At 51.0% G+C, this 49,762-nt stretch carries 45 protein-coding genes, 3 tRNA genes and 1 pseudogene; 8 read left to right on the top strand and 41 right to left on the bottom strand.

What is annotated here, in order from left to right:
* The 8 genes from KXR87_RS20325 to flhD all read right to left on the bottom strand — a co-directional run.
* Positions 1–773, bottom strand: a 773-nt coding sequence (locus tag KXR87_RS20325) for a hypothetical protein (protein WP_437434022.1), incomplete at its 3' end; no start/stop codon positions are given.
* A 534-nt stretch (positions 774–1,307) separates the two neighbouring features.
* On the bottom strand, positions 1,308–1,874 hold the full coding sequence (locus KXR87_RS20320; RefSeq protein WP_437434021.1) for a spore coat protein U domain-containing protein: 567 nt from the start codon (positions 1,872–1,874) through the stop codon (positions 1,308–1,310).
* Positions 1,875–2,242: 368 nt separating this feature from the next.
* On the bottom strand, positions 2,243–2,746 hold the full coding sequence (cheW, locus tag KXR87_RS20315; RefSeq protein ID WP_437434020.1) for a chemotaxis protein CheW: 504 nt from the start codon (positions 2,744–2,746) through the stop codon (positions 2,243–2,245).
* Between the two features lie 20 nt (positions 2,747–2,766).
* Positions 2,767–4,809, bottom strand: a complete 2,043-nt coding sequence (gene cheA / locus KXR87_RS20310; protein ID WP_437434019.1) for a chemotaxis protein CheA — start codon at positions 4,807–4,809, stop codon at positions 2,767–2,769.
* A 4-nt stretch (positions 4,810–4,813) separates the two neighbouring features.
* Complete coding sequence (gene motB, locus KXR87_RS20305) at positions 4,814–5,767, bottom strand: flagellar motor protein MotB (RefSeq protein WP_437434018.1); 954 nt, start codon at positions 5,765–5,767, stop codon at positions 4,814–4,816.
* Positions 5,764–6,651: a flagellar motor stator protein MotA gene (gene motA, locus KXR87_RS20300; RefSeq protein ID WP_437434017.1), complete on the bottom strand. Its 888-nt coding sequence runs from the start codon at positions 6,649–6,651 to the stop codon at positions 5,764–5,766. Before motA ends, motB begins: the two co-directional genes overlap by 4 nt.
* 128 nt (positions 6,652–6,779) lie before the next feature.
* Positions 6,780–7,358 (bottom strand): flagellar transcriptional regulator FlhC, encoded by a 579-nt coding sequence (gene flhC, locus KXR87_RS20295; RefSeq protein WP_437434016.1) that lies wholly within the window; start codon positions 7,356–7,358, stop codon positions 6,780–6,782.
* A 2-nt stretch (positions 7,359–7,360) separates the two neighbouring features.
* A complete protein-coding gene (gene flhD / locus KXR87_RS20290) occupies positions 7,361–7,714 on the bottom strand; it encodes a flagellar transcriptional regulator FlhD (RefSeq protein WP_437434015.1) in 354 nt (117 codons plus the stop codon).
* A gap of 776 nt (positions 7,715–8,490) precedes the next feature.
* Here flhD and uspC point away from each other — a divergent pair.
* Entirely contained in the window at positions 8,491–8,916 is a 426-nt protein-coding gene (gene uspC, locus KXR87_RS20285; protein WP_437434014.1) for a universal stress protein UspC, read from the top strand.
* 31 nt (positions 8,917–8,947) lie between these two features.
* On the opposite strand, the gene otsA is transcribed toward uspC, so the two are convergent.
* The 6 genes from otsA to KXR87_RS20255 form a co-directional block, all read right to left on the bottom strand.
* Complete coding sequence (otsA, locus tag KXR87_RS20280) at positions 8,948–10,372, bottom strand: alpha,alpha-trehalose-phosphate synthase (RefSeq protein ID WP_437434013.1); 1,425 nt, start codon at positions 10,370–10,372, stop codon at positions 8,948–8,950.
* A complete protein-coding gene (otsB, locus tag KXR87_RS20275) occupies positions 10,347–11,153 on the bottom strand; it encodes a trehalose-phosphatase (RefSeq protein WP_437434012.1) in 807 nt (268 codons plus the stop codon). The genes otsA and otsB overlap by 26 nt, the downstream gene beginning before the upstream one ends.
* Before the next feature lie 173 nt (positions 11,154–11,326).
* Positions 11,327–12,307 (bottom strand): L-arabinose ABC transporter permease AraH, encoded by a 981-nt coding sequence (araH, locus tag KXR87_RS20270; RefSeq protein ID WP_437434026.1) that lies wholly within the window; start codon positions 12,305–12,307, stop codon positions 11,327–11,329.
* A 14-nt stretch (positions 12,308–12,321) separates the two neighbouring features.
* Positions 12,322–13,836: an L-arabinose ABC transporter ATP-binding protein AraG gene (araG, locus tag KXR87_RS20265; protein ID WP_437434011.1), complete on the bottom strand. Its 1,515-nt coding sequence runs from the start codon at positions 13,834–13,836 to the stop codon at positions 12,322–12,324.
* A 72-nt stretch (positions 13,837–13,908) separates the two neighbouring features.
* On the bottom strand, positions 13,909–14,898 hold the full coding sequence (locus KXR87_RS20260; protein ID WP_437434010.1) for an arabinose ABC transporter substrate-binding protein: 990 nt from the start codon (positions 14,896–14,898) through the stop codon (positions 13,909–13,911).
* A 316-nt stretch (positions 14,899–15,214) separates the two neighbouring features.
* Positions 15,215–15,772 (bottom strand): DJ-1 family glyoxalase III, encoded by a 558-nt coding sequence (locus tag KXR87_RS20255; protein WP_437434009.1) that lies wholly within the window; start codon positions 15,770–15,772, stop codon positions 15,215–15,217.
* Positions 15,773–16,378: 606 nt separating this feature from the next.
* Between KXR87_RS20255 and KXR87_RS20250 the strand changes: the two genes are divergently transcribed.
* Positions 16,379–17,722: an anaerobic C4-dicarboxylate transporter gene (locus tag KXR87_RS20250; protein ID WP_437434008.1), complete on the top strand. Its 1,344-nt coding sequence runs from the start codon at positions 16,379–16,381 to the stop codon at positions 17,720–17,722.
* A 91-nt stretch (positions 17,723–17,813) separates the two neighbouring features.
* Here KXR87_RS20250 and azuC read toward each other — a convergent pair whose 3' ends face one another.
* Positions 17,814–17,897, bottom strand: a complete 84-nt coding sequence (gene azuC / locus KXR87_RS20245) for a stress response protein AzuC (RefSeq protein WP_088218881.1) — start codon at positions 17,895–17,897, stop codon at positions 17,814–17,816.
* A gap of 270 nt (positions 17,898–18,167) precedes the next feature.
* Positions 18,168–18,806, bottom strand: coding sequence for an RpiB/LacA/LacB family sugar-phosphate isomerase (locus KXR87_RS20240; protein ID WP_437434007.1), 639 nt, complete (start codon positions 18,804–18,806; stop codon positions 18,168–18,170).
* A gap of 366 nt (positions 18,807–19,172) precedes the next feature.
* On the opposite strand from KXR87_RS20240, the gene yecR reads away from it, so the two are divergent.
* Both yecR and ftnA read left to right on the top strand, forming a co-directional pair.
* Positions 19,173–19,517 carry a YecR family lipoprotein gene (gene yecR, locus KXR87_RS20235; protein WP_437434006.1) on the top strand — a complete coding sequence of 115 codons (345 nt, stop codon included), beginning with the start codon at positions 19,173–19,175 and terminating at the stop codon, positions 19,515–19,517.
* A 212-nt stretch (positions 19,518–19,729) separates the two neighbouring features.
* On the top strand, positions 19,730–20,227 hold the full coding sequence (gene ftnA, locus KXR87_RS20230; protein ID WP_437434005.1) for a non-heme ferritin: 498 nt from the start codon (positions 19,730–19,732) through the stop codon (positions 20,225–20,227).
* A gap of 38 nt (positions 20,228–20,265) precedes the next feature.
* Here ftnA and KXR87_RS20225 read toward each other — a convergent pair whose 3' ends face one another.
* Together KXR87_RS20225 and KXR87_RS20220 are read right to left on the bottom strand one after the other, a co-directional pair.
* Positions 20,266–20,505, bottom strand: a complete 240-nt coding sequence (locus KXR87_RS20225) for a YecH family metal-binding protein (RefSeq protein WP_437434004.1) — start codon at positions 20,503–20,505, stop codon at positions 20,266–20,268.
* A 65-nt stretch (positions 20,506–20,570) separates the two neighbouring features.
* Positions 20,571–20,912, bottom strand: a complete 342-nt coding sequence (locus KXR87_RS20220; RefSeq protein WP_437434003.1) for a hypothetical protein — start codon at positions 20,910–20,912, stop codon at positions 20,571–20,573.
* A 237-nt stretch (positions 20,913–21,149) separates the two neighbouring features.
* Here KXR87_RS20220 and tyrP point away from each other — a divergent pair, with 237 nt between their 5' ends.
* Positions 21,150–22,361, top strand: a complete 1,212-nt coding sequence (gene tyrP / locus KXR87_RS20215) for a tyrosine transporter TyrP (RefSeq protein ID WP_437434025.1) — start codon at positions 21,150–21,152, stop codon at positions 22,359–22,361.
* A 27-nt stretch (positions 22,362–22,388) separates the two neighbouring features.
* On the opposite strand, the gene KXR87_RS20210 is transcribed toward tyrP, so the two are convergent.
* The 7 genes from KXR87_RS20210 to uvrY all read right to left on the bottom strand — a co-directional run bounded on the left by KXR87_RS20210 (position 22,389) and on the right by uvrY (position 26,730).
* Positions 22,389–23,057 (bottom strand): YecA family protein, encoded by a 669-nt coding sequence (locus KXR87_RS20210; RefSeq protein ID WP_437434002.1) that lies wholly within the window; start codon positions 23,055–23,057, stop codon positions 22,389–22,391.
* A 135-nt stretch (positions 23,058–23,192) separates the two neighbouring features.
* Positions 23,193–23,279, bottom strand: a tRNA-Leu gene (locus KXR87_RS20205).
* Positions 23,280–23,291: 12 nt separating this feature from the next.
* A tRNA-Cys gene (locus tag KXR87_RS20200) sits at positions 23,292–23,365 on the bottom strand.
* A 52-nt stretch (positions 23,366–23,417) separates the two neighbouring features.
* Positions 23,418–23,493 (bottom strand) — tRNA-Gly (locus KXR87_RS20195).
* A 149-nt stretch (positions 23,494–23,642) separates the two neighbouring features.
* Entirely contained in the window at positions 23,643–24,191 is a 549-nt protein-coding gene (gene pgsA / locus KXR87_RS20190; RefSeq protein ID WP_437434001.1) for a CDP-diacylglycerol--glycerol-3-phosphate 3-phosphatidyltransferase, read from the bottom strand.
* Positions 24,192–24,247: 56 nt separating this feature from the next.
* The gene (uvrC, locus tag KXR87_RS20185) at positions 24,248–26,080 is read right to left on the bottom strand and encodes an excinuclease ABC subunit UvrC (RefSeq protein ID WP_437434000.1); all 1,833 of its coding nucleotides are present in this window, start codon (positions 26,078–26,080) and stop codon (positions 24,248–24,250) included.
* Positions 26,077–26,730 (bottom strand): UvrY/SirA/GacA family response regulator transcription factor, encoded by a 654-nt coding sequence (gene uvrY / locus KXR87_RS20180; RefSeq protein WP_437433999.1) that lies wholly within the window; start codon positions 26,728–26,730, stop codon positions 26,077–26,079. Before uvrY ends, uvrC begins: the two co-directional genes overlap by 4 nt.
* Positions 26,731–27,101: 371 nt before the next feature.
* Here uvrY and KXR87_RS20175 point away from each other — a divergent pair, with 371 nt between their 5' ends.
* A complete protein-coding gene (locus tag KXR87_RS20175) occupies positions 27,102–27,185 on the top strand; it encodes a hypothetical protein (protein WP_437434024.1) in 84 nt (27 codons plus the stop codon).
* A 4-nt stretch (positions 27,186–27,189) separates the two neighbouring features.
* Positions 27,190–27,414 (top strand): DUF2594 family protein, encoded by a 225-nt coding sequence (locus KXR87_RS20170; protein ID WP_437433998.1) that lies wholly within the window; start codon positions 27,190–27,192, stop codon positions 27,412–27,414.
* A gap of 70 nt (positions 27,415–27,484) precedes the next feature.
* On the opposite strand, the gene sdiA is transcribed toward KXR87_RS20170, so the two are convergent.
* The 12 genes from sdiA to KXR87_RS20110 all read right to left on the bottom strand — a co-directional run bounded on the left by sdiA (position 27,485) and on the right by KXR87_RS20110 (position 39,175).
* Complete coding sequence (gene sdiA / locus KXR87_RS20165) at positions 27,485–28,207, bottom strand: transcriptional regulator SdiA (RefSeq protein ID WP_437434023.1); 723 nt, start codon at positions 28,205–28,207, stop codon at positions 27,485–27,487.
* 288 nt (positions 28,208–28,495) lie between these two features.
* Positions 28,496–29,248, bottom strand: a complete 753-nt coding sequence (tcyN, locus tag KXR87_RS20160) for an L-cystine ABC transporter ATP-binding protein TcyN (protein ID WP_437433997.1) — start codon at positions 29,246–29,248, stop codon at positions 28,496–28,498.
* A complete protein-coding gene (gene tcyL / locus KXR87_RS20155; RefSeq protein WP_437433996.1) occupies positions 29,245–29,913 on the bottom strand; it encodes a cystine ABC transporter permease in 669 nt (222 codons plus the stop codon). Before tcyL ends, tcyN begins: the two co-directional genes overlap by 4 nt.
* A gap of 21 nt (positions 29,914–29,934) precedes the next feature.
* Positions 29,935–30,921: a D-cysteine desulfhydrase gene (gene dcyD / locus KXR87_RS20150; protein WP_437433995.1), complete on the bottom strand. Its 987-nt coding sequence runs from the start codon at positions 30,919–30,921 to the stop codon at positions 29,935–29,937.
* 95 nt (positions 30,922–31,016) lie between these two features.
* On the bottom strand, positions 31,017–31,817 hold the full coding sequence (gene tcyJ, locus KXR87_RS20145; protein WP_437433994.1) for a cystine ABC transporter substrate-binding protein: 801 nt from the start codon (positions 31,815–31,817) through the stop codon (positions 31,017–31,019).
* Between the two features lie 84 nt (positions 31,818–31,901).
* Positions 31,902–32,453, bottom strand: coding sequence for a flagella biosynthesis regulatory protein FliZ (fliZ, locus tag KXR87_RS20140; protein ID WP_437433993.1), 552 nt, complete (start codon positions 32,451–32,453; stop codon positions 31,902–31,904).
* Positions 32,454–32,513: 60 nt separating this feature from the next.
* Positions 32,514–33,233, bottom strand: a complete 720-nt coding sequence (gene fliA / locus KXR87_RS20135; RefSeq protein ID WP_437433992.1) for an RNA polymerase sigma factor FliA — start codon at positions 33,231–33,233, stop codon at positions 32,514–32,516.
* 451 nt (positions 33,234–33,684) lie between these two features.
* The gene (locus KXR87_RS20130; RefSeq protein ID WP_437433991.1) at positions 33,685–34,761 is read right to left on the bottom strand and encodes an FkbM family methyltransferase; all 1,077 of its coding nucleotides are present in this window, start codon (positions 34,759–34,761) and stop codon (positions 33,685–33,687) included.
* Between the two features lie 95 nt (positions 34,762–34,856).
* Positions 34,857–36,140, bottom strand: coding sequence for an ATP-grasp domain-containing protein (locus KXR87_RS20125; protein ID WP_437433990.1), 1,284 nt, complete (start codon positions 36,138–36,140; stop codon positions 34,857–34,859).
* 3 nt (positions 36,141–36,143) lie between these two features.
* A complete protein-coding gene (locus tag KXR87_RS20120; RefSeq protein WP_437433989.1) occupies positions 36,144–37,106 on the bottom strand; it encodes a hypothetical protein in 963 nt (320 codons plus the stop codon).
* Positions 37,093–37,809 carry a WbqC family protein gene (locus KXR87_RS20115; protein ID WP_437433988.1) on the bottom strand — a complete coding sequence of 239 codons (717 nt, stop codon included), beginning with the start codon at positions 37,807–37,809 and terminating at the stop codon, positions 37,093–37,095. The genes KXR87_RS20120 and KXR87_RS20115 overlap by 14 nt, the downstream gene beginning before the upstream one ends.
* Positions 37,810–38,032: 223 nt before the next feature.
* Positions 38,033–39,175, bottom strand: a complete 1,143-nt coding sequence (locus tag KXR87_RS20110) for a DegT/DnrJ/EryC1/StrS family aminotransferase (protein ID WP_437433987.1) — start codon at positions 39,173–39,175, stop codon at positions 38,033–38,035.
* Between the two features lie 254 nt (positions 39,176–39,429).
* Here KXR87_RS20110 and KXR87_RS20105 point away from each other — a divergent pair, with 254 nt between their 5' ends.
* Entirely contained in the window at positions 39,430–42,993 is a 3,564-nt protein-coding gene (locus tag KXR87_RS20105) for a glycosyltransferase (protein WP_437433986.1), read from the top strand.
* 58 nt (positions 42,994–43,051) lie between these two features.
* On the opposite strand, the gene KXR87_RS20100 is transcribed toward KXR87_RS20105, so the two are convergent.
* The 4 genes and pseudogenes from KXR87_RS20100 to KXR87_RS20085 form a co-directional block, all read right to left on the bottom strand.
* Positions 43,052–46,705 carry a glycosyltransferase gene (locus KXR87_RS20100; protein WP_437433985.1) on the bottom strand — a complete coding sequence of 1,218 codons (3,654 nt, stop codon included), beginning with the start codon at positions 46,703–46,705 and terminating at the stop codon, positions 43,052–43,054.
* A 203-nt stretch (positions 46,706–46,908) separates the two neighbouring features.
* Positions 46,909–47,728 (bottom strand): annotated as a pseudogene (locus tag KXR87_RS20095) (flagellin).
* A 193-nt stretch (positions 47,729–47,921) separates the two neighbouring features.
* The gene (locus tag KXR87_RS20090) at positions 47,922–48,824 is read right to left on the bottom strand and encodes a flagellin (protein WP_437433984.1); all 903 of its coding nucleotides are present in this window, start codon (positions 48,822–48,824) and stop codon (positions 47,922–47,924) included.
* A 194-nt stretch (positions 48,825–49,018) separates the two neighbouring features.
* The coding region (locus KXR87_RS20085; RefSeq protein WP_437433983.1) for a flagellin at positions 49,019–49,762 on the bottom strand (744 nt) is incomplete at its 5' end.

Genomic DNA, 49,762 nt, shown 5'->3' with positions numbered 1-49,762 from the left:
GGACTTCCCGGCGTTAAGCCTGTTGACTGGGAGGTCGCTCCCCAGGCGAGCTGAATACCAAAGCCTGTTGCCGTACTGCCACTGTCCAGCGCAATAACGCCACTGTTGGTGCCGACCTCGCTGGTTCTGGGTAGGACGGTCAGGACAAGACCCTTATTTGGCGTGTTAGCAGAGGTTCCGCTGATCGCATTGCTCGAATTAAGAGAATAGACCGGGTTATAGCCCCAGGCTTTAGGGCACTGCAGGGTAAAGGTGGCGTCCTTCCAGTCAGAGACCGACACGCCCGCATCATGTTTACCCATGTCCACCTTTTTAAGGGCAAAGTTACAGGTGCCAGGGTAGACCGTAAGCGCACCACTGACTGCTTTTGACTGCATAACCCAACTATTTGAATAAGCAGAAGTACCGTTGTCGGGTGCTGTCAGACTATTGCCAGGCGGGACATTCACCACCTCATAAAGTGTGGGGCCAGTAAACTGTAATGCACCACTGAGTGGAATTTCACTTCCCCCTCCCGAGGCCGGAATTTTCCAGAGTGTAATTTCAGCCGCCAGAGGGTTATCACTAAGGCTTGTCCAGTGATAATAACTGGTTGCGCCGCCGGGGTGAATGATGGCGGGGCTATCTTTCGTTCCGGTCTGGTATCCGGGTGACGATAATCCTGTTTTAAACGAAATACCCACGCCATTGACGGAGGTAGGGAATATCCATATACCTGAATAAGAAAGGGGTTGTTTATTATTGTATGGCTCTATGTATGTTACGGTCTGCATTTGCAGGTTGCCATTTATGTTGCACTGGGCACCCGTTCCTGACCAACGAAAGTAGGTCCAGGTCGCGAGTTTGGTGTATCCAGAAACATCACCTTCTCCACCGGCCGTGATAGACTGACTCTGAACTGGCAACACGACATTCTCAAGTGGCGAACCGCCTGAGCAGTTTACATTTAGCGCATGAGCACTCATAGAAACGTACAGAAATGCGAGTAACAAAAGCCTATGCTTCATTAACGCCCCCTATCAACCCAAAATAAGGAGATAATATTAGGGCAAAGGAACAGTCAGAAAATAAATTAGATCTTGCCAAAATGACTTACTTTGTTGCCATGCAGAGACAAACCAGGGCGTCAGTGTTTAAAAATCATTATGATAGTGGGTGATTTCCTGCAGCGTTAATAACGTCAGGCGAGATTCTATTTTCTTAAATAAAAAAGCACATTATTTTTTTGTAAATAAAGCCCGCTTTTTGCAAGTAAAATAATGTTTCGCTTGTCATGCTTTAGCGGCAAAGGTATTACCCAAAGCCCGTCAATAAATTACGCTTACATTGAGGGTATCGGTATATATACCAGGGATGACGGCAGCGTTATTTCCCTCGGCGAGAATACGTCCGTATAAGGTGTAATAATCGACGCCATCCGCCGTTGATGCACGGGGCAAAGGCATGTTGTTGCCAACTTCAGAACTGAAATTACCGTCGCTATAAAGTCGGTAGGCCACGCCCTGCGTTCTGTTGGTCGCGCTCATCAAATAACGTGCTGTACCGCCCGGTACCCCAATTGTCGTGGCTGGCGGCACGGTGTTGGTATTACCCGTAATAACAACGGCATAACTGTCGGTCGTGCACTGCACGCCGATGGCATTTGCCGCCTTTCCGCTTCCGGCAAGCTGGGTTGAGAGTTGGGAAAACGACGTTGGGCTGTCACCGAAATTAAGGCTACCGAAATTAATCCCGTTCTGATTCGACGTGCCATTAATCAGGCATCCATTGGTAAGCGTCAGACTTACTCCAATGGTTCCGCTGCTGACGGCGGCAAAGGTTAACGGCACCGGTAAGGCGGCCAGAAGTGTTGACAGGAGTAAATATTTCTTCATTCTACCGCTCCGGAAATGGCGTAAGTTATTTATAACCATTTAACAAACTGAAAAAATTAGCATTTCCATCGCGGCTGGTTAAAGCATGCGCTTAACCAGAGAGATCACTATGTGACTGGCGTAAATGTGTTTCCCGTTGTCGGTCATTGCAGTTGCTATTGCGGAACTGAAACAGGAGCAGGTATTTACGTCTGCCATCATTGAGAAGAATAATATAATAAGTTAAGCAGTATTAAAATGTGATTTACATTCGCTTAACTATAAAACCACTTCAATATGACAGGCGAACCAAAGAGAGATGACGCACAGCGTCGTGGCAGGAGAGAGGATGAAATGCTCTTCCGCCTGGGGCGGAAGAGCATTATGCATTACGCGACCTGCGTCGTTGCAATATCCAGAAGTGCCATTTCATCGCTGTTCAACAGCTTCTCGATATTTACCAGAATCAACATACGGTCACCCAGCGCACCCAGTCCCGTCAGGTATTCCGTTGACAGCGTGACGGCGAACTCTGGTGCCGGACGAATCTGGTCCGAAGCCAGTGATAGTACGTCGGAGACGCCATCCACGACGATGCCGACCACACGCTGACCAAAGTTCAGCACGATAACCACGGTGTTGTCGTTATACTCGACTTCGGTCTGGCTGAACTTCACGCGCAGATCGACAATCGGCACAATCACACCACGCAGGTTAGTCACGCCTTTGATAAAGTCAGGTGTATTGGCAATGCGGGTGACCTGATCATATCCCCGAATTTCCTGAACTTTGAGAATATCGATACCGTACTCTTCATCGCCCAGGGTAAATACCAGGAATTCCTGACCTGATGGCTCGCCCGCCAGTTTTGTTACATTACTCATACCGGTCATGTTTTTACCTTCTTACTCAATCAGGCGGCTGTGTGCGCCATACGTTGTTCGCGGTTTAATCCCTGCAGTGCCGAGACATCGACAATCAGCGCAACGCTGCCATCACCCAGGATGGTCGCTGCAGAAATCCCCGGCACCTTACGGTAATTGCTTTCAAGGTTTTTCACTACTACCTGATGCTGGCCGATTAACTGATCCACCAGCAGCGCGTAGCGACGACCTGCGCTTTGCAGGATCACTACAATCCCCTGTGTGGCTTCAGTTTTCGCACCCGTTACATCGAATACTTTCCACAACTCTACCAACGGCAGGTACTCACCACGCACTTCCAGCACGCGCTCTCCGCCCGCCAGCGGATGGAGGTCTTCATCACGGGGTTGCAGTGATTCCATTACGGCATTCAGCGGGAGGATAAACACTTCGTCACTCACTTTCACCGACATGCCGTCAAGGATGGCAAGCGTCAGCGGCAGCAGAATACGGATAGTGGTGCCTTGCCCCTGTTTTGATTTGATTTCAACGTGGCCGCCCATTTCCTGGATGTTACGCTTGACCACGTCCATCCCTACCCCACGACCCGATACGTCTGTTACCTGCTCTGCCGTCGAGAAACCCGGAGCGAAGATAAGCATTCCCACGTCTTCATCGGACATGTTTTCGCTTACCGCCATCCCCTGAGAAAGCGCTTTCGCAAGGATACGTTCGCGGTTCAGGCCAGCCCCGTCATCGGTCACTTCAATACAGATGTTCCCGCCCTGATGTTCCGCCGAAAGAATCAGATTACCCACCGGTGATTTACCCGCAGCAACGCGTTTTTCCGGGGTTTCGATACCGTGGTCGAGGCTGTTACGCACAAGGTGCGTTAACGGATCGATAATGCGTTCGATAAGACTCTTATCAAGTTCGGTAGAACTGCCCTGAAGCGTCAGCTCGACCTGTTTATCCAGCTTGCTGGCAAGGTCGCGGACCAGACGCGGGAAGCGGCTGAACACATATTCCATCGGCATCATACGGATGGACATCACCGATTCCTGCAGATCGCGCGCGTTACGCTGAAGCTGAGTCATGCTGGTAATGAGATCGCCATGATTAACCGGATCCAGCTCATTTGACCGTTGCGCCAGCATGGACTGGGTAATGACCAGCTCACCGACGAGGTTAATCAGTTGATCCACTTTTTCAACGGCAACACGGATACTGGTGGATTCGCTGGCGCGCGCTGGTTTCTCTGCGCGACCGGCAGGTTGTTCCTTCGGAACGGCCTTCAGCGCCGGGGGTTGCGTAACGGTCGGCGCAGCCTCAACGGCAGCCACCGGCGCAACGTCCACCGTTTCTTCTACGGCCACGGCAGGGGCGGCAGGCGCTGACGTTTCAAAAGCAATCTGATCCGGCTCAATGACAAAGCAAAGAACGGCGATAATATCGTCCTGCCCTACACCGCCATCAAGCGTCGCAGTGAGGGTGTCTTTGCCTTTCACCACGTCGCTTAAGGTGGCCAGGTTGCCGAGCTCTTCTTCGAGTAAATTGACTTCACCCTCTTTAAGGCCCGACAGAACGATGCGCAGTTTCCCCTCTTTTTCAGCCGCAGCGGGTGTTGCCACCGCGTCAACGGGCGCCGTGTCGACCACGGATAATTTCGCTCCACTGGTCGCGCCAGGTGCAGCTTCACCTTTGGCTTCCAGCGCTAACTGACGCAGCGCGTTACAGATATATTCAAAGCTGGCTGCATCGGGCTCGGTGGAGCTTTTATAGGCGTCGAGCTGTTCCTGCATAATATCTTTGGTTTCCAAAAACAGGTTGATAATGTCGGTATTGAGCTGCATCTCTCCGCGGCGAGCTTCATCAAGCAGGTTTTCCATCAGGTGCGTGGTTTCCTGCAAAATGGTGAAGCCAAACGTACCTGCACCTCCTTTTATGGAGTGGGCTGCACGAAAGATGGCGTTGAGCTGTTCGGAATCCGGCGCTTCAGGCACCAAATCCAACAGGTGCTGCTCCATATCCGCTAACAACTCGTCAGCTTCATCAAAGAATGTCTGATAAAAATCGCTAATATCCATGCTCACGCTATCACCTCGAGTCGGGTTGTGGCGATGTGGTAACGGCTGCCGCAGGTGCAGACGATGGCTCTGACGCCGCCGCTGCCTCCGGCTGTCTAATGACGCTTAGTGGCACATTCTGGCTTTCGGCGTTTTCGTGCAGAATGGCTTCTTCTGCTTGTTTGTTTAGCACCAAAAGGCTGATACGCCGGTTGATAGCTTCGTTTGCTCCGCGGGCAGCGAGTCGCATCGTCGCCGCCATGCCGATCACCCGAAGCATTTTCCCATCGTCAAGTCCCCCAACAACCAGCTCACGTCGCGATGCGTTTGCACGATCGGCTGAGAGTTCCCAGTTGCTGTATCCTTTCTCACCGTTGGCGTAGGGATAGTCATCGGTGTGTCCGGAAATGCTAATTTTGTTCGGTATTTCATTGAGTACCGGTGCAATGGACCGCAGTATGTCACGCATATAAGGTTCAACATCCGCACTCCCGGTTTTAAACATCGGTCGATTCTGGCTGTCGATAATCTGAATACGTAACCCTTCCTGAACAAGATCGATTTTCAGATGCGGCCGCAGTGCGCGCAGTTTAGGATCGGCTTCAATCAGTTGATCCAGCTCACCGCGTAACTTACTCAGCCGGTTTTGCTCCATGCGCTTTCTGAGATCTTCAATGTTCGGCTGTTTTTTTACTTCACCATGTTGCTGTGTGTAGTCATCGCCACCACCGGGAATGGGGCTATCGCTGTTCGAAATTCTCGGCCCCCCGGTGACCGCTGTCGCCAATGGCGTACGGAAATATTCGGCAATCTGAATCAGTTGCTTAGGGCTTGAGATCGAGATCAGCCACATGATTAAGAAAAAGGCCATCATCGCCGTCATAAAGTCGGCATAGGCGATTTTCCATGAGCCATGGGATCCCCCGCCATGTCCTTTATGTTTTTTGCGTCTTACGACGACGATAGGATGGGACTGATTTTTCATGCGTCCTCAGTCGTTGTCTGTTGGTTCGGGTTTCTTACCGCACGCACGTGCTCATCCAGCTCGACAAACGTTGGACGTTCGGTGGAGTACAGCGTCTTGCGCCCAAATTCAACCGCGATCGGCGGCGCATAGCCGTTAAGATTGGACAACAGCGTGATTTTCACGCATTGCATCATCTTGGTGGTCTCAGCACTTTTCTGACGCAGAACGCTCGCGAGTGGAGAGACGAAGCCATAAGCCAGCAAAATGCCAAGGAACGTCCCCACCATCGCATGGGCAATCAATGCCCCCAGCTCTGCTGCCGGGCGGTCCGCTGAGGCGAGGGTATGTACCACGCCCATTACCGCCGCAACGATACCGAACGCGGGCAGAGAATCCCCGATTGCGGCCAGCGCATTGGCCGGTACCTCAGCTTCACTTTCATGGGTTTCGATCTCTTCGTCCATCAGCGCTTCTATTTCAAAAGTATTCATGTTGCCGCTGATGATAAGTCGCAGATAATCCACGATAAATTCCAACATCGTACTGTCTGCGAGAATACGTGGGTAGCTGGCGAAGATTTCGCTTTCTTTAGGGTTTTCGATATCCCTTTCCAGGGAGAACATCCCTTGCTGGCGTGATTTCGCCATCAGGCGATAGAGCAGTGCCAGCAAGTCCATGTAGGTACTTTTGGTATATTTAGAACGACGGAAAAGTATGGGCAACGCTTTGATAGTACCCTTAATGGCTTTTCCGTTGTTACCAACGATAAATGCGCCAACACCCGCACCGCCGATGATGAGAAGCTCCGACGGTTGATAAAGTGCGCCAAGGTGCCCGCCGGTCATCATATACCCGCCCAGGACAGCACCCACAACCACTATGTAACCTAATACGATAAGCACGACATCATCCTTCCGCTAATGACTATGGCAAGGATAAACAGATGACTGGGTTTGTTTTTCCCAAAAGTCAGGCAAAAAAAAGCAGCGGTAAACTTCACCGCTGCTGGAGTTCTTCACACCTGATTCGGTTAAACAGCCTGAGCGATCTGTTCATCCAGCAGTTGTGGAATAATATCGGCAGCATCACGGGAAAGTTTACGTCTTTTTACCGCTCTGGATGGCGGTTGGCATAAACTGCACGCAAAGCTACCTACAGGCTGATGTGCATGGGTAATAAAATTACCGTTGCAGCAGTTGCAGCGCGATAACTCCAGCATTCCGCTTTCGACAAAACGGACCAGTGTCCAGGCGCGAGTCAGCGCCAGGAGCGGCCCTTCCTCAGGCTGAGGGCATTGTTCAAGATAGAGTCGATAGGCTTTAATTACTGCGTCTACGCCACTGCACAACCCGGTTTTTAATAAATACTGCCAGGCGTTACAGAACATAGAAGCGTGAATATTTTGCTCCCACGTCATAAACCAGTCGGTGGAAAAGGGCAGCATGCCTTTTGGTGGCGGGCTACCACGTAACTCTTTGTAAAGTTTAATGAGACGACCACGGCTGAGTTGGGTCTCACTCTCTAACATCTGTAAACGTGCACCAAGCGTAATCAGCTCCATTGCAAGCTGGATATCGCGTGCTTCCTGAACAATGCTTTTTTCGCTCATCGTTATGCCCTTTTCTTCCGGGCTGCAGCATCGCCACTTTGGCTGGATTCATTTAGCAAACGTGTAGACAGCAGGATGCCGGTATGGATCTGTTGCAAATCATCCACCCGCGACTCCTGAGTCAGGCGAGTGATGGTTTGATGATTGTCAAAACGGAACTGACAGATGACCTGATTGGTTTCGGCCAGTTTTACCATTTGCGGAAGTGTTAACTCGACCAGTGTGTTGGCCATTTCTTCATTGACGCCTAAGCGAAACATCGCTGAAGGTTTGTCTTGACTGATCAAACGCTGAGCAAGGAGCAAGTATGACAAATTGATGTCATAAATGTGTTTCAGCAACTCGGATGTATGCATTTTTCCCATCCCGAATAACCAACTTGTATCTTATGCGGTCAAGCCGCACCCCGTGATGTCGCCGGGAAAAACCCGGTATAAAAAAGAAAGGCTAAAAATGCATATCTAACTTAGGATTGGCGGGAAAGACGTCGATTTGGATGTTAGCGTCTTGCCACACTCTTAATCATTTCTTACAAAGAATTAAGATTTTTCCTAATTCGACGCAACTGTACTCGTAGGTGCTCTTACATACAATCTGGACAGCCACAAAATTTGAATATTATGTGATGCGTGTCACATAATTTAAGCTATTTCTTACAATAAATCTATCAGTCTGGCTTCTGATTTGAATATTTTTTGTTCTAACAAAGCTCTTTTCTATTCCTTTTGTGCGAATAGTCATGCAAAAAACTTGATAAATTGACAAAACTGGTCAGATGTCTACCCCTAAAAGAAATTCAAAAGCGTTAAAATGTTTCTAAAAAAGATACGTTAATAAAAAACCATTAAAAACAGGATATTATGCGATCAACACCGCTAATTAATTACAGGTGGCGATAATTTCAATATCGTTAATCGTGTTGATTAATAATTTCACTAATTAACTTAAAATCCCGAAAATTTTGGTTAAGTGTTTAAAAATTGTTAATTTGCACAAATACTGGGCATAGGTTTTATTAAGAATAATTAATGAATATTTATGACGTTCTTCACATCACTGCCATTTTCATGCCTTGCGCGGTTGGTTTAATCGGAGTAAAGCTGGTATGAGAGTCCTTTTTCAGGAGTAAGAGATGAGCTATTCGCACCTTCTTGTTGCGGTTTCCGTGTCACCTGAAAGCCATCGACTGGTCGCCAAAGCCGTGTCAATAGCACGCCCGTTTCAGGCGCGTCTTAGCCTTATCACCCTTATGGCCGATCCCGAAATGTATAATCACCTTGTTGCGCCGATGATGGAAAATGTGCGGGACGTGCTGAAGGAAGAAACGCAACAATTTGTAAATGAACTTGTCTCACGTGCTGACTACCCTATCGGGCAAACGATCATGGCCTCCGGTGAACTCAGCGAGCACATTCGTCATACCTGCCGTACCCAGGGTGTCGATTTAGTCATCTATGGCAATCATAATCAGGGGTTCTTTTCGCGGGCGACCTGCTCTGCAAAATCAATTGTCGGCAGCAGCGGTGTGGATGTCCTGCTCGTCCCCCTGGATGAGTAGTTGAGCTCCCGCCTTTGCGGGAGCTACGGCATTAGGCCAGTTTCGGGAAGGTCGCCACGTTGCTCTGCAGGTAGCTTTGCTCACTACGTGGCGTTATTCCCTTTAAATCGTCAATGAACCTCGCCTGCCAGTGATGGATGTCATTTTTGAGGATCACTTCCAGCATCTCAGCGTGGCGCGATATACGTTCAGCCAGGGGCATGGTGAGTGCTCTGTCCAGCGCGGCGGCCACATCATCACGATCGTAAGGGTTAACAATCAGCGCTGACGTTAACTCGTTGGCTGCGCCTGCAAACTGCGACAACACCAGCACCCCCGGGTTCGCCGGATCCTGAGCAGCAACATACTCTTTCGCCACCAGATTCATGCCATCACGCAGCGGGGTGACAAGGCCGACCTCGGCATAGCGGAAGACTTTCATTAAGACCTTGCGGTCAAAATGCTGGTTCAGGTAGTAGAGCGGCGTCCAGCCCAACTGACCATATTTACCGTTAATGCGCCCTGCTTCCGTTTCCAGCTGATGACGAATGTCCTGGTAGGCCTGCACTTCACCGCGCGACGTCGGGGCTATCTGGGTGTAGCGAATTTTACCGTGATGCTGAGGATACTTTTCCAGCAGCGCTTCATAGGCTAAAAAGCGCTCAGGCAGCCCTTTGGAGTAATCAAGGCGTTCAACAGAGAAGATATTTTTGACGTTTTTAAGCTCTTCTTTTAGCTGCGCCAGTTTGGGTGGCATCGGACCGGCGGCCTGTTGAGCAATCTCTTCAGGCTCAATACCAATCGGGTACACCTCGGTACGGAAGCTTTTGCCCCATGCCGTGTGGCTTTTACCGCTGCGCGTGGTAACGCGGGTCTGCGCGGAGACGGAATCGAGAAACGCCAGCCTGTCATTCTCGGTCTGGAAGCCGAGCAGGTCATAATCACACAGCGCTTCCAGTAACTCAGCATGCGGCGGAAGCGCATTGAAGATTTCAGGCGTCGGGAACGGAATATGCAGGAAGAAACCAATCTGGTTATTCACGCCTCTGCTTCGCAGTTCACGTGCAAAAGGAAGTAAATGGTAGTCGTGGATCCAGAGGATATCGTCCTCTTTAAGTAACGGCAGCAGTTTATCCGCCAGCAGCGCGTTGACGCGCTGATAGCCATCCCAGGCTTCCCGCTGGTAATTCACCAGGTCCAGACGGTAATGGAATGCAGGCCACAGTACCGCATTTGAGAACTGCGAGTAGTACTGATCATAATTCTCTTCATTGAGGTTAAAAGAGGCCCAGGTGATGTTCCCGCGCGAGACCTCATTGAGCGGCGCGTCCTCATCGCCAATTTCTCCGCTCCAGCCAAACCATAACCCTCCGGTCGCTTTCAGCGCCCCGAGAATACCTACTGCCAGGCCGCCTGCGCTGGCTTTTTTATCATCGGGCGGTGCAATACGATTAGATACTACGACTAAGCGACTCATAGCCATCTCTCCTGTTTATTAACGTCTTTTCTTCTTCTAATTGATGGTCGGTGATACGTTTTAGCCACTGATGAACACCTTTTACATCGTCTATACGGTAGGCTGCCAGGGTACGTCCTGCACCCACCTTGACCGAAATACCCTTGAGGCGATTCACCACGTCAAAGCCATGCTCATCGGTCAGGTCATCGCCAATAAAAACCGGTGTACGCCCCTGAAACGGTGCTTCCTGCATAAATGTTTCAATGGCCGCACCTTTATCAATCGCGGCTGGCTTAAGCTCAATGACGCATTTACCGGGCTGCATCGACAGTTCGGGGTAGCGCGCCACCATCTTCATGGCCAGAGCGCGGATCTCTTCTTCATAGTGCAGTGCCTGGCGATAGTGCAGCGCAAACGCCATGCCTTTGGCTTCAAGTTCGGTACCGGGCAGTTCCGCCAGTCTGGTAGCCAGTTCATGCTCAAGCGGCTGAACCACGCTGAGCGGCAATGACACCCGGTGCGTTTCACCATTGATGTCGCGGCGCTCGGCCCCATGCACCCCGGCGAGCGGGAAACGATGGGGTGAAGCGAGCTGGTCCAGCTCAGCCATTGAACGCCCTGAAATCAACGCCAGCGCCCCATTGTTTGCGCCTGAAAGCAGTGCAAGCTGCTCCAGAACTCTGGATGGAATGAATACCAGGTCCGGATGCGGTTGGATATCAGCGAGGGTGCCATCGAGGTCGAAAAAAAAGGCAAAATCACCCGAAATTACAGGCGGTATGGATAACGTGTCAGCCACCCTGGACTCCTCCTTACAGTGTGAGCGAAAGGCTTTTATCAATAACCTTTCATTATCATTAGCCATGTAAGTATAGACAGTGTGACGGCGCTCGCCATTTTATGCTGAACCCACCTACCGAATTAACGGTAGATGGGCCGGTTGAGATAAAGCTGAGGATCTTGTGCGGCGTATCAGACGGTACGTTTCGCTTTTTGTTTGTAACGGTCAAAGATGACGGCGGCAAGCAGGATCAAACCGCGCACCACATACTGGGCAAATGGCGAGATGTTGAGCAGGTTCATGGCGTTTTCTACCGTACCCAGAATCAGGATCCCGGCAATAACATAGGAAATTTTGCCAATGCCCCCTTTCAGCGACACCCCACCCAGCACGCATGCCGAAATGACAATCAACTCATAACCGATTGAGGTCATCGGCTGGCCACTGGTCATACGCGAGGCGAGGATTATCCCGGCTGCCGCAGAAACCAGACCAGAGAGGACGAAAATAATGATTTTGGTGCGTACTACCGGCACACCGGCCAGACGGGCGGCCTCTTCGTTACCACCAATCGCCAGCGTATTACGGCCAAAGGTGGTGCGGTTTAACAGGAAACCAAAGACGATGAGACAGGCAACGGTCAGCCAGATGGGCGCGGGCAATCCTAACCAGTTTGCATAACCCAGCGTAAAGAAGCTCTCGTCCTCAATACCAACCGCTTTACCATCAGAGATGATATAGGCCAGCCCGCGCACGATCTGCATTGTTGCGAGGGTGGTTATCAGGGCGTTGATTTTCAGGCGCGCAATCACGAAGCCGTTGATAAAACCACTGACCACACCCAGCATCAGCCCTGCAAAGACGCCAATCCACAGGCTTTCACTGAGGTTGATGACCACGGCAGTGGTAACGCCGGCACAGGCGATGACCGATGCGACCGACAGATCAAAATCGCCGGAAGCCAGGCAAAATAGCATGCCGCAGGCCACCATGCCGGACATGGAAATGGCGAGCCCCAGCCCTTTCATATTGATAAAGGTGGCAAAATTAGGCACAAAAAGTGCGCAGCCAAGGAACAGCACTGCAAAGACCACCAGCATGCCGAACTGGTCCCAGATACGCCCGAAGGTAAATGGCGACTTTGATGCGCCGGATGAGGTTAAAGATGACATCATATTCTCCTCGCTCAGGCTACGGCCTGGCTGACTTTTGGCATTGCGAGGCTCAGTGCTCGCTGTTCATCTGCCTGACCATGAAGCAGTTCCCCGGCGATCTCGCCTTCGCGCATCACAATGATGCGGTCAGCCACGCCAAGCACTTCAGGCAGGTCACTGGAAGCAAACAACACCGCGACACCACGGGCTGCCAGCGCATAAATCACATTATAAATTTCATGTTTTGCCCCTACGTCGATACCGCGTGTCGGTTCGTCGAGCAGGATGACCTTCATCTCTTCCGAGAGCCAGCGACCCAGAATGGCTTTCTGCTGATTGCCCCCCGACAGGTTCATGATGAGCTGGTCAGCGCTGGGGGTTTTAATATTGAGGGCGTTAATATGGTGCTGTGCGTTTTGTGACTCCCACCCATCATTTATCAGGCACCCGGCGCGTAAATATTTACGCCGTGCGCTGATGTTGATGTTTTCCCGTACCGAGTGAACAGGAATAATTCCATCTGCTTTCCGGTCTTCCGGGCAGAGCATCATCCCGGCGCTGATGGCATGGGCCGGTTTTTGAATGTTGACCGTTTGACCATCAATGAAAACCTGCCCGTCAGTGATCCGGGTACCGCCAAACAGACCTTTCATGAGTTCGCTGCGACCTGCGCCCACCAGACCAAACAGGCCGACTATCTCCCCGCTGCGTACCGTCAGGCTGACAGGGGCGCGCACGCCAGGGGCTTTCACCTGATCCAGACGCAGACGTTCGTCGCCATAATCACGCGGGCTCCAGCCATAAATATCACCCAGCTCTCTGCCGACCATCGCCTGCACCAGTGAGTCATGGTTAACCTGCTGCATATTCGTAAAGGTGCGCACGTAACGGCCATCTTTAAATACCGTGATGGCATCGCTGAGGGCAAAAATCTCTTCCATACGATGCGAGACATAAAGGATCACGCGTCCTTCTTTACGCAGTTCGCGGATCACGCGGAACAGGTTGTCGATTTCACGCGCCGAGAGCGAGCTTGTGGGTTCATCAAACGCAATAATTTTGGCATTACGTGCCAGCGCTTTGGCAATCTCCACCATCTGCCACTGACCGATGGAGAGATATTTCAGCGGCGTTTGCGGGTCGATATCGAGGCCCAGGTGCTTAAGCTGAAGTCCGGCTTCATAGTTAAGCAGTGAGCGGTTTACGAAGCCGCTTTTATGCGGAAGCTGGCCGAGATAGATGTTCTCGGCGACCGTCATTTCGGGTACCAGGTGTAGCTCCTGGTAAATAATCGCCACCCCTGCGTTCAGTGCGGCAGTCGTGTCACTAAAGCTCACGTCCTGCCCTTTGATAGCCAGCGTGCCTGTGGTTGGCGCATAGTTCCCGCTGAGGACTTTTAACAGGGTCGATTTACCGGCACCGTTTTCCCCCATCAGGGCATGTACTTGCCCTGCATGGCAATCAAAGCTGATGTCACTTAACGCCTTAACGCCGGGAAAGGTTTTACCTATGCCGCGAAAGGAGAGATAAGGAGTAGAGTCTTGCATAACGTCTCCGTGAATCAATTCAGTGCACTTCTGGCCCTCCCTCGGTTGAGGGAGGGCGCAATCATCTGACTGTTACTGCACGCCTAACCCTTTCTTCGCCAGCTCTTCTTTAAAGTTATCGCGGGTGATCAGCACCACGTCGGTAACCGCGGTGAATTTAGGCGGCTCAACACCTTTGGTGACCCAGTTGTAGAGCAGTTCACTGGTTTTATAGCCATGTACGTCCGGGCTTGGCAGCAGTGAACCGTAGAAGCCGGTTGCCTGAGCTTTGGACAGTTCGCTCACCGCATCCACGCCGTTAATGCCAATGCCTATCACGTTCGGTGCCTTGAAGCCCTGCCCTTCCGTTGCGCGCACGCCGCCAAGGACGGTGCTGTCATTCATACCCACCACCAGCCAGTGTTTCACTTCCGGGTGTTGAACAAGCAGAGAGTTACCGGCATCGAAGGCGCCAGGGATATCGTTGGATTTAGTCGGGACCTGGTAAATCTGTTTTTCCGGGAAGCCAGCGGCTTTCAGCGCATCCATTGAGCCGGTAGTACGGCGGCGCGCGGTATCAAGTTCATTTGCGGTAATCGCCATTACCGCGGTTTCCTTGATATCCCAGCCCCGTTTCTGCATCTCTTTATAGAGCTCCTGCCCCTGACGCGCACCAATTTCACTGGCAGCCATCATCACCAGCGGAACGCTGGTCATTGGCTGACCCTTGGCGTTAACAAACTGGTCATCCACCGCGATGACTTTCATGTCATAGCCTCTGGCTTTGGCGACAATTGCTGCCCCCAGTTTCGGGTCAGGCGTACAGATAACAAACCCCTTCGCGCCGCTCGCCGCCAGGCTGTCGATCGCGTTCAGCGTTTTTTCGCCATCAGGTACGGCAATCTTAATAACTTCAAAACCAAGATCTTTCCCCGCTTTATCAGCGAATTTCCACTCGGTCTGGAACCAGGGTTCTTCCGGTTGTTTTACCAGAAAACCCAGTTTCATCGATTCAGCGATAGCGGATTGTGACATAACGGCAGCCAGACCAATGGCTGCTAACGCTTTAGTGAATTTGTGCATGGTTATCTCCAGCTTTGGCATTCTTTTATGTAGGGGAAAACAACTACTGGTTAATTTAAAAGTTCATAAAACAAGGCATTAGGGTCCGCACTTCCCTGGACACCTTTGCTGGCAGTAGTTTTAGCGGGAAATTGATTCTCCATAGGAGAGCAATATCACACCGCAGAATTACAGTAATTACGTACATAAATTCAGCGGTTTTAGACATAAAAAATGGGGTATTTGTCAGACAATTAGGAAGGGGGTCAGCAGATTAATCCATAGCATCAGCCAGCTTATCCTTGTCCCCGAAGACAGGGCGTCTTCGGGGTCAGACTTACCAGGGGTAATAAATGTGATCCGCATGGTCGTGGACCGGTGCTTCATCACCCAACAGGCGGGCGGCCAGCGTAAAGGCAAAATCAAAGGCATGACCAAGCCCTTTACCGCTGAGGAGGTTGCCATCCTCCACGACCGGTGCGTCAAGGTATTCGCCTCCGCTCACCGTTTCCCAGAGGTCGCCGGAACAGACATAGCGCCGCCCGTTAAGTAACCCATTTGCGCCCAACACCCGGGCTGCCGCTGAACAGATAGGACAGATAAGCTTGCCCAGCGCATCATGGGCGCGAACAAAGGCAATCACCTCCTTGCTGGCCCCCAGGTTCATACTGCCCTGCGGGCCACCGGGAAGGACCACGGCGTCGTAGCGCTCGTCGCTGCGCTCGATCAGCGTAGCGTCGGCGACCATCGGAATATTGTGATAGCTGACGACTGCCCTGGACTCCGCGCAGGCCAGCGTTTCAACATCAATATTCAGCCGACGCAGAATATCAATGGTAATGATGGCTTCTGCCTCCTCAAAACCCGGCGCTATCAGTACTGCCACTTTTTTCATGTGTGCATTCCTTACCAATACAATGAAAGATTGTTTATTTTTACTCAAAACAACGTTTCAAAATATTGAATAAGTCACATAACCATTAACCGCTTTCGCTTTCGCTGGTGCAGGGCAGGACTCTGGCCAGGCCTGGATGTCAGAGCAACTCCGGCTATTCATTACGAAAATATTTCGCCCATCAATAGTTATCTGCCCGCCCTGTTGCTGGCGCACAGGCGTGCTTTAGAGCCGTTCGTCACAATGCTGGCGAAAAGCTGTGGTGAAAAGCGCACAACCGAAGGGGTGATGCCTGTTACTTTTTTCTGTTCGCCCGCTGTCTGAAGGACACCTAATGAAGCCTGCGTTCATTATTAGGCTAAAGGGTGCCTGCTTCGCCTCAAGTTATTGAGTTGCTGAATGGCAGGCATCTTTTCAGGCCGCCGATGGGGTCGGCTGATGCTTCTGTAAGGGTTAATTTTTACTAAATCATGAAATTTATGTTAATAAAAAGTTTATAAGTTATTGCTTTTATTAAATTTTGCCAAATTGGATCTGGCTCTCATTGAATGGCATTACAAAATGTAATGATTTAGCAGGTTTATCCATTCAAAGACAAGGTGAGTCATGATTACCATCGAGTTCATTATTATAATTCTTTGCTTATTACTGGGGACGCGTTACGGCGGGATGGGGCTGGGGTTAATCAGTGGTATTGGCCTCTTTATTCTGAGTTTTGTCTTTGGTCTTGAGCCTGGCAAGCCTCCCGTGGATGTCATGCTGACCATCCTTGCGGTCATTGGCTGTGCGGCAACGCTGCAAACGGCGGGTGGGCTGAATGTCATGATGCAGTTTGCCGAAAAATTGCTGCGTCGACATCCTCAACATATTACGTTACTCGCCCCCTTTACCACATGGATGCTCACCTTTCTTTGCGGCACCGGACACGTGGTTTACACCATGTTTCCGATTATCGCAGACATCGCACTGAAGAAAAATATCCGTCCTGAACGCCCTATGGCGGTGGCTTCGATTGCGTCACAGATGGCAATCACTGCCTCGCCCGTTTCCGTGGCGGTGGTCTCCCTGGTCTCTATTCTTGCTGCCCAGCATGGTATTGGCCACGCATGGAGCATCCTGGAGATCCTGGCCGTTTCGGTTCCTGCATCATTATTTGGCGTTGCGATGGCGGCATTATGGAGTTTGCGGCGCGGAAAAGATCTCGCCGATGACCCTGAATTTCAGGAGAAGCTTAAAGATCCCAAGCAGCGTGAGTTTATCTATGGTGCCAGCGAAACGCTCATGAACCAGCGTTTTCCAAAAGAAGCCTACTGGTCAACCTGGATATTCTTTACCGGTATTCTGGTCGTGGTCTTACTTGGCGCCCTGCCTGATCTACGTCCGGCATTTGAGGTGAAAGGCAAACTCTCGCCACTGTCGATGAACCTTGTCATTCAGATGATGATGCTGATTGCAGGTGCCGTTATGCTGGTGGTCTGCAAAGTAAACGCGTCGGCGGTCTCCAGTGGTGCGGTCTTCAAAGCAGGCATGGTCGCGATTTTTTCGGTGTTTGGCGTGGCATGGATGAGTGATACCTTTTTCCAGGCGCACCTTAATGAACTGAAAATGGCCCTTGAAGGCGTGGTGAAAAGTCATCCGTGGACCTACGCCATTGTGCTGTTTCTGGTTTCCAAACTGGTAAACAGCCAGGCTGCTGCGCTCACGGCGGTCGCGCCGATGGGGCTGATGCTCGGTGTGGAGCCCAAAATGCTGCTGGCTTTCTTTCCCGCCTCGTATGGCTATTTTGTCCTGCCCACTTACCCAAGCGATCTGGCATGCATCGGCTTTGACCGCTCCGGGACCACGCGAATTGGTAAATTTATCATCAACCACAGTTTCATTCTGCCGGGACTGATTGGTGTCAGTTGCGCCTGTGTGGCCAGCTACCTGCTGGTTTCTGTTTTGTTTTAACAAAAAGCGGCGCGAAATGCGCCGCTTTCCAGGGGCCCGTCTGCACTGCAAACGGGCATAAAAAAACCTGCCTACGCAGGTTTTTTTATTATCAGAACATAGCACCAGGGGGTACGTCTTTGAAAGTTTTGCAGTAGGTTTCAAAAATGCTTTTCAGGATTTTGCGCAATTTCATGGTTTGCTCCGGCGATTTGTTATGCAGGTGTTATCAGTTGATGTGCACATAATATGACCTTCATCACAAAACGCAAGTTTTTCGTGATAGAAATCACGTTTTAAAAATCAGAAAAAAGCATTTCTTTAGGAAAAAACCATTATTTTCATTGAGATAAAAGAATAAAAAAAATTTATATTTTTAAACTTTTTTTGGCGGGCAGGCGCAGAGGCGGGACAAAAATTTAACATTTGCAGCAAAGGGGGCCGGTTTTCACCGACCCTCTGACTGTCAGGCAAGGATTTCACGCACGAAGGCTTCGATCTCTTTATCCTGGCAATTCTCAAAGAAACACTCCTGGAAGCGCGGGCCTGATACGGCAGTTTTAACCAGTTCAGGATCGATGGCACGCAGAGTATCGAGATAGTTCTCTTTTACGACAGCGGCTTTAACCTGGTTGAGGAGCCCCGCATTACGTACCTGCGGCTCTTTACGCTCCGGCGGGTAACCTTCGCCTTTCGTGCCGGTGAAGGCTTTTTCAAAAATAAAACGTACGTTCAGTTCAGCGCCCCAGCCAAAACCTTTAGCAAAAGGTAGAGCCAGCGCGTTGCCATTGTTGATCTGGGCAAAAAGGAAGGCGTCAGCCGGATCTATACAGTAACCGCAGACCACACCCGGATGAATATTAAGAGACATTAATGCCCCCTGCCCTGTACCACAACCGGTGACAACAAAATCTACCGCTTTGGCATTCAGCAGAATGCTGGCCATAATACCGAGGTGGATATAGGTCAGATGATGGTCATTTTCATCACTCATTCCGACGTTGAAGACCGGGAAGCCTTTTTCACCGGCAACGGCCTGAAGCTCGTTTAAAATGATGGCGTTTTTACCCGCCTGGCTGTTTTCCATCATCAGTGCAATTTTCATGTTCATCTCCAGATTAACGCGTTCGCTAGCTAATCTAACAACCTTACTACCTGCCAAACATACTTTCAAATTTAATGAAAAAAGGTTTTAAAAAATTAAAGTGCCTTCACATTTTTTACAGTGAGGGGACCTCTGCAAAGCAAAAGGAAGGAGGGTTTTACAATGCATCAACGAAGCGCAGGCAGCAGTCGTGGCGCGGATACTTTCCGCCAGCACGCTACCAGACAGGCGCTCAGTGTTGGCCGCCTCGCTGGGTGAACTTTCTCGTTGCGCATAAACAGGGCTGTTACGCGGTTTATTCCGGCGATTGCGGCAGCGCCTCCCGTGTAAGATGTCACGATGCCCATCAAGAAACAGAGCGATTTCATGAACAAATTAGTTGTTGCCGCCGCGTTATTACTGCTTACCGGGTGCACCATTACAAAAGAGCCCAAAGTCAGCAGCGTCGACACCACCAGTGGTATCGTGCGGCTCAATTTCAGTGAAGCGATGATGCAGTCAGCGCGCTATGACAGCTATACCACGCAAGGAACAGCCAACAAACAGTGCCAGCAGATGGGCTACGCCACCGCAGTTGCCTATGGCCAGCCTGTTTCCACCTGCAGCGTTTACAGTGGTTCTGTCTGCATGAATACTACCGTGACGCTTCAGTACCAGTGTCGTGGAGTGGCCTTTAATCAAACCGGTGTCGCCGGCACGCCCGCCTGGTAGTTCCCCGCGCCAGTGTGAATGTGCTGGCGCGTTGGGTTATTTCTAAAATAAAGAATAATTATCATTTACTCCGCTATTAATAATGCAATGCGTTTTATTCCCATTCTCATTGTTAATAAATGAATTTTTTATTTTACCTTTTGCAAATAATTAAATAACAAATTATAGTGGCCGCACTTCACGACCTTTAATTTATTTCCCGGAGCGCTTTAATGTTAAAAGCTGGAATGATTGAAAAACTTAATGAGCAAATGAATCTGGAACTTTTCTCATCTTTGCTTTATCAACAGATGAGCGCCTGGTGCAGCTTTAATAGTTTTGAAGGTGCCGCCGCATTTCTGCGTCGCCATGCGCAGGAAGAGATGACGCACATGCAGCGCCTCTTTGATTATCTGGCTGATACCGGCAGTCTGCCGCGCATCAGCACTATTACAAGCCCGGTGGCGGAGTACGGTTCGCTGGATGAATTGTTCCGTGCGACTTATGAACATGAGCAGTTAATCACCCAGAAAATTAACGAACTTGCCCATGTTGCCATGACCTCTCAGGATTATCCGACCTTCAATTTCCTGCAATGGTATGTAGCGGAGCAGCATGAAGAAGAGAAACTCTTCAAATCCGTTATTGATAAATTAACGCTTGCCGGTAAAAGCGGTGAAGGCCTTTATTTCATCGATAAAGAGCTGTCGACACTCGACACGGCTAATTAATAAAGTGCGCGGTAATGTCATTTCATTACCGCACTATTTTAATGGTTGCAGATTTTACTGATGTGCGTTGAAAACCCGGTTTCGGCCGGAATAAATTTCCCCCGCAACGCCAGAAATGCCACAAGCTCAGCCGCCGTCATGTCAGACGCTGAACAGGTATAAAAACGCGCCTCGTTACCAAAACGCGCGAGAATGGCCGCCACCAGACTCTTCTCTGTATAAGGCTCAACTGAATCGAGCATCATGTTAAGCACCTCATGACCGTGTACAGATGTCATCACTCCTCCTTTAAAAAAAGCATGATAGTCACATCACTCACCGCCCTTATTGCGCTACGACAGATTTACATGCACCCGGCGCAACTCGTGCAGCGCCAGTCATGACGGTTAACGGCCTGATAGAAAAACCGGTAATTTTCACTTTCCATCGGAATGGAGTGTTCATAAAAGAGGTCGGTAAGCCAGTCTACATTGGCAATGATCCACTCATCCTCCTGCAAACCCTGAGCGAAGGTCTCATCTTCAGGATCGATAATGGAATAGATGGCCCATGTGCCCATATCTTTTTCGCTGCGGGATTCAGGCAGCGTAATCGCTTGTCCCTGCCAGCTCAACAGCCAGCTCCCATGACAGAGTAAATTACCGGCACGGGTCCACTTGGCGGTAAATGGATTCTCCTCAGCCATATCTCCCCTTGTACAAATTATCAGAAATTTTAGCTCCTGATTTTCTCGCAGATACCGGAGAGTTATGCATCAGGCAACGTCACGGATCCTGCCAGGCAAATGACTAAGGCAGTGGCGCTCGGCAAGCTGCAAAGTAATGTTTACAGCAGGCGTAAGGCTGGTTTGACGGCGCGACTGTTTTCACATACTCTGCGCCGCATCCTGATGTTGCAGGGCGTTGAATTTGTCGAGGAATGTGTGAAAAATCGAACACTTGGTAGTGTTTTTATCGTGGCAGGGACCACCATTGGCGCGGGGATGCTGGCCATGCCGCTGGCAGCGGCTGGCGTGGGTTTTGGCGTAACGCTGGTTTTACTGTTCCTGTTATGGGCGGTGATGTGTTATACCGCACTGTTACTGCTGGAAGTGTATCAGCATGTGCCAGCAGACACCGGGTTGGGGTCTATTGCACGTCATTACCTGGGGCGCTACGGTCAGTGGCTCACCGGGTTTAGCATGATGTTTTTAATGTATGCCCTGACGGCGGCTTACATGAGCGGCGCTGGCGAACTGCTCGCTTCCAGCCTGAGTGACTGGACGGGCATTTCAGTGTCGCCCGTAACCGGCGTGCTGCTGTTTACGCTGGTTGCCGGTGGCGTGGTCTGCATCGGCACATCGCTGGTTGATCTCTTTAACCGGTTTTTATTCAGTGCCAAAATCATTTTCCTGCTGGTGATGCTGGCATTACTGGTACCTCATGTTCATCATGCGAATCTGCTTACGCTGCCGCTGGAAAAAGGGCTGGCGCTGTCTGCTATTCCGGTTATCTTCACGTCGTTCGGTTTCCACGGCAGCGTACCAAGTATCGTAAGCTACATGAATGGCAATATTCGTAAACTGCGCTGGGTATTTATCACCGGCAGTGCGATCCCGCTTATTGCTTATATTTTCTGGCAACTGGCGACCCTGGGCAGTATTGATTCCTCAACGTTTGCAGGCCTTCTGGCGCAACATGCCGGGCTTAATGGACTGTTACAGGCGCTGCGCGAAGTCGTTGCCTCTGCGCATGTTGAACTTGCGGTACATCTCTTTGCCGATCTTGCGCTGGCAACCTCGTTCCTCGGGGTTTCACTGGGGTTGTTTGATTATCTTGCTGACCTGTTCAAGCGCCGCAACAACGTATCAGGGCGCCTGCAATCCGGGCTGGTTACCTTCCTGCCACCTCTGGCTTTCGCCCTCTTTTACCCGCGTGGTTTTGTAATGGCGTTGGGGTATGCAGGCGTAGCCCTCGCGATACTGGCGCTTTTACTGCCTGCGTTGCTGGTGTGGAAAAGTCGTGATGCGCACCCCGAGGCCCCTTATCGTGTTGCCGGTGGCAGGCTCGCATTGTGTGCCATCATTGCCTGCGGGATCGGTATTATTCTGGTGCAGTTTGCTATCGTCGCCGGGATCCTTCCTGAGGTCGGATAAAAAAAGGGCCCTGGCGGGCCCTTTCTTTTAATGTAAGCAGCAGCTTTTAAACTTCCTGCCACTACCACACGGGCAAGGATCGTTACGGCCCACTTTTATACCATTCACGACCGGCTGCTGAACAACCGGCTGTTGCGGATTGGCTGACCAGTAATCATAAAGGCGCAACGCAGCAGGACGTATGGCATCAATGCTTTGACTGAACGTCTCTTCGTCCATTTCATCGAGGCGGGCAAAATTCTCCTCCGAGCCATGCAGGGCAATCGCATCCAGATCGGGTTGCAGCGCGTCGGGCAGTGCGGACCAGTCGGTTAACGCCACGCCACGCATATAGCCAAAACACCACTCCTCAACCACCGTGAAGTGACGGCCTTCAACTTCGTTCTCACCGAATACAGGCTCAAACTGGTCTGGATAGTCGCTCAGTCGTTCGGCAATATCATTCATATGCTGGAAGCAGAGATTGATAAAGCGATCCATCTCGCGCTCGTTTTTCCAGCGAGGGATATTCTTTTCGCCGCCCCAGATAGCGACCAGCCAGCGGTCAGGCTCTACAACAACGGGGCCGGACAAAACAGCGGTCAGCAGTCCATCGAGCTCGGCGACGTCAAGAATGGTGTCATCGCCATGAGCGTAAGAGATCAAGGTCTCTTCCAGCCACTGCAATTCGTTTTCGTTTAATGGGCCCTGGGCCATATGAGGAGCTCCTGAGGGAGAGGAAGATTTACGGGAAGTCACGGAAGGGTAACACAACTACCGCAAATACAAAAAAACCACCCGAAGGTGGTTTTACGACACTGCTTATTGCTTTGATTATTCTTGTCTTTCCCATGGTACCCGGAGCGGGACTTGAACCCGCACAGCGCGAACGCCGAGGGATTTTAAATCCCTTGTGTCTACCGATTCCACCATCCGGGCTCGGGAAGAAAGTGGAGGCGCGTTCCGGAGTCGAACCGGACTAGACGGATTTGCAATCCGCTACATAACCGCTTTGCTAACGCGCCAGATTCTTCAGGCTTTTAAGCCAACACCCGCAAACTGCCGGTGCATATAAACTGGAGCGGGAAACGAGACTCGAACTCGCGACCCCGACCTTGGCAAGGTCGTGCTCTACCAACTGAGCTATTCCCGCAATATCAAGTTGTGTTGCAATCACTTGATTTTGTTATCTTCTGGAAGCCTGCGCTGCCGTCTGATGCGATGCATTCTACTTACCTGGCGCACTGAGTCAACGTTATTTTTCAAAACCCGAATCGTTTGCTGAAAATTAACGCGATGCGATCACTGATCGAGCAGATCGCCGCGTGCAGCGTTCAAATATTGCAGCATTGACCACAGCGTCAGAACCGCAGCAACCAGGAAAAGCGCAATACCAGCCCACTCAACCCACTCATTGGGACGCCAGAGCATCCACGTCAACGCGGCCATCTGCGCCGTTGTTTTAACTTTGCCGACCCACGACACGGCTACGCTGTTACGTTTACCCAGTTCAGCCATCCATTCACGCAGCGCGGAGATAATGATTTCACGCGCGATCATGGTGGCGGCAGGCAAGGTCACCCACCAGCTATGGTAATGCTCAGCGACCATCACCATAGCAATGGCTACCAGCACTTTATCGGCAACCGGGTCGAGAAAGGCGCCAAACCGCGTGCTTTGATTCCAGCGACGCGCCAGAAAACCGTCAAACCAGTCAGTTACCGCTGCCACAAGGAAAATCAGCGCTGAGGCAAAAGGTGCCCAGGGAAAAGGCAGATAAAACGCCAGCACAAAAAATGGAATCAGGATGACGCGGAACAGGGTGAGCAACGTAGGGATATTAAATTGCATAATGACGGTAACTGTCTGTTGTTAGTAAATTTTGACCCTATGTTGCTACAGAGCCCTTAATGTTTCAACGAGTAGAAGATCTTTTCTGCCAGGCCTTGCGAGATGCCCGGCACTTTTGCAATTTCTTCAACGCTCGCGTTTACCAGTCCTTGCAGACCGCCCATGTATTTTAGCAGCATCTGGCGGCGCTTCGGCCCGACGCCTTCGATGGTTTCCAGGCTACTGGTATTCTTCACTTTTGCCCGTTTTTTACGGTGACCGCTAATCGCATGATCGTGGGATTCATCACGAATATGCTGAATGACATGCAGCGCAGGCGAATCCGGCGGCAGGCTGAATCCCTCCCCTTCCGGTTCAAAAAAGAGCGTTTCCAGGCCCGCTTTGCGATCCACACCTTTTGCCACACCGAGCAATAGCGGGTGATGTTTATCCCAGGGAACATCGAGTTCCGCAAAGACGGCTTTTGCCTGCCCGAGCTGTCCTTTACCACCATCAATGAGGATGACATCCGGGATTTTGCTCTCTTCAATGGCTTTACCATAGCGCCGACGCAGTACCTGGTTCATTGCCGCGTAATCATCGCCCGGGGTAATACCGGTAATATTGTACCGGCGGTACTCCGCTCGCAGTGGGCCGTTTGCATCAAACACCACACAGGAAGCGACGGTCTGTTCACCCATGGTATGGCTGATATCAAAACACTCCATACGTCTGACTTCAGGCATTTTCAACAGCGCAGCCAGGGCTGTGAGTCGCTGGCTGACGGTAGATTGCTGCGCCAGTTTAGTACTAAGCGCAATGGCCGCATTGGTACGCGCCAGTTTTAGATAACGGGCACGATCGCCGCGCGGTTTCGTCTGCACATTAACCTTACGACCGGCCAGTTCTGAGAGTGAATCAGCAAGCAGCGTTTTGTCGCTGAGGTTGAAGTCGAGCAAAATTTCCCCAGGCAGGGTGCGCATTTGACTGCCCTGCAGATAAAATTGCCCGACAAAGGTCTCGACCACCTCGCCAAGCTCCGTACCGCCGGGTACTTTCGGGAAATAACTGCGGCTTCCCAGCACTTTACCCTGGCGGATAAAGAGCACATGAACGCACGCCATCCCCGCGTCGAATGAGACACCAATGACGTCAAGATCGTCGCCCGTATTGGAAACAAACTGTTTTTCCGTTACGCGGCGCACGGCCTGAATTTGATCGCGAATCCGCGCCGCTTCTTCAAACTCCAGTGACTGGCTCGCTTTTTCCATTCTGGCGATAAGTTGCGTTAAAACTTGATCGTCCTTGCCGGACAGGAAAAGCCGAACATACTCGACCTGCTGCGCATACTCCTCTTCGCTCACCAGTCCCGCGACACAAGGTCCCAGGCAGCGGCCAATCTGATATTGCAGGCAGGGACGTGAACGGTTGCGGTAAACGCTGTTTTCACACTGACGGACGGGAAAGATTTTTTGCAACAGGGCCAGCGTTTCGCGTACGGCGTAACCGTTAGGAAACGGACCGAAATACTCCCCTTTAGCGTGCTTTGCTCCACGGTGCATGGCAAGCCGGGGGTGGGTATCCGCGCTCAGGAAGATGAAAGGATAAGATTTATCATCGCGCAGCAGCACGTTATAACGTGGCTGGTAAAGCTTAATGTAGTTATGCTCAAGCAGCAGGGCTTCTGTCTCGGTGTGGGTGACCGTAACATCAATTTGCTGGATTTGCGCCACCAGCGCTTCGGTTTTTCGCGAAGCGAGATTACTACGAAAATAGCTGGAAAGACGCTTTTTGAGATCTTTGGCTTTGCCTACATAGATCACAGTTCCGCCGGCGTCATACATTCTGTAAACACCGGGGTTGCTGGTTACGGTCTTAAGAAAGGCTTTGGAATCGAAAACTTCATTCACTGACTTGCTAACGTCTCCGCATTGCACAGACCATGGCGAATTGCCAGGTGGGTCAGTTCTACATCACCGTGGATGTTCAATTTACTGAACATACGATAGCGATAACTGTTCACCGTTTTTGGGCTGAGGTTCAGTTGCTCAGAGATCTCATTGACCTTCTGACCTTTAGTGATCATCAGCATAATCTGCAATTCCCGTTCCGACAAACTTTCAAACGGGGAGTCCGCTTCAGGCTCAATCTGACTGAGTGCCATTTGCTGGGCAATATCCGAGGCGATATAGCGTTGACCCGCATGGACAGAACGAATAGCGTTTACCACTTCCTGTGGGGCCGCACCTTTACTGAGATAGCCCGCCGCACCCGCCTGCATAACTTTTGTTGGAAGAGGATTTTCAGTATGAATGGTCAGCATGATGACTTTCGTGTCGACGTTTAATCGCACAATTTTACGTGTCGCTTCGAGGCCACCAATACCCGGCATGTTCATATCCATCAGTACGACATCGACGGAATTGCTTCGGCACCATTTTACGGCATCCTCACCGCAACACGCTTCGCCAGAAACTTTTATGCCCTTAATGTCTTCAAGAATGCGTCGTATCCCTGCGCGCACAAGTTCGTGGTCATCAACAAGAAGTACGTTGATCAAAGGAATATCTCCAGAAGAGGGATGACGCTGCTGCAAACTAATTGGCTCATAGTAACGGTTTTTAACCAGGTAATGAAAGGTAAATAGTGCCGTGCGCCGAATTTAGCTTCCGTTTTTGGAAAATAACCTGTACATGGTGTGGAAACGTCCCGCATAAATCTGTGATGGGCCGCGCGATTAGAAAGCGTGAAGCAGAAACTTACTGGCAGCGCTGCGCTTATCCTGATGAAAAATATAAATGGAAGTTGTAACAATAATTAACCGATGCGACACCTCGTTAAAACATATATTTGCTAAGCACTATTCGTTTTTGAATAACGGTAATAGGTTTAATTTAATAAACCCACCCCAATGCGATCAAAAAATAACCGCTGCTGATTTTTGCAAAGCATGTGGTATACTCCGCCGCTTTGACATTCTATGTCACGCAAAGACACTGTAACTTAACGAGGTAATTAAATGAGCACCCCTGATTTCACCACTGCTGATAATAGCCAGGAACTGGCTCAGGAAGTCTCTTGCCTGAAAGCAATGGTCACGCTGATGTTGCAGGCGATGGGACAGGCTGATGCGGGCCGGGTGATCCTTAAAATGGAAAAACAGATCGCTGGTCTGGAAGATGCCTCTCAGGCAGCTGTGTTCTCAAACACCGTTAAGCAGATTAAACAGGCCTACCGTCAGTAAGCGAATCCGGCTGGTGGCGTTTTATCGCTGGCAGCCGGCTTTCGTCTGACACGCAGAACGGCATGGATGCTCAAATCATGCCGGTTGCAGCGGCATAACAGGCAATCTGGGTTTTGTTCGGTGCATTAAACTTCTTCTGCATATTCTTCTGATGGAAATTCACAGTATTCTCAGAAATCGATAAGATAATCGCAATTTCCGCAGAGGTTTTCCCTTCTGCCGTCCATCTCAGGATCTCTTTTTCGCGTTTACTGAACTTCATTTCAGGCGCCATAACCATCTCATCCCCCAGCCGCACAAGGGCCAGCAGACTCACCTGAACGAGCAGTTGTAGACGCAGTTCGAGATCTTCACCCTCACGGGTTTTACCCAACAGACTGGTGCGAGAGACGGATAAGAAACCCAGCGCATGATTAGGCAACATCAGACACTGCGTCACGCCCTTTCGCAGACCGTGGTCGCGGGCAGCATCCCACAATACTGGTGCATCATGGAATAATTTATCATCCCAGGGTAAATGGCCGTGTAAGAAATTCTCCGCCTTTAGTACGGGATCGATGCCGAAATAGTTCTCCGCCTGATAATGCGACATCCAGACATCAGGATAAGATGATTCAACGTTGATTTTAGGGCGCGTAAAAGGTACCGGATGTCGGACACACAGTGAAAAATAATCATATTCCAGGGCCTGCGTCTGACGCTTAAGCTCGGAATAAACGTCCTCTGTACTTGTCATCTCCTGAAAACGTAGCAACACATCCCTGCGCCACGCAAAAAAGTCATTCTCCCACATCTGACGGATATCACCCTTGCCATTAATAATCATTATTATGAATACATTAAATTAACACATAAAACTTTTTTATAAGTGTAAAAAAACATAGAGAGGGCAAATTAGTTGGCCGCGGAAGGCAGCTAATAGTGGTAAAACGCAAAAGCGTTCGATTAAAGGCGTAATGGGGCTGTATACCCACAAATATATCCATAACGGATGTGCCGGTAATAAACGCACCGGCGGCAGTTTGCTTTAAGAAGGTTTATTTTCAGGTTCAGAAAGGCGGCGCTTCTGAACCTGAACACATTACTGCATCAGAAATTTTTCCAGAAACTGACGGGTACGCGGCTGCTGGGGATTGGTAAACAGCGACCTGGCAGGCCCCTGCTCCACAATCCGCCCTTGATCCATAAAGATGGCTCTGTCTGCGACATCGCGCGCAAAACTCATCTCATGGGTGACAATAACCATTGTGCGTTTTTCCTGAGCCAGCTGGCGAATGGTGTTTAGCACTTCGCCCACCAGTTCGGGATCGAGCGCTGAGGTCGGTTCATCAAACAGGATTACCTCCGGACGCATCGCCAGCGCACGCGCAATAGCGACACGCTGCTGCTGCCCCCCGGATAAACGCCGAGGATAACTGGTCTCTTTGCCACTCAGCCCCACTTTCGCCAACAGTTCACGGGCGCGGGTGGCAGCCTCCTCCCTGGCCTCGCCTTTTACAATCACCGGCCCCTCGATAATGTTTTCCAGCACGGTGCGATGGGGAAAGAGATTAAAACTCTGGAAAACGAAACCGACATGCTGACGAAGCTGGCGAATTTGCCCCTTTTGCTGGCTCAATGCCCGCCCGGTATCAATGGTTATCTCCCCCACCCGGATAGTGCCGTTTTCCGGCTGCTCCAGAAGATTAATGCTGCGCAGGAGCGTGGTTTTGCCAGAGCCGCTTGGCCCGATAATCGCCACCACCTCCCCTTCTTCTACCTCAAGATCGATACCGTGCAGCACCGTCTGACCATGAAACTTTTTCACCAGATTCTTAACTTCGATGGCACTCATTTGGGATCGCGCTCCTGACGGTTAAGCTGATTTTCAAAGTAATTCTGTAACGCAGAAAGCACGGTCGCCAGCACCCAGTAGATCAGCGAGGCGGCAAGGTACATGGTGAAGACCTCCAGCGTGCGCGAGGTGATCAGCTGCGCCTGACGGAACAGTTCCGGCACCTGGATAGTGGCGGCAAGAGAAGTATCTTTTACGAGGCTAATGAAACTGTTGCTAAGTGGCGGCAAGGCCACGCGCGCTGCCTGCGGTAAAATGGCACGTCGTAAGGTCTGCCAGGGCGTCATACCGATACTGGCTGCCGCTTCCCATTGCCCCTTATCGATGGACGAAATTGCTGCCCGAAGCGTTTCAGAGGTATAGGCCGCCGTGTTGAGCGACAGCCCAATCATCGCCGCCGGGATCGGGTCGAGCTCAATTCCAAACTGGGGCAAACCGTAGTAGATCATAAAAAGTTGCGCGATAAGCGGTGTGCCGCGAAAAATCGAGATATAAACGCGCGCCAGCCAGCGAACCGGCCAGACCGGAGACATTCGCATCAGCGCCAGCACAAATCCCAGCAACAGGCCAAAAATCATGCCCCCGATGCTCAGCTGGAGGGTAAATACGGCCCCTTTCAGCAGAAACGGCGCGGAGTCCAGAATCAGTTGTAAGCTTTCTTGCATGATGGTTGCTACGCCTTGCAATTAAACATGGGGATGGTAAGCGAAAAGTGCCGGTGCGCCGCCGGTATGCACAAACAGAATCGGTCCTTCATCTTTGAACCGTTTCTGGCTGATACCATCGATAAGTCCTGCCATTGCTTTACCGGTATAGACCGGGTCGAGCAAAATCCCTTCCAGTCGCGCCAGCAGTTTTACCGCTTCACTGCCTTCGTCATTAGGTGCGCCGTAACCAGGCGCAAAATAGTCATCCCATAAAAGGATATCAGCCTTCGCATCCACCTCAAGAGCGTTTGCCACCGCCTGCTGTAGCGCTATGACTTTCGGTTTCTGCTCTGCCACACTGCGCGATACGGTCACCCCGATCAACTCGACATCCGGTAAAAGATGCTCCAGCCCCACCGCAAGCCCGGCATGGGTTCCCGCACTCCCTGAAGCGACCACAACCGAAGAGAGACCGACTGCCCCTTCACATTGCCCGGCGATTTCGAGCGCACTTTCAACATAACCCAGTGCGCCCAGTGCGTTCGATCCCCCGACCGGAATCACATAGGGACGATAACCCTGGGCTTCAATACGGGTGGCGAGATCTTCAAGCTGACGCACCGGATCGGTCAGCGCCTCACACATCTCAATTTGGGTATTAAACAGATCCAGCAGCAGGCGATTACCGTTGGTGAGGTAATTTTCGGCGCGGGTGCCAAGAGGATTTTCCAGTAACGCGACGCAGTTCAGCCCGAGTTTTGCTGCTACGGCCGCCGTCTGACGCACATGGTTTGACTGAATCGCCCCTGCGGTTATCAGGGTATCAGCACCTTCACGCAGCGCATCTGCTGCGAGGAATTCAAGTTTACGCAGCTTATTGCCGCCCATTGCCATCGGGGTGACGTCATCACGCTTGATAAAAATATCGCGCCCCAGGTAATCAGAAAAACGGGGCAGATATTCCAGCGGTGTGGGTGCGCCGATAAGTTCCAGTCGCGGAAAGCGGGTCAGGTTATGCAAGGACATGGATCCTCCGGTTACAGGTTTTTTTTAATTATGCACGCATACCGCGCGTAAATAAAAAAGGCGCTAGATTTAGCGCCTTTTGCAAGCCCCGACGCTTATTTTGTCACGTCAGCGCCAAACCATTTTTCAGACAGCGCTTTCAGGGTGCCATCTTTCTGCATATCCGCCATTGCTGCATCAATAGCTTTTAGCAAGTCATCGTTATCTTTGCGCAGCGCAACACCCGCTTCCTGACGGGAGAAAGCCTCCCCGGCAACGGCCAGCGTATCTTTGGTTTTCTTCACCAGATCCAGCGCCGCCAGACGGTCAACCAGGATGGCATCGATACGGCCGACGCGCAGATCCTGGTATTTGGTCGGATCGTCATCGTAAGTACGAATGTCAACGCCCTGTACGTTCTTGCGCAGCCACTCTTCGTAGTTGGTTCCCAGGCCAACACCGACTTTTTTACCTTTTAAATCCGCTGAAGATTTTATGCCGCTTTCATTGCCTTTTTTCACCAGCGCCTGAATACCGGATACCGTATAAGGCGTGGAGAAATCATATTTTTTCTTGCGTTCATCGGAGATAGAAACCTGGTTAATCACCACATCGATGCGTTTTGAATCCAGAGAGGCCAGCATGCCATCCCATTTCGTGGGCTTCAGATCCGCTTTCACGCCGAGATGCTGCGCCAGCGCCTGCGCGAACTCCACCTCGAAGCCGGTGAGTTTGCCGTCATCGCCCTGGAAACTGAACGGCGGGTAGGTGCCTTCGAGCCCAACCAACAACGTTCCGCGCTCTTTAACCTTAGCGAGCAGATTTTCCGCCGCGAAGGTTTTCACGCTCATGCCCGCGACCAGCGCAACCGCCATCGCGCCCAGTAATGCCTGACGTCCCAGAAGTGCAAGTTTCATAGTGACCCCGAATGAGATAATTTTTCACAGGGTAAGGCGCTTGTCATAAAGTACAAGCACCCTTCCGTTACATGTTATTCATTTTTAATATATATCAGATCTTGCGCCGACCGCGATTTTTTGCACCACGTTAAAATGCGCCTGTGCTTTAAACTGTGCGTATTTACGCAGTGCGATGCGGTAATTATTGGTGCTGGTGGCGGGCAACCAGGGTTCAAGATTTTCATCCGGGAACCCTTCATCCAGAAGATGGCGGGAGATATTCAGGTCAGTGAGGTGATTACCCAGACGGCGCAGGCGGACAACGTACTCACGCACGGTGCCGTGGCTCATCTCAGTTTGATCAAAGAGGAATTGCTTAAAACCGATGATGTCGAAAAAATCGCTCTGTTCTTTGCAGTGAAGATCGCCACAGAAGCGACAGAGTGCAACCCACTCCTTTTGCTCCTGTTGCCAGGCGGCTTCGTCCAGCAAACTGTCGAGGCGTGAAATCGCAATTTTGTTCACAATTTCCCCCCGACGCACCWGGGTGATGCGGTCGAGGAGCTTGTGACAATGTGCACAATGCGTTTGGCTGTGTTTAAAGTCTTTAAGGTAGCGGCTTAGTGGCCGTCTTTTAGGTTGCTGCACCGTCATGATAACTCCTGGTTGTCAATGCGTTGTGCGGCATTACCAGGGGCTGTCAGACAACCGACCCTATAACTTACCCAGCTTGGTACGTAAGCGTTTAATAGCCTGACTATGGAGCTGACTTACCCGTGACTCACCGACCTCCAGAACCGCGCCAATCTCCTTGAGATTAAGCTCTTCCTGGTAATAAAGGGTCAGAACCAGTTGTTCACGTTCCGGCAAGGATTCAATAGCTTCCATGACGCGGTGACGCAAATTACTTTCCAGTAACTGGAATAACGGGTTTTCCTGTTTATGATCGTCAGTCACAAGCTCAATACTGTCGCCATGCTCTTCTCGCCATTCGTCATAGGAGAAAAGTTGACTGTTGTTCGTATCAAGCAGCATCTGACGGTACTCTTCAACAGGGATACCAAGACGCTGCGCCACTTCGGTTTCCGTTGCGTTTCGTCCCAGCTCTTGTTCAAGTTGCCCCATCGCCTGTGCCACTTCGCGGGCATTACGCCGGACACTGCGCGGCACCCAATCACGGCTGCGCAATTCATCCAGCATGGCCCCACGAATGCGCTGCACTGCGTAAGTGGTAAATGCCGTTCCTTGCAGAGCGTCGTATCGGTCAACTGCATTCAGTAACCCGATTCCGCCCGCCTGTAGCAGATCGTCCAGTTCCACACTCGCCGGCAGACGCACCTGCAGGCGCAATGCTTCGTGACGCACCAGCGGAACATAACGCTGCCACAGCGAGTGTTTATCCATTACACCTTCAGCGGTATACAGTGAATTCACGATAAACAGCCCTGCGTTAGTTTAAGTTATCGGCATGATTATCCGATTCTGTAGGGGTTTTAATCGGATGAATAGTGGGTGAAATGGGCGTTATTTGCGGTAATAAAAAAGAAGTGTGCACTGAATCGCGTTATTGAGGCAATCGGGCTTGCTTTACATGGCGGTGCTTTACACAGCCTGGCGAAAAGGTGAATAGCAAAAAATGAGACGCCAGGGCTAACCGGCTTAATTTTATCAGATTCTTAACAATACAGGCACCCATATGCCCCAGTGAAGGCAGGAAGGCTTCTGAGAAGGGATTAGCTGCTCGGCATTTAAAATCAGCGATACCGACGCGATGCGTTAAAACAGCAAACCTGGTGAACGTTGCGCAACAATTCTCCGTGTCACACACTGCTTCGTTAGCATAATTAAAAAGGCATCGAAAACGATGCCTTTTTGCTGTACCTGACTATCCATTATGTTTTTCAGGGATGAAATAATAGACTGTTTCCAGCACACCTTCAGTGTAATGACGCATGTAAAGCTTATAATCTGAGCGGAAGGAGAAAATCAGCTCGGGGAGCTTCCAGAAATCGTCCACAAGGTGATACGCGCAGATTGCCAGTACCGGATGATCGTTCAGAATATGTTCACGCGAGCCTTCCAGTGCCGCATATTCATGACCTTCAATATCCATTTTTATAAATGAAATTTTCTCATTAACCAGGTTATCTAACGTATTAATTTTGACCTCTATATCGCCCTGCTCGTCAACATGCGACCAGCTTCCCGAAGAGGTAAATTTTAATACCCCGGCACAATTTGAAGCACCATACTCATGAAAATGAATATGATCCAGCGCCTCTACTCTGCTCCGAATAACTGCCATCTGCTTTGGTTCTGGCTCAAACAGATGGACACTACGATAACCAGGATAGCGACGAATGAATTCAAGAGTAGTACTACCATCATAGCTTCCGACGTCTGCAAAAACGGCATTAGTAGAATCAATGTTAATAAAAGACTCAAAGTAGCTTTCTTCGGGCCTGAAAGTAAAATACTCCATAGTTTCAAGATGTTCATTCAACCGAAAATCAACCAGACGTGAGAAAGTTTCTTTTGAAGTTTCATCAGCGAGGTGATTGAAGACATAATCATACTTATCGCGATTTTGCTGATAATCCGAACGAAACTCTGCATTAGCGACAAGTGAATGCTCTTTCAGTGGCAAACCGGAATAATGCTTAAAACTATAATAATCAATATTACCGATTTCCTTTCCCGCCAGTAACCGACTGACAGTGACAGGCCTGCCATCGACGATAGATGAAACGACAATAGCTTTAGCTGGGACTGACGCCAATTTAATTATCGGAACACCATTAAAGGTAGATTCCGTAGTGAAATCATCAATAATACCATCAGGCTTGATATATTCGATGATATCTTTAGCATAAGGTGTCCGACCAAAAATATATCGAGGCACTCTGCCCTTGATGAATTCATCACACAACTGGCGAAGTGCCTCACCGCGTTCAATTGTCATAGCGACCTCAAAAATAATTCATTTATTAATTAGCAATGGATACTGGAATGTGCAGATTACATTTTGCATATTATGCAGCAGTGCACCGTAAAAAATTAGCATAGTAATAAATTTACTGCATCAACATCCAGAACAAGACACTTTGTTTTTTCAAATACGTCTTTTCTTTCAATAAAGTAATTATCGATAAATATCGAATCTGGCTTAATATAGTTGGCCTTACTCTCTTTATCTTGCACATGATAGATTTCATCGAACACGGCGGGAGAAATCCTGACCTTTTCAAGAGTTTGATGGACATCATATTCGTGGCGCGTGATCAGGTAGACCTTCTTACCGTCAGCAATAGCCTGGTAAATAAAGCTGATTACACCAGGCACAACGAAACCGTTAATAATGAGAGTGTCATCGAGATCAACATACACGTTTTTGTAGTCGCGATTGACTCGCGCTTTGGTGCTGATGCATCGGTCTATCAAGGTGATATCGTGATTCGGCATAGCCGCAACATCCCTTCCCATAAAGTCATGGATAGCCATCAGTGGCAGGTTCACTCCCCGGGCACGCTGGAATATCATTGTGCCGCTGATGCGACAGGAGATCTCTAATAATTTCCATTTCCCATCTGCGTTCGCTTTTAACTGGAAAAACCAGGGTCCACGCAATGGTATGCGCTTACATATCGTCAGTGCAATATCACGGAGTTCATCGGTAAGTTCAACGGACTGCGAGCGCATCGTGATACCGGCGCGTACGCGCTCACGGGTTCGCGGTCCAATCCAGATGACCTCCCCCTTACGGTTGGTAAAACAGTCTACGGTTAACTCACCGCCAGGAAGATATTCCACCAGCACAGGCAGGGTAGTGTTTTTATAAACTTGCCAGGCTTGTTTCAGATTATCAACACGCGTAACGCCCTGACCCCCTTGTCCTAAATCAGGTTTAATAATTGCCGGCCATGCCGTTACGGCATCCGGGTCGGCATACCCCTCAGGCACCCACGTGCAATCGTTAAAAAGAGCATACGTTTCGCTTTTTTTACGGGCTATACGGGTCGCCTGTTCGTTACCGTTAACCAGGAAAAACCCCATCCCCTCGGCCAGTGGGGCCAGCGCCTCGGCGACGGTATCATGAGTGGCAAACACAACATCAATATTGTGCTGTTTAATGATGTCGAAAAAAACATCGTTAAACCGCGCGTCCATAATATTCGGAATATCAGACAGATATTGCGGAAAAGTGAATCTGCCATGATCTTCAACGCTTGATGCGCCAATGATATTGACGTGCAGGGAATAACGCAGCGACTGATATATTTCATTCGCATTCTCAGCGCCACAGGGAAAGACGAGGACATTAATTTTTTTAGTTGTTGCCATTTTTTATTCTCTCTGGAGTATGCGCAATACCTTTTCAGCAATTGTATGCATATCTTCGGAATCGTAGCGTTGGTCGAGGGGGAGTGGCACCAGATTCGCTTTAAAATAAAGCGCCGCGCTCCCTTTTGGGCAGATATCCTCAAGCTGCGGCCAGTAGGTGGGGACATAGATCTTCTCCCCAATCAGCCGACTTTTCAGCCCTGGATTATCAATTAATAATGGGTAGGCCATAGGAACATCTTCATCAGTGAGATCTATCGTCAGGCCGTTAATTTTTGCCAGCATGCTGTGGAGCTGCACAAAATTTTCCTGACGACGTCGTCTGGCAAAATCATAATCGATACCACGCATCAAGTTTTCCGTTACGGCAGACATTGCTCTGATTTCAGCTGAGTTGAGCTGGCTATCAGCCTCGCAAAAATCGGTGTATGCCGCACTGGCACCTGCATCGTGACGCCTCAGTAAATGCTGGCATCGTTGCCAGGAGATATCCTTTTCGAACGCTTCTTCCAGCGTGCCGGACGTTAATGCCATTCCCCCGTCCGGGAGGCCAAAGAATTTTCTCGGGCTGTAAATCGCAGCGATGCCTTTTTGTTTTGCAAAAAACGCCTGCGCATTATCGACAACTAAACCCGGAAACTGACCGGCAAGCCTATGCATCTCTTTTGATTTAATACCGAAATAATCATTGCAAAGAACAAAATCCTCGCCATCGACATTATCGAGCACCGGGTTCATTTGTCCGTCTACATCGTAATAGTGCATCTCGCAATGTTCTTCCTCAATCGCCTGCCAGATAACGGGGCAGGTAAAAAAGGAGACATATATTTTTTTTATTTTATGCAGGCGAATGATATACTTTAACGCATTTCTTGCTGAATTAAGATTAATGGCATCAGGGTGATAAAGACCACCACGTCCTGCTTCCATATGCAGAAAACCACCATACTCTTTATAATTTTTCATAATTATCCAGCATAGTATGTATCGCGTCAGGAGAATTAAACATCATAACGTCAATAATGGATAATCCAGGCTCAAACGCCAGCCCCTGGTTTGACTGAGAGTAGGGTGTGAGATTTACTTTCTGAAAAACCAGATCAATATTAGCTGCGGTATATTTATTTTTATCAAAAAACGTCATTCCGCCGGTAGGGTTCCAATACGCAGACACTGTCGGAATTTTTTTACATATATTTAGAGCCCATTCATCTGGCGCGTCAGGCGGCTCTATATCCATATTCAGATGAGAGAAGACAGACAGATCGGCATTGATCTCCAGATAGCCACACACGGATTTCAATACATGAAGGTTCAGTTCAGCAATGCTGTCAGTTCTGATATCCAGTCCCTGCTCAACAACTGCCATCGTTTTTCTGAAGAATGAGGCTTTCTTTTTGTAGTGAGTGAGCTGGCGCAGCAGTTTATCTCTCCAGTCAGTCTCGTTGTTAATCTCGGTCTCTTTTATTGTGGCGGTATGGTTTTTTTTCTTCAACGGCACAGACAGGTACTGCCAGCCAGATTCCGGTTTAAGAATACGGTTACGTTCTATCCAACCGTGGCGTATAAACTGCACATCATCGAGTAAAATAAAACGTTCCGTATGCTTGATGAGACTGATGTACCCAAGATAAGGAAAGAAATAGGGTTGCATGATGGCTATTTTCATTTCATATCCATGTGTGTTAATTCAAATTGACTGCCATGCAACAACGTCAGGCGAACATGCTACCGCCCCTGGCTCACAGCAGCCACTACGCTGAAAACAGCTTGGTGCAAATGTTAAATTACTGATATTAATCAGCCTGTTGCCAGGAGGATGTTTTTTTGCGTTAAAAAAAGCCATGTTTACATGGCTTTTTAGCTGCGTCTCATCCCGGTAATCCGGTTAATCAGGACGCTTTCCCCAGTGGTTCATTTGCGGCAACCCAGGGAGATTTAATGATGTCAGCAATTTTACATTGATCCTCAAACTCCAGATCCGGATAAATCGGCAGACACAGTATCTCTTCCGCGATCAGGTTTGCCTGCGGCAACGCGGTTTTCGCCGCACTCGGCAGTCCACGATACATTGGGAAATTACTGATAAGCGGGTAGAAATAACGCCTTGGCATAATGCCGTTCTGCTTAAGCAGGTCGTAAAGCGCATCACGGCTTATCGGGTAATTAGGGCCAATGCGAACCGGGAAGTAGGCGTGGTTCCAGTCAATATTTCCGGGTACGTCTAACATTTGCACCCCCGGAATATCCTGCAATAGCGCACGATAATGGTTATCCAGCGCACTACGTTTATTAAAAGCGCCCTCGATATGCTGAAGCTGTAGCAGTCCAAACGCAGCCTGCACTTCGTTCATTTTGCCATTAATCCCTGCCGCCACGACGGTAGTTTCACCGGCAAAGCCAAAGTTTTTGAGATAATCGATACGCTGCTTGGTGCGTTCATTATGGCAAATGATGGCCCCGCCTTCGAAGGTGTTAAATACTTTCGTGGCATGGAAGCTCAATACCGACAAGTCGCCGTAATTGAGGATGCTGGTGTCGTTTTGCCGCACACCAAACGCATGCGCCGCATCGTAAATAACCTTCAGGCCGTAGATATCGGCAATTTTTTGGATCTTATCGACATCGCAGGGGATACCATAGCAGTGCACCGGCATGATAGCGGTCGTATTCGGGGTAATCAGCTCTTCGACCCGGTCCGGATTGATGTTATAGGTCCGGGGATCGATATCAGCAAACACGGGTGTCAGGCCATTCCACAACAATGTATGGGACGTCGCCACAAAGGAGTAAGGCGTGGTGATAACCTCTCCGGTTACGCGTAGCGCCTGAAGGGCGGTGAGCAACGCCAGCGTTCCATTGGCAAAAAGGCAAACGTGCTTCACGCCAAGGTAACGTGCCAGCTCCGCTTCAAGCTGCTGATGGAAGTCGCCACCGTTGGTCAAGTTTTTGTTTTGCCAGATTTTCTCAAGATAAGGAATGAACTCTTCCAGAGGTGGCAGCAGCGGACTGGTGACAAAAATATTCTTGGCCATGGGACCCTACATGCGCGAACGCTGAAGTAATGATGATACGTCATCATACCGCTGGCGCCGGGAGGTTATCGGCAAAACAGCGCCCTTTTCCGCTCTCAATTCCGAAGTTAATCGGTACTGAAAATGCCACTATCACCTGAACAGAGCTGCAAAACGGGGGATATTTAACAGCTGGCACCCGCCCGGTGTATGGCACATTGAATTATTAACTGGTTCACCTCCCCTGACGCGCGCCAGGGGGCTTAACGGATGAAATGATGAAAGAACACGCTCTGGTGAGTATTGTTATACCAGCCTATAACCCCGTCTTTTTTGAAACCGCACTGCTAAGTGCCCTCAACCAAAGCTGGCCTGAAATCGAAATCGTTATCTGTGATGACAGTAGGGATGACAGCATCCGTATTATCAGTGAACGCTATGCCGCCTCGTCCTCCCTACCCGTGCGCTATTACAAAAATGAGGTTCGCCTCAATGAGGAAGGCAACGTGTTGCGCGGCGTACACCTCGCCCGGGGCAAATATATTAAATTCCTGTATGACGACGATATTCTCTTTACTGACTGCGTTAGCCGTCTGGTCGGCGCACTCGAATCCTCACCAGAAAACCGTTTAGCCTCTTCACGCCGCCAGCGTATTGATGCTGAAGGCAAGCCTCTGATTGATATTGGCGCAACAGCCTATCCCTTTGAGGGCGATGTGATCCTTAATGGCGCCGATGCGCTCGCATTTTTCGCCGACTACCTGTTTAACTTCGTCGGAGAGCCCAGCGTGGTACTCTGTTATCGCGAGGATCTGGCCTCTTTTGGTAAGGATTTATTCCTGCTAAGGGGAGAGAGTATGCCTTTCCTCGGCGATATGGCCGTGTTCGTTAAACTTCTGCATGCCGGAAACCTGGCCTTTATTGCCGATACGCTCTCCGCTTTCCGCGTAACCGAATCGCAAAGCAGTCAGCTTGCCAAAACCGAGCAGTTCCGGGATCTCGTCAACCGGACCTATACCCGCATGCCTCAGGCTATTCGTGAACTTGGCTGGTATAAAGGCGATAAAGAGCAAAATCAGTGGGTACGTGTAGCCCCCATGAACGATCCTGAAAATGTGCAGCAGGAGAATCTGCTGCACGGGGTTTATGTGTCGTTACAGCAGTCTGAAAAGGATTATCGCACCTGGCAAATCCGACAGTGGTTAACGTCCCATCATCTCACCACACAACAGCAGGGCCTCGCAGAGGCTTATCAACTCAGCCGTGGAACCCAACAGACGTTACGCGTGATCATTGATAATCCCGTCCCTTCCCCCGATGACGTCGCCCTCACGCTCGAAAGCCTGAAAAGCTATACCGGCTATGGCCTGAAGATTGATCCCGTGGTGTTATGCAGTGATGCCAGCGGGCTGGAAGTCAAGACGGTGGTAGCGCCTGCCCATGAACGCGTCTCTGTCATTAACGAAATCTTAGCCCGCTATCCGGGGGACTGGTTCCTCTTCTTACAGGCCGGCGAGACGCTTATCAACAGCGGCCTGCTGACGTTCGATCTCGCTCTGGACAGTGCGGCGGGATGCGATGCAATTTACGCTGATGAAATTTACCAGGCAGACGATCAAATTGTGGGCACCGCACTGCGCCCTGATTTTAACCTCGACCTGCTGCTGAGCTGCCCGGCCGAGATGGCGCGGCACTGGATTTTTCGTATCGACGCCCTGCTGGCGCTCGGCGGTTTTAATCCGCAATACCCCACGGCCTGGCAGTTTGAGATGATAACCCGCCTGATTGAGCACAAAGGCATTCAGTTTGCCGGCCATCTGCCTGAGCCATTCGTGACTGCGCACCCGCCACTACTGGCAACCCATCCGGAAGAGGTCGCCATACTAACCCAGCATCTGCACCACCGCGGTTACCCGAATGGGGTGGTGGAGGCACCACAAAACGGTCTTTACGCCCTGCGCTATCACCACGGGCAACAGCCGCTGGTGTCGATTATTATACCGACCAAAGATCAGCTCGCCGTACTGATCCCTTGTGTGACCAGCCTGCTGGAGAAGACCCGCTACCCTAACTATGAACTCCTGATCGTGGACAATAACAGCGAAACGCCCGAAGCGCTGCAGTGGCTTGAGGGGGTGTCTGCCATCGATCCGAATCGCATACGCGTATTGCGTTACCCGCATCCCTTTAACTACTCCGCCATCAATAACATGGCGGCACGGGAAGCGAGAGGCGAGTATCTGGTTCTTCTTAACAACGATACGGCCATTATCAGCAGCGACTGGCTGGATCATCTGCTCAATCATGGCCTGCGACCGGAAGTCGGCATTGTCGGTGCCAAACTACTCTACCCGACCGGCCGCGTTCAGCATGCAGGCGTAGTGCTTGGCCTGCGCGGGCCGGCCGACCATCCGTTTATTGACAGTGAACACGACCGCCCCGGTTACATGCAACGTTTGCAGGTGGACCAGAACTACAATGTGGTGACGGCGGCCTGTCTGCTTATTCGCAAATCGCTGTATGAAGAGGTGGGTGGTCTTGATGAGGTGAATTTCACCGTCTCCTATAACGACGTCGATTTATGCCTGAAAGCACGTCAGGCAGGCTACCTTACCGTCTGGACACCCCATGCTGTCGTCATGCATGAAGGGAGCGTGAGTCAGAAGCACGTCGATAAAACGGTCCAGGAGAAGAAGCGCCAGCGTTTTATGGCGGAGCAGGATGTGATGTACCAAAAATGGCTGCCGCTCATTGCTAATGACCCCGCTTACAACCCGAATTTGTCGCTGGATAACGGTGGGTTCGAGCTGGTGCTGGACGACCCCGCACTCTGGCAACCTCTGCACTGGCGGCCTCAGCCGCTGGTGATGCCCTTTGTGCTCGATAAGCACGTCAATGGTCACCAGCGTTTGACCGCCACCTTTACTACCCTGCGGGATGCGGGACTGGTGAACGGCATAATCAGCCACCATGCCAGGCAGTATGTTGATCTGGCGAGGTTTAATCCGGCGTCGGTTATTCTGCAACGACAGATAATGCCGTTCATGACTGAGTGGCTGCAACGTAACAGAAAAATTACCGGCGTCATGACCGTGTTCGATCTGGACGACTATCTGCCGGCGCTTGCAGCAAATGCCAGTGCCAGAGAGCACTATCCGCAGGATATTTCCGGTGCACTGCGCGTCACCGTGGCCGGGGTCGATCGTCTGGTGGTGGCAAGCGATGTCATGGCCGAGAGCTGTGCCGGATGGCACCCGGATATTCGCGTACTCCCCACTCGTCTCGCACCGTCCGAATGGGGGATGCTAACCAGTTTGCGCCATGCAGGTCAGAAACCCCGCATTGGTTGGGTTGGGGATGCAAGAAACGTTGCCGATCTGGAAATCATCCACAAGCTCATCGCCCAATTTGCTGACCGCGTGGAGTGGATTTTCTTCGGTTACTGTCCCCCCTCCCTGCGTCCGCTGGTCTGCGAGTTTCATGCAGCCGTCACTCCTGAGCGGTTTGCCTCTAAGCTTGCCTCACTGAACCTCGATCTGGCGCTACTGCCGATGGCAGACACCCCGTGGAACCGCAATCTGAGCCCCGTGCGGTTACTGGAGTTCGGCGCCTGCGGCGTACCGGTGATATGCAGCGACATCATCAGCCTTCGCAACACCCTTGCGGTGACGCGCGTTGAAAACCGCTCCCGCCACTGGCGTGATGCGATAGAGATGCATCTGAGCGATCTCAGTGCCACGCATAAACTGGGAGACATGCTGAAAGCCGGGGTAGAGAAAGATGGCTTCCTGCAGGGCGAAGCACTGCTCAGTTATGCACGCTGTTGGTTGCCGGACTAAAAAAAAGCCGGAACAGCAATCTGTTCCGGCTTTTTTTACGTGCGCTGGCAGCGGAGTGTCAGCGCGCGGGTAACCACGCTTTACGCCAGTCATCCAGTCCCGCATCGCGCAGATACCAGTCACGGTGGACCGCCTCACGCAGCGCATCGCCCTGGCGCGCCCGTAACAGCGGATCATTGATATAGGCCTGTATGGCATTCATCCAGTCTTTAAACCGGTTTTCAACCAGCGTAACCGGCAATCCACAGCGATAAGGCATCAGATCTGTTGCAATAATGGGAACGCCGCAGGTGCCAATTTCCAGCAGACGCAGGTTACTTTTGCACTCGTTAAAATGATTCACTTCGAGCGGAACCAGCGCGAGGTCGAGGTTCAGGGATGCCAGTTTTTCAGGGTACATATCAAACGGGACCCCTGGATGGAACTCGCAGCGGATATTGCGTGGCTTCATCCCCATAAAGACCCACTCTACCTGCCCTTCCAGCGCTTTTATAAGTGGTAACAGGATCTCCAGATCGCCGCGGTGAGAACTGCCACCAGCCCACCCGATACGGATCTTCTCACCCACGCCACGCTGGCTTTGCAGATGTCCCCACTGATCCGGAGCCAGGCGGTTCAGCGCCACACGGATGTCCGAATGGAAACGGCTATAGGCTTCCGCCAGCGGTTCGGTTGAGACTACCAACCAGTCCGCGCTGTCCAGCACTTTGCGAAATGTCTTTAGCGCCTTTTGTGGGAAGTGCTGTCGCGAACCATTTTTAAGCGGGATATTCAGTAGGTTATCGTCATATTCCAGAATAATTTTTGCGTTATTTATCTCACGCAGCTGGGTAATGATTTCCGGGAAACGGCTACCGGTGACCAGCTCAAGCAGCACCACGTCAGGTTGTAACTGCGTCGTTTCCATAAGCCCGGGAATGGCGTTGATGAGCGCCCCTTCCATGTGATAATGGCGTTCGAGCGCTTTAAAAGGTTGCATAACCCGGTGGTGACCGTTTCCCTGCCAGTTAATATGATGCGCCAGCATCACGGGTAGCGGTCTCCCGGGCAGAGGCTCATGAAAACGCGCCGTGTGTTCGCTCAGGGTGAAAAGCTTACCGGTTTTCTGCATTAAGGGATGGTAGGCAGGTTCCGCCAGTACGCCCTGCTTCCACTCGCGGCGTAAGGTCGCGTAGTCTTCGCGAAGGGGCCGTTCCTGAACCTTAAACTGCTGACCCATTAAGCGGGTTGCCCCGCCCATATGTTTCACACGTGCGTAAGGGGTCCAGACATTGAGATAACCTGACTTTTGTGCCCGTAGCCCGAAATCCACATCAGCAAGGTAAAGGGGGAGCGCCTCCTGATGGAAGCCATTCAGCGCGAAGAAGACCTCTTTTCGCACCATCATGCAGGATGCGCTGACAGCGGAGAGGTTGCGCGGCGTTTTCAGGTAGTGCTGATAGCCATTGCTGTTGCCGTCAGCCCCGTCGAAGGCCACTTCCACACCCGGCCCAACCCCAACCAGATAGCCACCGTGTTGAATGCGACCATCACCATACTCCAGCCGTGCCCCTACCACCCCGACTTCAGGGCGCAGAACCTGCTCGACCATCGTACCCAGCCAGTCACCCTCGATGATTTCGCAATCATTATTGAGGAATAGCAGCACCTCCCCGCGGGCCTGCTGAGACGCGGCATTGTTAATTTCGGCGAAATTGAAAGGGGCGTCGTAGCGTAAAACGCGGACCTGATCGATCCCGGAGTCCGCCAGATCGTTGAGAAAGCGACAGGCATCCTCCTCTACGGACTGGTTATCCACAATTAAAAGTTCGTAGCGGGTATAGCGCGTCTTTTCCATCAGGCTTTCAACGCAGCGTTTGAGCAGCGCAAACCGGTCGCGCGTGGGGATGATCACTGAAACCAGCGGAGCGGCATCCCAGTGGTAGCGTACCCGTGCGATCCCCGGTGCCATACCCTCTTCCAGCGTGGCGCTAATCCCCAGTCGGGCCAGGTGAGCAAGCAGGATCTGCTGGCACTCCGCCTGTACCTCGGCCGAGTTCATCCACAGTGATGGAGAGGCAGGGTTCTCTACCAGTACGTCCGGCACCCGTCCGAGCGCCCCTGCCCCCTGCGCTTCAACAAAGCGCCAGAGCAGATCGATTAACGGGGCGTGGGAATAACGCGTGTCCAGCCCGCCACACTGCAAGGCGATATCGCGCGAGAACAACAGAACCTCGCCAACGTAGGGTACGCCACGCAGCAGATCGATATTTACATCCGGGCGAATGGTCAGCTGCGGCTCACCGTTTTCTACGCGGGTCAGCTCATCGCAGTAAAACAGCCAGGCATTGGGCTGGTGCAGGCGCTGCTCGCAAAAGCGCAACAGCGCGTCGTCCAGCAGGGTGAACCCAGCCGGTATCACCAGCATCGCATCCGCGTGACGCTCAGCTAACAGCGTGTTGACAGCGTTAACCGGATTCACCTGGTCGCTGATAATATCAACGCTTGCGGGGCGTAACGATTGCGCGTTCACTGAGGCCAGTGTCTGTTCGCGGGCCGCCGCATCTGAATGTTTATCGATAACAATCACACCGATGCTGCCCTTTTCCGGATGGCGTTCCGCTAAAGAGAGTAACGTCGCCCGGCGGGCAGAGCTCAGCTTGCGGTCCTCAAGCCAGCGGGACATGGAGTAGTCCGTTGACTGTTGCGCGAGTACCGCTTTGCTGTGGAAACTCAACGCATAGTGTGCTTTTTCATCAATGTGCAGCGGTTTTTCCGCCAGCGGTTGAGCAAAAATGGCCTCCAGGCTGCGTCCCAGACGCCATTTTTCTGTCAACTGAGCGCGACTGGTCGTAGTCCACTGGACGGCACTCTCATAACCGCTTTTCAGTAACTCAAGCCACTCTTCTGCATCCGGGCAGTTACGCAGCGTCTGGGCGCAGAAGTGTTCATTCTCATGCCGGGCAATGTTCTCTTCATTGAGATACCCTTCAACATACCCTTCAATGGCCAGAAAGAGCGGAATGCCGAGCGACAACGCTTTAGGCACGGTGTCTTCATTACCGATAACGACGTCATACTGTTCAAGCCAGGCCGGCTCAACACCCGTGGCCTGCGATGAGAGATCCAGCCAGTCGAGGGTAATCCCCTCCTCCCCTGCCTTTTGCTGGATCTCGTACATCTCAGCAGTCATATTAGGGGCAACGTAGAGGACTTTTTGCAGCCCCTGCGCCATGCGGGTTCGCTGATAGGTGGCAAATTTCTCAGCGACGGTCCAGGGCAGCGTTTGTAACTGCGCGCGCTCTATGCCGGTTTGCAGCAGAATGTCGTTACTACGGCCAGACTGGCCAAGCGTCAGGGTGGCGAGCTGGTTTTCTAGCTGCACACCATAAGGAATATAGAGATCGTTGTAGTCGCTGAAGTGACGGAAAATCATGGCACCGCTCAGACGCGCTTCCCTTAACGCGGTGAGCAGACTCTCATTGAAATAACCACGATAGATCCAGATGGCGTCGTAACGGGTAGCCAGGCTCCCACGGGAAGAGGTGATGACATTAAAACGCCCTGTTAACGCGCGTTGTTCAATCTCATGGTTCAGCACTTTGCCGGCGGCAGACGTCACGATATCAACTTGCCAGCCTGATGCCAGTAATGCGTCGGCGATATCCAGCGCTTCAGTGGTCTGGGCAGAGTAAACGTCTAGCTTATCGACGCTGATTAATATACTTCGCATCTGTCATCCTCAACATCGTCGGAAGTGCCCGCCTGCATCGTGCGGCATGTTAAAAAGGCACAGCGGTAGTCATACGATATTGTGCGGTAACAGCGGGATATTGAGAGGGAAAAAAGGTTACAGAAAAGGGCTTATATCCGGCGATTGTCACTAAACCCTATAAAAAAAGGCATCCGAAGATGCCCTTTTGCCATTGCGTTCGATTAACGCAGCAGGGACAGCATGGTCTGCGGAACCTGGTTGGCCTGCGCCAGTACAGAAGAGCCAGCCTGTTGCAGGATCTGCGAACGGGACATGTTGGACACTTCGGTCGCGTAGTCGGAGTCCTGAATACGGCTGCGGGCAGCGGTCAGGTTGCTCACGGTATTGTTCAGGTTGGTGATGGTGGACTCGAAACGGTTCTGAGACGCACCCAGCAGGCTGCGCTGGCTGTCTACTGCTTTGATGGCATCATCAATGTCAGCTAATGGTGAACCGTTTGCAGAACCACCGGTTGCGCTAGAGGCAACGGTTCCGCTAAGAACATCAAAACCTTCTGCTTTAGTACTGCGCGTTTTGCCGTTTACAGTTTGAGCAGTGTTGTCATACGTGGTGCTGGCACCTGAGAAGTGCAGGTTGTATGAATTACTGGAGCTCATAGTAATGGCAATAGTTTCGGTATCTTTAGAGCCAACCTGGAAGCTGTAGCTCGCAGTCCCTGCTTTAGTATCAAGGACTTTGATGCCGTTGAAGTCAGTCTGTCAGGTCACGAACACGCTGCAGGTTGTTGTTGATTTCGGACAGCGCGCCTTCAGCGGTCTGCGCCAGGGAGATACCATCGTTAGCGTTACGTGCAGCAACGGTCAGACCATTAATGTTAGACGTAAAGCGGTTAGCGATAGCCTGACCTGCGGCGTCATCTTTCGCGCTGTTGATACGCAGACCGGAAGACAGGCGTTCAATCGAAGTACCCAGAGAAGACTGTGATTTAGTCAGGTTGTTCTGAGTCGTCAGCGACAGGGTGTTAGTATTAATAACAGCCATGATGTAGTTCCTTCATTGATAAATGTAAGTTCCGGTAAGGGCCAGCGGCGTCATCACCGTCATATTAGTTATCGACGCTATGAGGAAATGCTTTAGTTATTTCTTAATCTATTTATCTGTCCGGAAAGCATATAAATGCAAATGCAAAAAAGCGCCGCAAGCGGCGCTTTTACTGTCATCAAGACGTGTGCGATTAACGCAGCAGGGACAGCATGGTCTGCGGAACCTGGTTGGCCTGCGCCAGTACGGAAGAGCCAGCCTGTTGCAGGATCTGCGAACGGGACATGTTGGACACTTCGGTCGCGTAGTCGGAGTCCTGAATACGGCTGCGGGCAGCGGTCAGGTTGCTCACGGTGTTGTTCAGGTTGGTGATGGTGGACTCGAAACGGTTCTGAGACGCACCCAGCAGGCTGCGCTGGCTGTCCACCGCTTTGATTGCCGCATCGATGTCGGCCAGCGGGGAACCATCAGTGCCGCCGCCAGAAGCTACGGTACCGCTCAGTACGTCGAAGCCTTCTGCAGAGGTTGCACGTTTGTTACCATTAACCACACCACCCGTTGAACCGCTTGCTGCAGAAGTGTTAAACAGGTTGTAGTCGTTACTTTTGCTCATGGAGATAGAGATGGTTTCAGTATCTTTAGAGCCAACCTGGAAGCTGTAGCTGTTGGTACCGGAACCGGTGTTCAGCACTTTGATGCCGTTGAAATCAGTCTGCGTGGTAACACGGTTAACTTCTTCCATACGCTGGTTAACTTCAGCCTGGATGGAGTCGATGTCAGAAGCAGAGTTGGAGCTGTTCTGCGCCTGAACGGTCAGGTCACGGATACGCTGCAAGTTGTTGTTGATCTCAGACAGCGCGCCTTCAGCGGTCTGTGCCAGAGAGATACCATCGTTAGCATTACGTGCAGCAACGGTCAGGCCGTTGATGTTGGACGTAAAGCGGTTTGCAATTGCCTGACCCGCTGCGTCGTCTTTTGCGCTGTTGATACGCAGGCCGGAAGACAGACGTTCAATAGAAGTACCCAGAGAAGACTGAGATTTAGTCAGGTTATTCTGAGTCGTCAGAGACAGGGTGTTAGTATTGATAACAGCCATGGTGAAATTCCTTCATTAGTAAATGTAAGATCCGGTAAAGGCCAGTGGCGTCATCACCGTCATAATAGTTATCGACGACCTGAACAAATGCTTTAGATCTTTTTTGATAATTTTATTCTTGCCATAACCTGCTGAATTTACTAATAAAAAAAGCGCCGCAAGCGGCGCTTTTACTGTCATTAAAGCGTTTGCGATTAACGCAGCAGGGACAGCATGGTCTGCGGAACCTGGTTGGCCTGTGCCAGTACGGAAGAGCCAGCCTGTTGCAGGATCTGCGAACGGGACATGTTGGACACTTCGGTCGCATAGTCGGAGTCCTGAATACGGCTGCGGGCAGCGGTCAGGTTGCTCACGGTGTTGTTCAGGTTGCTGATGGTGGACTCAAAACGGTTCTGAGACGCACCCAGCAGGCTGCGCTGGCTGTCTACTGCTTTAATCGCATTATCAATGTCGGCCAGAGGAGAGCCGTTAACGGTGCCCGTGGTCGCACCGGATGCAACAGTACCGCTCAGTACGTCAAAGCCTTCTGCTTTGGTGGAACGTGTTTTGCCATTAACAGTCTGTGCAGTGTTGTCAAAGGTTGTGTTGGTGCCAGCATTGTACAGGTTGTAATCGTTGCTTTTGCTCATAGAAACAGAGATGGTTTCAGTATCTTTAGAGCCAACCTGGAAGCTGTAGCTGCTGGTGCCGGAACCGGTGTTCAGCACTTTGATGCCGTTGAAGTCAGTCTGCGTGGTAACRCGGTTGATCTCTTCCATACGCTGGTTAACTTCAGCCTGGATGGAGTCRATGTCAGAAGCAGAGTTGGAGCTGTTCTGCGCCTGAACGGTCAGGTCACGAACACGCTGCAGGTTGTTGTTGATTTCGGACAGCGCGCCTTCAGCGGTCTGCGCCAGGGAGATACCATCGTTAGCGTTACGTGCAGCAACGGTCAGACC

This window comes from Yokenella regensburgei (genome assembly GCF_051486985.1).
In the GTDB taxonomy this organism is placed as follows: Bacteria; Pseudomonadota; Gammaproteobacteria; order Enterobacterales; family Enterobacteriaceae; genus CBFFRJ01.
The sequence above is the reverse complement of the archived record's forward strand: the minus strand, read 5'-3'. Positions and strand labels throughout refer to the sequence as shown.

Coding starts and splice junctions, on each gene's coding strand:
- KXR87_RS20320 (WP_437434021.1), bottom strand. CDS start 1,874: ATGAAGAAATATTTACTCCTGTCAACACTTCTGGCCGCCTTACCGGTG.
- cheW (WP_437434020.1), bottom strand. CDS start 2,746: ATGACCGGTATGAGTAATGTAACAAAACTGGCGGGCGAGCCATCAGGT.
- motB (WP_437434018.1), bottom strand. CDS start 5,767: ATGAAAAATCAGTCCCATCCTATCGTCGTCGTAAGACGCAAAAAACAT.
- flhC (WP_437434016.1), bottom strand. CDS start 7,358: ATGAGCGAAAAAAGCATTGTTCAGGAAGCACGCGATATCCAGCTTGCA.
- flhD (WP_437434015.1), bottom strand. CDS start 7,714: ATGCATACATCCGAGTTGCTGAAACACATTTATGACATCAATTTGTCA.
- uspC (WP_437434014.1), top strand. CDS start 8,491: ATGAGCTATTCGCACCTTCTTGTTGCGGTTTCCGTGTCACCTGAAAGC.
- otsA (WP_437434013.1), bottom strand. CDS start 10,372: ATGAGTCGCTTAGTCGTAGTATCTAATCGTATTGCACCGCCCGATGAT.
- araH (WP_437434026.1), bottom strand. CDS start 12,307: ATGTCATCTTTAACCTCATCCGGCGCATCAAAGTCGCCATTTACCTTC.
- araG (WP_437434011.1), bottom strand. CDS start 13,836: ATGCAAGACTCTACTCCTTATCTCTCCTTTCGCGGCATAGGTAAAACC.
- KXR87_RS20260 (WP_437434010.1), bottom strand. CDS start 14,898: ATGCACAAATTCACTAAAGCGTTAGCAGCCATTGGTCTGGCTGCCGTT.
- KXR87_RS20255 (WP_437434009.1), bottom strand. CDS start 15,772: ATGAAAAAAGTGGCAGTACTGATAGCGCCGGGTTTTGAGGAGGCAGAA.
- KXR87_RS20250 (WP_437434008.1), top strand. CDS start 16,379: ATGATTACCATCGAGTTCATTATTATAATTCTTTGCTTATTACTGGGG.
- azuC (WP_088218881.1), bottom strand. CDS start 17,897: ATGAAATTGCGCAAAATCCTGAAAAGCATTTTTGAAACCTACTGCAAA.
- KXR87_RS20240 (WP_437434007.1), bottom strand. CDS start 18,806: ATGAAAATTGCACTGATGATGGAAAACAGCCAGGCGGGTAAAAACGCC.
- yecR (WP_437434006.1), top strand. CDS start 19,173: ATGAACAAATTAGTTGTTGCCGCCGCGTTATTACTGCTTACCGGGTGC.
- ftnA (WP_437434005.1), top strand. CDS start 19,730: ATGTTAAAAGCTGGAATGATTGAAAAACTTAATGAGCAAATGAATCTG.
- KXR87_RS20225 (WP_437434004.1), bottom strand. CDS start 20,505: ATGACATCTGTACACGGTCATGAGGTGCTTAACATGATGCTCGATTCA.
- KXR87_RS20220 (WP_437434003.1), bottom strand. CDS start 20,912: ATGGCTGAGGAGAATCCATTTACCGCCAAGTGGACCCGTGCCGGTAAT.
- KXR87_RS20210 (WP_437434002.1), bottom strand. CDS start 23,057: ATGGCCCAGGGCCCATTAAACGAAAACGAATTGCAGTGGCTGGAAGAG.
- pgsA (WP_437434001.1), bottom strand. CDS start 24,191: ATGCAATTTAATATCCCTACGTTGCTCACCCTGTTCCGCGTCATCCTG.
- KXR87_RS20170 (WP_437433998.1), top strand. CDS start 27,190: ATGAGCACCCCTGATTTCACCACTGCTGATAATAGCCAGGAACTGGCT.
- sdiA (WP_437434023.1), bottom strand. CDS start 28,207: ATGTGGGAGAATGACTTTTTTGCGTGGCGCAGGGATGTGTTGCTACGT.
- tcyN (WP_437433997.1), bottom strand. CDS start 29,248: ATGAGTGCCATCGAAGTTAAGAATCTGGTGAAAAAGTTTCATGGTCAG.
- tcyL (WP_437433996.1), bottom strand. CDS start 29,913: ATGCAAGAAAGCTTACAACTGATTCTGGACTCCGCGCCGTTTCTGCTG.
- dcyD (WP_437433995.1), bottom strand. CDS start 30,921: ATGTCCTTGCATAACCTGACCCGCTTTCCGCGACTGGAACTTATCGGC.
- tcyJ (WP_437433994.1), bottom strand. CDS start 31,817: ATGAAACTTGCACTTCTGGGACGTCAGGCATTACTGGGCGCGATGGCG.
- KXR87_RS20130 (WP_437433991.1), bottom strand. CDS start 34,761: ATGACAATTGAACGCGGTGAGGCACTTCGCCAGTTGTGTGATGAATTC.
- KXR87_RS20125 (WP_437433990.1), bottom strand. CDS start 36,140: ATGGCAACAACTAAAAAAATTAATGTCCTCGTCTTTCCCTGTGGCGCT.
- KXR87_RS20120 (WP_437433989.1), bottom strand. CDS start 37,106: ATGAAAAATTATAAAGAGTATGGTGGTTTTCTGCATATGGAAGCAGGA.
- KXR87_RS20115 (WP_437433988.1), bottom strand. CDS start 37,809: ATGAAAATAGCCATCATGCAACCCTATTTCTTTCCTTATCTTGGGTAC.
- KXR87_RS20110 (WP_437433987.1), bottom strand. CDS start 39,175: ATGGCCAAGAATATTTTTGTCACCAGTCCGCTGCTGCCACCTCTGGAA.
- KXR87_RS20105 (WP_437433986.1), top strand. CDS start 39,430: ATGATGAAAGAACACGCTCTGGTGAGTATTGTTATACCAGCCTATAAC.
- KXR87_RS20100 (WP_437433985.1), bottom strand. CDS start 46,705: ATGCGAAGTATATTAATCAGCGTCGATAAGCTAGACGTTTACTCTGCC.
- KXR87_RS20090 (WP_437433984.1), bottom strand. CDS start 48,824: ATGGCTGTTATCAATACTAACACCCTGTCTCTGACGACTCAGAATAAC.